This is a genomic window from Janthinobacterium sp. GW821-FHT03A03 (assembly GCF_059421435.1).
On record NZ_JBWKUZ010000011.1, the window covers coordinates 12,085 to 69,301 of the forward strand.

The 57,217-nt window shown below is 66.4% G+C and carries 48 protein-coding genes and 1 riboswitch (1 of these 49 cut by a window edge); of the genes, 17 read left to right on the top strand and 31 right to left on the bottom strand.

The window, feature by feature from the left end; all coding sequences use genetic code 11:
- Nucleotides 1–596 precede the first annotated feature (596 nt).
- Nucleotides 597–1,973: a sigma-54-dependent transcriptional regulator gene (locus tag AC07VI_RS19125; RefSeq protein ID WP_099375600.1), complete on the top strand. Its 1,377-nt coding sequence runs from the start codon at nt 597–599 to the stop codon at nt 1,971–1,973.
- A 6-nt stretch (nt 1,974–1,979) separates the two neighbouring features.
- Here the strand turns inward: AC07VI_RS19125 and AC07VI_RS19130 are convergent, their stop codons facing one another.
- The 8 genes from AC07VI_RS19130 to AC07VI_RS19165 form a co-directional block, all read right to left on the bottom strand.
- Complete coding sequence (locus AC07VI_RS19130) at nt 1,980–2,714, bottom strand: amidohydrolase family protein (protein WP_492994603.1); 735 nt, start codon at nt 2,712–2,714, stop codon at nt 1,980–1,982.
- A 16-nt stretch (nt 2,715–2,730) separates the two neighbouring features.
- Complete coding sequence (locus tag AC07VI_RS19135) at nt 2,731–3,381, bottom strand: hypothetical protein (protein WP_492994605.1); 651 nt, start codon at nt 3,379–3,381, stop codon at nt 2,731–2,733.
- 21 nt (nt 3,382–3,402) lie between these two features.
- Nucleotides 3,403–4,227, bottom strand: a complete 825-nt coding sequence (locus tag AC07VI_RS19140; RefSeq protein WP_099420077.1) for a GIY-YIG nuclease family protein — start codon at nt 4,225–4,227, stop codon at nt 3,403–3,405.
- A complete protein-coding gene (locus AC07VI_RS19145) occupies nt 4,211–5,251 on the bottom strand; it encodes an aminotransferase class I/II-fold pyridoxal phosphate-dependent enzyme (RefSeq protein ID WP_099375603.1) in 1,041 nt (346 codons plus the stop codon). The genes AC07VI_RS19140 and AC07VI_RS19145 overlap by 17 nt, the downstream gene beginning before the upstream one ends.
- Nucleotides 5,252–5,270: 19 nt before the next feature.
- A complete protein-coding gene (locus AC07VI_RS19150) occupies nt 5,271–7,421 on the bottom strand; it encodes a hypothetical protein (RefSeq protein WP_086148520.1) in 2,151 nt (716 codons plus the stop codon).
- A gap of 10 nt (nt 7,422–7,431) precedes the next feature.
- The gene (locus tag AC07VI_RS19155; protein ID WP_492994608.1) at nt 7,432–8,787 is read right to left on the bottom strand and encodes a hypothetical protein; all 1,356 of its coding nucleotides are present in this window, start codon (nt 8,785–8,787) and stop codon (nt 7,432–7,434) included.
- A 4-nt stretch (nt 8,788–8,791) separates the two neighbouring features.
- The gene (locus tag AC07VI_RS19160; protein ID WP_099375605.1) at nt 8,792–9,511 is read right to left on the bottom strand and encodes a hypothetical protein; all 720 of its coding nucleotides are present in this window, start codon (nt 9,509–9,511) and stop codon (nt 8,792–8,794) included.
- Nucleotides 9,512–9,598: 87 nt separating this feature from the next.
- Complete coding sequence (locus tag AC07VI_RS19165) at nt 9,599–10,165, bottom strand: hypothetical protein (protein WP_086148500.1); 567 nt, start codon at nt 10,163–10,165, stop codon at nt 9,599–9,601.
- Nucleotides 10,166–10,219: 54 nt separating this feature from the next.
- Here AC07VI_RS19165 and AC07VI_RS19170 point away from each other — a divergent pair, with 54 nt between their 5' ends.
- The 3 genes from AC07VI_RS19170 (at nt 10,220) to AC07VI_RS19180 (ending at nt 13,808) form a co-directional block, all read left to right on the top strand.
- Nucleotides 10,220–10,501, top strand: coding sequence for a hypothetical protein (locus AC07VI_RS19170; protein ID WP_492994611.1), 282 nt, complete (start codon nt 10,220–10,222; stop codon nt 10,499–10,501).
- Nucleotides 10,502–10,576: 75 nt separating this feature from the next.
- On the top strand, nt 10,577–12,358 hold the full coding sequence (locus tag AC07VI_RS19175; protein ID WP_086148501.1) for a DUF1800 domain-containing protein: 1,782 nt from the start codon (nt 10,577–10,579) through the stop codon (nt 12,356–12,358).
- 10 nt (nt 12,359–12,368) lie between these two features.
- Complete coding sequence (locus AC07VI_RS19180; protein WP_086148502.1) at nt 12,369–13,808, top strand: DUF1501 domain-containing protein; 1,440 nt, start codon at nt 12,369–12,371, stop codon at nt 13,806–13,808.
- Here AC07VI_RS19180 and AC07VI_RS19185 read toward each other — a convergent pair.
- From AC07VI_RS19185 to AC07VI_RS19195, 3 genes are all read right to left on the bottom strand, one after another.
- Nucleotides 13,805–14,629 (bottom strand): dioxygenase family protein, encoded by an 825-nt coding sequence (locus tag AC07VI_RS19185; RefSeq protein ID WP_086148503.1) that lies wholly within the window; start codon nt 14,627–14,629, stop codon nt 13,805–13,807. The genes AC07VI_RS19180 and AC07VI_RS19185 overlap by 4 nt on opposite strands.
- Nucleotides 14,630–14,754: 125 nt before the next feature.
- Nucleotides 14,755–15,399: a hypothetical protein gene (locus AC07VI_RS19190; RefSeq protein WP_099375609.1), complete on the bottom strand. Its 645-nt coding sequence runs from the start codon at nt 15,397–15,399 to the stop codon at nt 14,755–14,757.
- 38 nt (nt 15,400–15,437) lie between these two features.
- On the bottom strand, nt 15,438–15,905 hold the full coding sequence (locus AC07VI_RS19195; protein ID WP_099420084.1) for a Spy/CpxP family protein refolding chaperone: 468 nt from the start codon (nt 15,903–15,905) through the stop codon (nt 15,438–15,440).
- Between the two features lie 194 nt (nt 15,906–16,099).
- Between AC07VI_RS19195 and AC07VI_RS19200 the strand changes: the two genes are divergently transcribed.
- Nucleotides 16,100–16,789: a response regulator transcription factor gene (locus AC07VI_RS19200; protein ID WP_086148168.1), complete on the top strand. Its 690-nt coding sequence runs from the start codon at nt 16,100–16,102 to the stop codon at nt 16,787–16,789.
- 2 nt (nt 16,790–16,791) lie between these two features.
- Nucleotides 16,792–18,279, top strand: coding sequence for a sensor histidine kinase (locus tag AC07VI_RS19205; RefSeq protein ID WP_099375611.1), 1,488 nt, complete (start codon nt 16,792–16,794; stop codon nt 18,277–18,279).
- A gap of 199 nt (nt 18,280–18,478) precedes the next feature.
- On the opposite strand, the gene AC07VI_RS19210 is transcribed toward AC07VI_RS19205, so the two are convergent.
- Nucleotides 18,479–18,820, bottom strand: coding sequence for a FlxA-like family protein (locus AC07VI_RS19210; protein WP_492994615.1), 342 nt, complete (start codon nt 18,818–18,820; stop codon nt 18,479–18,481).
- 198 nt (nt 18,821–19,018) lie between these two features.
- Between AC07VI_RS19210 and AC07VI_RS19215 the strand changes: the two genes are divergently transcribed.
- Complete coding sequence (locus tag AC07VI_RS19215; protein ID WP_492994617.1) at nt 19,019–20,266, top strand: PrpF domain-containing protein; 1,248 nt, start codon at nt 19,019–19,021, stop codon at nt 20,264–20,266.
- Between the two features lie 34 nt (nt 20,267–20,300).
- On the opposite strand, the gene dcd is transcribed toward AC07VI_RS19215, so the two are convergent.
- The 4 genes from dcd to AC07VI_RS19235 form a co-directional block, all read right to left on the bottom strand.
- The gene (gene dcd / locus AC07VI_RS19220) at nt 20,301–20,870 is read right to left on the bottom strand and encodes a dCTP deaminase (RefSeq protein WP_034755486.1); all 570 of its coding nucleotides are present in this window, start codon (nt 20,868–20,870) and stop codon (nt 20,301–20,303) included.
- Between the two features lie 132 nt (nt 20,871–21,002).
- Entirely contained in the window at nt 21,003–21,803 is an 801-nt protein-coding gene (locus AC07VI_RS19225) for an alpha/beta fold hydrolase (RefSeq protein ID WP_086148171.1), read from the bottom strand.
- 58 nt (nt 21,804–21,861) lie between these two features.
- Nucleotides 21,862–22,557, bottom strand: coding sequence for an HAD family hydrolase (locus tag AC07VI_RS19230; protein ID WP_086148172.1), 696 nt, complete (start codon nt 22,555–22,557; stop codon nt 21,862–21,864).
- 21 nt (nt 22,558–22,578) lie between these two features.
- Nucleotides 22,579–23,340: a sulfite exporter TauE/SafE family protein gene (locus AC07VI_RS19235; RefSeq protein ID WP_034756294.1), complete on the bottom strand. Its 762-nt coding sequence runs from the start codon at nt 23,338–23,340 to the stop codon at nt 22,579–22,581.
- Between the two features lie 150 nt (nt 23,341–23,490).
- Between AC07VI_RS19235 and AC07VI_RS19240 the strand changes: the two genes are divergently transcribed.
- Nucleotides 23,491–24,414, top strand: coding sequence for a LysR family transcriptional regulator (locus tag AC07VI_RS19240; RefSeq protein ID WP_086148173.1), 924 nt, complete (start codon nt 23,491–23,493; stop codon nt 24,412–24,414).
- A gap of 108 nt (nt 24,415–24,522) precedes the next feature.
- Here AC07VI_RS19240 and AC07VI_RS19245 read toward each other — a convergent pair whose 3' ends face one another.
- Nucleotides 24,523–26,958 carry a DNA internalization-related competence protein ComEC/Rec2 gene (locus AC07VI_RS19245; protein ID WP_492994621.1) on the bottom strand — a complete coding sequence of 812 codons (2,436 nt, stop codon included), beginning with the start codon at nt 26,956–26,958 and terminating at the stop codon, nt 24,523–24,525.
- A 303-nt stretch (nt 26,959–27,261) separates the two neighbouring features.
- Here AC07VI_RS19245 and AC07VI_RS19250 point away from each other — a divergent pair, with 303 nt between their 5' ends.
- A complete protein-coding gene (locus AC07VI_RS19250) occupies nt 27,262–27,447 on the top strand; it encodes a hypothetical protein (RefSeq protein ID WP_086148175.1) in 186 nt (61 codons plus the stop codon).
- An 82-nt stretch (nt 27,448–27,529) separates the two neighbouring features.
- Here AC07VI_RS19250 and AC07VI_RS19255 read toward each other — a convergent pair whose 3' ends face one another.
- Complete coding sequence (locus AC07VI_RS19255; protein ID WP_139842643.1) at nt 27,530–27,712, bottom strand: hypothetical protein; 183 nt, start codon at nt 27,710–27,712, stop codon at nt 27,530–27,532.
- A gap of 926 nt (nt 27,713–28,638) precedes the next feature.
- Here AC07VI_RS19255 and AC07VI_RS19260 point away from each other — a divergent pair.
- Nucleotides 28,639–30,624, top strand: a complete 1,986-nt coding sequence (locus tag AC07VI_RS19260) for a helicase-related protein (protein ID WP_086148176.1) — start codon at nt 28,639–28,641, stop codon at nt 30,622–30,624.
- 3 nt (nt 30,625–30,627) lie between these two features.
- On the opposite strand, the gene AC07VI_RS19265 is transcribed toward AC07VI_RS19260, so the two are convergent.
- From AC07VI_RS19265 to AC07VI_RS19315, 11 genes are all read right to left on the bottom strand, one after another.
- Nucleotides 30,628–31,101: a T6SS effector amidase Tae4 family protein gene (locus AC07VI_RS19265; RefSeq protein WP_157792267.1), complete on the bottom strand. Its 474-nt coding sequence runs from the start codon at nt 31,099–31,101 to the stop codon at nt 30,628–30,630.
- A 160-nt stretch (nt 31,102–31,261) separates the two neighbouring features.
- Entirely contained in the window at nt 31,262–32,503 is a 1,242-nt protein-coding gene (locus tag AC07VI_RS19270) for a PQQ-dependent sugar dehydrogenase (RefSeq protein WP_099375626.1), read from the bottom strand.
- Nucleotides 32,504–32,507: 4 nt separating this feature from the next.
- Nucleotides 32,508–33,308, bottom strand: coding sequence for a TatD family hydrolase (locus AC07VI_RS19275; RefSeq protein ID WP_099375627.1), 801 nt, complete (start codon nt 33,306–33,308; stop codon nt 32,508–32,510).
- 11 nt (nt 33,309–33,319) lie between these two features.
- Nucleotides 33,320–34,045, bottom strand: a complete 726-nt coding sequence (gene lolD, locus AC07VI_RS19280; protein ID WP_086148183.1) for a lipoprotein-releasing ABC transporter ATP-binding protein LolD — start codon at nt 34,043–34,045, stop codon at nt 33,320–33,322.
- A gap of 16 nt (nt 34,046–34,061) precedes the next feature.
- Complete coding sequence (locus AC07VI_RS19285; RefSeq protein WP_086148180.1) at nt 34,062–35,327, bottom strand: lipoprotein-releasing ABC transporter permease subunit; 1,266 nt, start codon at nt 35,325–35,327, stop codon at nt 34,062–34,064.
- A gap of 32 nt (nt 35,328–35,359) precedes the next feature.
- Nucleotides 35,360–36,637 (bottom strand): lipoprotein-releasing ABC transporter permease subunit, encoded by a 1,278-nt coding sequence (locus AC07VI_RS19290; RefSeq protein ID WP_099375628.1) that lies wholly within the window; start codon nt 36,635–36,637, stop codon nt 35,360–35,362.
- Nucleotides 36,638–36,731: 94 nt separating this feature from the next.
- A complete protein-coding gene (locus AC07VI_RS19295; RefSeq protein WP_492994626.1) occupies nt 36,732–38,024 on the bottom strand; it encodes a TolC family protein in 1,293 nt (430 codons plus the stop codon).
- Complete coding sequence (locus AC07VI_RS19300) at nt 38,024–39,337, bottom strand: HlyD family type I secretion periplasmic adaptor subunit (RefSeq protein WP_492994628.1); 1,314 nt, start codon at nt 39,335–39,337, stop codon at nt 38,024–38,026. The genes AC07VI_RS19295 and AC07VI_RS19300 overlap by 1 nt, the downstream gene beginning before the upstream one ends.
- Entirely contained in the window at nt 39,334–41,502 is a 2,169-nt protein-coding gene (locus AC07VI_RS19305; protein ID WP_492994630.1) for a type I secretion system permease/ATPase, read from the bottom strand. The genes AC07VI_RS19300 and AC07VI_RS19305 overlap by 4 nt, the downstream gene beginning before the upstream one ends.
- Nucleotides 41,503–41,598: 96 nt before the next feature.
- Nucleotides 41,599–42,270 (bottom strand): thioester domain-containing protein, encoded by a 672-nt coding sequence (locus AC07VI_RS19310; RefSeq protein WP_492994632.1) that lies wholly within the window; start codon nt 42,268–42,270, stop codon nt 41,599–41,601.
- A gap of 116 nt (nt 42,271–42,386) precedes the next feature.
- Nucleotides 42,387–45,896 carry an SdrD B-like domain-containing protein gene (locus AC07VI_RS19315; RefSeq protein ID WP_492994634.1) on the bottom strand — a complete coding sequence of 1,170 codons (3,510 nt, stop codon included), beginning with the start codon at nt 45,894–45,896 and terminating at the stop codon, nt 42,387–42,389.
- A gap of 367 nt (nt 45,897–46,263) precedes the next feature.
- Here AC07VI_RS19315 and AC07VI_RS19320 point away from each other — a divergent pair, with 367 nt between their 5' ends.
- The 7 genes from AC07VI_RS19320 to AC07VI_RS19350 all read left to right on the top strand — a co-directional run bounded on the left by AC07VI_RS19320 (nt 46,264) and on the right by AC07VI_RS19350 (nt 54,425).
- The gene (locus AC07VI_RS19320; protein ID WP_492994636.1) at nt 46,264–47,373 is read left to right on the top strand and encodes a hypothetical protein; all 1,110 of its coding nucleotides are present in this window, start codon (nt 46,264–46,266) and stop codon (nt 47,371–47,373) included.
- Nucleotides 47,370–49,070, top strand: a complete 1,701-nt coding sequence (gene recJ, locus AC07VI_RS19325; protein WP_492994638.1) for a single-stranded-DNA-specific exonuclease RecJ — start codon at nt 47,370–47,372, stop codon at nt 49,068–49,070. Before AC07VI_RS19320 ends, recJ begins: the two co-directional genes overlap by 4 nt.
- 232 nt (nt 49,071–49,302) lie before the next feature.
- On the top strand, nt 49,303–49,710 hold the full coding sequence (gene fos / locus AC07VI_RS19330) for a fosfomycin resistance glutathione transferase (protein WP_086148044.1): 408 nt from the start codon (nt 49,303–49,305) through the stop codon (nt 49,708–49,710).
- A 281-nt stretch (nt 49,711–49,991) separates the two neighbouring features.
- Nucleotides 49,992–50,078: riboswitch (cyclic di-GMP riboswitch) on the top strand.
- A gap of 80 nt (nt 50,079–50,158) precedes the next feature.
- Nucleotides 50,159–52,777: a S53 family peptidase gene (locus AC07VI_RS19335; protein WP_099420096.1), complete on the top strand. Its 2,619-nt coding sequence runs from the start codon at nt 50,159–50,161 to the stop codon at nt 52,775–52,777.
- Between the two features lie 137 nt (nt 52,778–52,914).
- On the top strand, nt 52,915–53,352 hold the full coding sequence (locus tag AC07VI_RS19340; RefSeq protein ID WP_086148046.1) for an MbcA/ParS/Xre antitoxin family protein: 438 nt from the start codon (nt 52,915–52,917) through the stop codon (nt 53,350–53,352).
- Nucleotides 53,353–53,354: 2 nt separating this feature from the next.
- On the top strand, nt 53,355–54,062 hold the full coding sequence (locus tag AC07VI_RS19345; protein WP_492994641.1) for an RES family NAD+ phosphorylase: 708 nt from the start codon (nt 53,355–53,357) through the stop codon (nt 54,060–54,062).
- 42 nt (nt 54,063–54,104) lie between these two features.
- On the top strand, nt 54,105–54,425 hold the full coding sequence (locus AC07VI_RS19350) for a DUF2288 domain-containing protein (RefSeq protein WP_086148048.1): 321 nt from the start codon (nt 54,105–54,107) through the stop codon (nt 54,423–54,425).
- A gap of 3 nt (nt 54,426–54,428) precedes the next feature.
- Here AC07VI_RS19350 and AC07VI_RS19355 read toward each other — a convergent pair whose 3' ends face one another.
- A complete protein-coding gene (locus tag AC07VI_RS19355; protein ID WP_492994643.1) occupies nt 54,429–56,570 on the bottom strand; it encodes a TonB-dependent receptor plug domain-containing protein in 2,142 nt (713 codons plus the stop codon).
- An 81-nt stretch (nt 56,571–56,651) separates the two neighbouring features.
- Nucleotides 56,652–57,217: the 3' portion of an ABC transporter ATP-binding protein gene (locus AC07VI_RS19360; RefSeq protein ID WP_076571170.1), read on the bottom strand. It continues 157 nt past the right edge of the window; only the last 566 of its 723 coding nucleotides appear in the window; the start codon falls outside the window, past its right edge; it ends in the stop codon at nt 56,652–56,654.

The following is a 57,217-nucleotide window of genomic DNA, read 5'->3' on the forward strand; positions in this document are numbered from 1 at the left end:
TTGCGCTTCTCGGCCACAATTCGCTTCCGCTCGCGACGATGGGATGAACCGTCGTGACGTTCGTTGAACTTCATAAAAATAGCGCCGCCTGATGCGCATCAGGCGGTGTTTTACATTTGATGAAGCACCGCGCACGCTTGCGCCAGATCAAACGGCTGGGGTGGCGGCGTTAAGACGGGCGACATGCACTCTGCTGCGCGTCGCGACTTGCGGCCGGCGATGCTCACCGTACTAGAGTACGGTTGCGCTTCTCGGCCACAATTCGCTTCCGCTCGCTACGATGGGATGAACCGTCGTGACGTTCGTTGAACTTCATAAATTGCATTTGATGAAGCACCGCGCACGCTTGCGCCAGATCAAACGGCTGGGGTGGCGGCGTTAAGACGGGCGACATTCACTCTGCTGCGCGTCGCGACGATGGGATGAACCGTCGTGACGTTCGTTGAACTTCATAAAAATAGCGCCGCCTGATGCGCATCAGGCGGCGTTTTACATTTGATGAAGCACCGCGCACGCTTGCGCCAGATCAAACGGCTGGGGTGGCGGGCTTTTAAGATGAGCCACTCGTGCATGCGGACACCTGTGGATGGCTTGCAATGGCGCTCAAGGTCTGGCTGGAAGTGGTGCAGCAGGCGGCGGCTGGCAGTGGCGCCTTGCTGATTGCGGCCTTGAAGCAGGCTCAGGTCACCCTGGTACGGCGTTCCGACGGGGAAGACGGCATCGTGCTGTTTTCACAGGCCGATGCAGACGTGCTGCGCCAGCTTCCATTGCTGTGCCAGCAGGCGCGCGTGCTGGCCATAGCCGCCTGCGGCCAGCCCCCCAGCTGCGCGCAAAAGCGCGCCCTGATGGCCGCCGGGGCGCTCGACGTGCTGCCGTGGCCGGACGGCGCCGTCAATGCGGGCCAGGTGCTGGCGCGGCTGCAGCGCTGGCAGGCCGTGGCGCAGCTGCTGGCGTCCAACGCCGTGCGCCAGCACCTGGTGGGCGACAGCGCGGCCTGGCGCGGCTTGCTGCACCGCGTGGTGGAGATGGCCGCCTTCAGCCAGGCCCCGGTACTGATCACGGGCGAGACGGGCACGGGCAAGGATTTATTGGCCCAGCTGGTCCACCGCGTCGGCAACCGCAGCGGCGACTTCACCATCCTTGACTGCGCCACCCTATCGCCGGAGCTGGCCGGCAGCGAACTGTTCGGCCATGAACGGGGCGCGTTTACGGGCGCGGCGGCCGCCCGCGACGGCGCCTTCGCCCTGGCCGACGGCGGCGTGCTGTTTCTCGACGAAGTGGGCGAATTGCCGCTGCCGCTGCAGGCGCAGCTGCTGCGCGCCATCCAGGAGCGCAAATACAAGCGCGTGGGCGGCAATACCTGGCAGCCCACGCAATTTCGCCTCGTCTGCGCCACCAACCGCGAGCTGGAGAACGAAGTGGCGCGCGGCGCCTTCCGCGCCGACCTGTATTACCGCATCGCCGGCTGGCGTTGCCAGACGCCGCCATTGCGCGAGCGGCAGGACGACATCCTGCCGCTGGCCAGGCATTTCCTGGCCGAGCTGGCGCAGCAGCCGCCGCCCCCGCTCGACGCGGCCGTGCGCGAATACCTGCTGCTGCGCGACTATCCGGGCAATGTGCGCGAGCTGCGCCAGACCGTCACGCGCATCTGGCACCGCCATTGCGGCCCCGGCCCCATCACCATCGGCGCCCTGCCGCATGAGGAACGGCTGCTGGCGCCGCACTGGCCCGACCAGCATTTCGAGGCGGCCGTGCGGCGCGCCCTGCATCTGGGCATGAACCTGTCGCAGATCACGCGCTGCGCCACGGACATGGCCATCCGCCTCGTGCTGGCGGAGGAACACGGCAACAATCAGCGCGCCGCCGCCCGGCTGGGCGTGACGGACCGCGCCCTGCAGATACGCCGCAAGGCGGCCATCTGCGCGGCGCAAGCGGCTGCGGCCGCTACGCCCGCCTCGCCGGCCGCGTTTTGAGGCAAATCAAGCCAGCCCCGCCAGGCGCAGGAAATTGCCGCCCAGGATGAGCGCCGCATCGGCCGGCGGCAGGCCCAGCAAGCGTATCTTGTGCACTTCCAGCCCCGGATGCAGCCACGGGCCGTCCGAGCCGAACAAGACCTTGTGCGGCCCGGCGCGGCGCACGGCCTGTTCCAGCAAGTCGAAGCGGCGCACGCCGGAACTGTCCGTGTAAATGTTCGCGTGACGAACAAGATGGTCGATCAGCGCCAGCTGCGCCGCCCAGTCGTCGCCGAAGCTGCCCAGGTGGGGCAGGATGAAATCGACGTCCGGATACTGCTGCGCCAGCAGCTCGGCCACCGCCACCTCGCCGGCCGGGTCGTACAGCACGGGCAAGCCGAAGAAGCGGGCCGCGTCGCAGATTTCGCCGCTGATGCGCGCGTCCAGGCGGTGCGCCTTGATGCCGACGAAACCGTAGCGCTCGACGGCAGTGCGCACCAGGTCCATGATGCGGCCCCGGTCGCGCCGCGCGTGCACGAAGGCAAAACCGTAAAACCGCCGCATATCGGACGCGACCAGGCGCGCCACGCCGTGGTTGGCGATCGCGTAATCGGAGTGAAAGGCGGCGAACAGCACGCTGCGGGCGATGCCGGCCGCCCGCGCGCGGCGCAGATAGGCGTCCAGCGGCGCATCGCTGTCCCACGGCCCGCTCAAGCCGTCGCCCGGCCCCGCATGGCAGTGACTATCGATGACCAGCGCCATGCCCGCCTCCCTGCGCTCAGTTCCAGTCGCCCATCACGACGATGCGGTTGCCGCGCCGGCGCCAGCGCCCGCTTTCATCTCCCTGCTGCGGCGCAGGCGAGCGGAAATGCGGCAACTGCTGGTGCAAGGCCCGCGTCAGCGCACGCTCCACGGCGCGCGCACTGCCGTCGCCGTCGGCCGCCAGGCGCGCCGCCTGTCCTGCGATGCGCACGAAGCGGCGCGCCATCTCCAGTTCGCGGTCAGCCGGCGCCTCGGCTTCCATTTCCAGCTCCAGCGCACTGCTGGCCGCGCGCCCCAGCGCCGAACCGAGCGCCGTGCCCACGCCCGGTATCGGTATCATCGAGCCTAGCGCGCCGCCGACAAAGGGCAAGGCCGTCTTGGCCACGGCCTTCAAGGCGCCGCCCAGGGGCTTGGCCACCTTGGCGATGCTGGACCCGACCTTCTTGACGCCCTTCCACACGCTCTTGAAGACATTGCCGAGAAATTGCTCGAGTTCTTGCTCGCTGGACACTTCCAGCAATTCCATGGCCAGCTGCAATTCTTCCTCTTCGCCGAAGACGGCCGGCGCCGCGCCCTTGCCGGGCCAGTCCTGGCCGAATTCCAGCACGTCAAACGCGGCGCCGGCCCGCTGCCGGCATTGCGCGCATGCGCATTCGAGTTGGTGCATGATGCTCTCCTTCAGAGTGGTCTAGGTCCACATTTCACCGAGCACGGCCAGTTCCAGTTCGCGCCGCTGGTTGGTCAGCACGCCGCGCTGGTTGGCGAACATGTCGTCGTGGATGCGCTGTTCGATGCGGCGCCGCTGCGCCGCCGAGGACAGGGGCGCCACGTACACCTGGTGCCCGCTCAGGTCCACCCCCATCATCTGGCCGCACAGCCGGTGCTGCAGCAGGCGCCGGTGCAGGTCGTCCGTCTGGCCGCTGTAGGCGCGGCGCCGCCCGCCCGCATCGAATTCGATCACGTACAGGCCCGGCCCCCGGCCATTCGGGTCGCGCAAGGCGTTGGCCAGCGTCCCCAGCGCCAGGTAATTCAGGGCGGCCGCTTCCGGCACCCGGCCCATGGTGCCGGCCAGGGTTGGCGGGATCTCGCCCTGCTGCTGGTCATCGTCCTGCCCCTGGTCCGCGCCCTGGTCCTGGTCCGCTCCCTGCTGATCGTCGAACGCCGGTTGCGGCACGGGATAAACGGGCGGATAGAGGGCCGGGTAGATGGGCGCATAGCCGCCCCAGCCCCGGTAGCGCGGCGGCAGGTAAGGCAGGGACGGCGCGGCGGGGCGCGGCGGCCGGCGTGCCGGATTCGCCTGGTAGCGGGGCGGCATGGGGCGGCGCGGTCCACGCAGGGGCGGCCGCGCGCGCATGGCGCCGCCATAGCGTCCGCCTGCGGGACGCCAGCGTTCGCCTTCCCACTCGGACTCGCCTTCCTGCGCCCACTCGCCTTCCTGCTCCTGCTCCCACTCGTATTCGCCCGCAGCCCCCGGCTGCCCCGCAAAGGGCAGCATTTCAAAAGCTTCGTTCATATCGCCTCCTCGTGTGATGTTCAAGTAAGTCCACCGCCTGCGCCAGCTGCGCCGGCGCATGGTCGGCCCGCAGCAGGAAGGTCAGCGCGCCGCAGCCGCCGCGACCTTCCCCCGCTTGCGCCAGCGCCAGCACGCCGGCTTCCCGCAAGGCGCCCTGCAAGTGGGCGCAACCTGGCAGGCGCTGCACGGCGAAGCTGCCGCCCCGGCTGGCGATGCCGGCCGCCGCCATGCCGGCGCGCCACTGCGCCACCCTGGCCGCCAGTCTGGCGCGCAGCGCGTCGCCCTGCCGCGCATTGAGGGCCAGGGCCCGCTGCGCCGCCGCCAGCACGGCCGCCGACGGCGGGCTGGCGTGCACGCGCGTCTGGCTGTGCGCCATGAAGCGCCGCAGCAAGCCGCCGCTGCCCGCCAGTACGGCCAGCGGCACGCCGAAGCCCTTGGCCAGCGAGGCGCCGATGATCAGCGCCTCGCCATGCAAGCCGTGCTGGCGCGCCGAGCCGCCCCCCTGCGCCCCCGCTACGCCCAGCACTTGCGTGTCGTCGAGCAGCACATAGCCGCCGCCCTGCTGCGCGATGGCCGCATAGGCGGCCAGCGGCGGCGCGCCGTCGCAGCCGGGCACATAGCCATCGGCCAGGATCAGCGGACGCCGCCCCGTCCTGTCCTTCCAGGCCGCCGCCAGCCGCCGCAGCTGGGCCACCTCGCCAGATGGAAACACTTGCAGCGGCAAGCCCAGGGCCTGCGCCCGCTCGGCGCCCCAGCGCGCGATGGCGTAGCTGGCGCCGTCGACGAGGATCACCAGCCGCTCGCCAGCGAGCATGCCGAACAGGTCCCAGAACAGGTGCAAGGTCGACGGCAGCAGGCAGGCCGCCTCGCAACCTTGCAATGCAGCAAGTTGCGCCGCCAGCGCCGGCGCGCCGGGCGGCTCGCGCAGCGCGGCCGGCTTGCCCAGGCTCAAGCTGTGCCACGGCGGCAGAAGAAACGCCGGATGCCGCATGCCCAGGTAAAGGGCACTGGTAAAGTCGAGCATGCACTCGCCCCGCCCCGTCCTAGACGCTGCGCAGCTGCTGGCTCAGCCGTTGGCGCAGCAGCACCGACGGCATGGTCGCTTCCACCACCGGGTCACTGCTGTCGACGGACAAGTCGACACCCGTGGCGGCACGGTAGCCATGGATGTAGCCCTGCACTTGCGGACGCCAGAAGCGTGCCCAGTTGAAGGCCTGGGTCGGCTCGTAGATATCGCTCCAGTTGCCGTAGCGCACGGAAAGCAGCAATTGCTCGCCGAAGATGGCCAGGTTGCGGAAGTGCATCACGCTCGTGTCCGTCCAGCCCTGCAGTTTCTTCATGGCATCAACGCGGTCCATCCACGGCTCCGGATACGCCACCATCACGCGCGTGGGCAAAAATTCGCGGAACTCGGGCCGCGCCAGCATCCATTGCTGCATCAGCATCTCGATGCGCGCCGTCGACGGCAAATCGCCGAACTGGTTGTGCGCGCCCTGCGACAGGATCAGGTGGATCTCTTTCAATGCATTCAGCACAGGGAAGGCATCCGCCTTGACCGTGGTGTCGTCGTCCTGCTTATAGAACGAGGTAAGCAGGCGCAGCAGGTGATGAAAGGCTTCCAGGAACTTCGAGCGGCTGTCGGCCGGCCGGAAATGCTGGACCGCCTTGCCGTCGAGCCGCACGCCGTAATGGTGGTCGTACTCGTAATTGCGACGCACCACGGTGAGCCGGTGCTGTTCATCTTGCGTATAGCCCCACAGCAAGTTATTCAGGGGGCGCAGCATGTCGATTTCCGTGTTCGACAGGGGATCGAGGCCGCCGCCGGGCGCGCGCAGGTTCTGGAAGCGCTGCGTGATGGCGTTCATGGTCTGCACCAGCATGCCCTCTTCGTGCCAGTACGACCAGATCAATTCCAGCAGGCAAGGATTGGCCAGCTTTTCCTGGATGATGCCAAAGCACAGGTCCACTTCGCCTTCCTGGCCCCGTGGGATGCTGATGGGAATGTCGGGCAGCTTGCGGCGGATCACGGCCAGGTAGGGCAAGGTCTGGAAGCCGTCGATGTTTTCCAGGTAATCGTTGCGCAGCACGGTTTCCAGGTCGCGCCCCTGCGGTATGTCACGCCGGTCCAGGTAGGCATTGTCCTCGGCCGGATTGAAGGCCAGCGGCTGGTTCAGCACGCCGCAATTGACCATCACGAACGCTTCCGTCGCCACCTTCAGCACGCGGTAGGAATCGGCGTCCGAGAACGGCAGCGCGCGGCGCTGCTTGAGCTGCTGGAACATGTCGGCCTTTTTCACGAAGCGTTCCTGCTCGAAGCCGCGCACATTGGCCAGGTCGCTGCAAAACAGGCTGTCCATGAAATGCAGGTAATTCGTAAACGACATCGCTTCAGTGCTGTTGCGTATCAGGGTCCACAGCGGCAAGTCCTCGGTCGGCTCCGTTTCCGTGCGCGTCAGCGACACGCCCACGTTGCCCGAGATCGGCTGCGGCTGGCGCTCTTCCGTCTCGTACTCGGCGTCCACGGCCAGCATGGCGTTCGGACTGAGGCCTTCCGGCACGGGCATGGCGCTGCGCAGTTCCGGCCGCTGCGACAGCATCATCTGCGCCGCGAAACGGTGCATGCCGGCACGCCGCACGGGCGTGGAAAACGCGTTCACCGCACCGCGCATGGGCACCCAGGGCGCGGCGGCCAGCACCTGCACCTGGTCGCGCCCATCCGCGCTTTGATCGCCGTCAAACGAGACGGTAGCGATGGCGCGGTCGCCGACCCTGCCGAACTGACAGTCGCTGGGGTGGCAATCGGCCGTTTCAAACGCCAGTTCCACCTGCGGGTTGAGCTGGGGTTTGAAGCACAGCACGGCGCTGCAGCCGGCCTGCACCGTCACGCACTGGGGCGCGGTGACGGGGAAATTGCCATACACCCCCACGTAGCTGCCCGTCGCCAGGTCGGCAAACACGGTGCAGCCACGCCCGTCCGTCCAGCGCACGCCCACCAGCATGGCCGGATCGGCTATCCACGTGGCGGGATTGAAATTATGGCAATCCGCATCAAGCCCCCGGTACAGGCTGATGGCGGCATTGACGACCATGGTCCCGCTATCGTGCTCGTGGACGGTGACGGCGATGCTGCCGCCGTGTTGTTTCGGACCCGCCTGGCCCGCCCCCCTGCTTTTGCTGCTCATCTTGCTGCTCATGTCATTCTCCTCAATGGATAATCAAACGGGATGCCAGGGGCGGCAGCGGCCTGGCGGGCTGGCGGCCATGCCGCACGACATCGGCGCACAGCTCGGACGTGTCCAGGGTGCTGCGCAAGGCCCAGTGGGTCAGCAAGCGCCCCAGCAGCTCGCTTTCATCTTCCGGGCTCAAGGTGCCGCTGGCGCGCGCCTGGCCCAGCACGGCAAACACCAGGGTGGGCGTGGCCTGGTACATCTGCCCCGGCGCCAGGTTCCAGTTGCGGAACAGCCTAGCCAGCATGGCCGGCTGGCGCGCCTGCACGGCCATGGCTTCGGCCAGCGAGCCGCCGCGCAAGGCGGGCGGCCGGTGCTGCACCAGCAAGCCGACCAGGGCCGCCATGCTGGCCTGCAGCTGCTCCAGCAGCCGCTGCCGGGCTGGCGGCAGGCCCGTCAGCGGGTAATACGACAGCCACAGCTGCTCCAGCCGGCTCCATTGCGGATGCGGATACAAGGCCCGCCCCATGGCGCAGCTCAGGCGCACCCGCAGCCAGGGCACCGGGTGGGGATCGTCGATATTGAGACGGAAGACAAACACGCGCGGCAGGCTGACCACGCCGATCAGGCCCAGGGTGGCGGCCACGCCGACCCGCGCCAGCGACCAGAAATCGGCCACGATCTCGGAAATCCACCGCTCCCACAGCTGCCACACATGTACGCGACCGCTGCCGCCGTGCTGCATGGCTTGCAGCACGGGCCGCAAGGAGGCCACCAGGTCCAGCAGCGCCGCGCCCTGGTGCCCCACCTCGTGCACCAGCGACGAGGCGATGCTGCTGCCGATCATGCGTTCGCGCGGCAGGCGGATGATGGCGACGGGATTGTCGCCGCCGCCCGGCAGGCGCGTGCGCGCGCGGCGGATGGCGGCGCCCGGACCCCGGTCCAGGTAGCAGATCACGGGCGGCGCCTGGTAGACGTCGCCGGGCAGCGCCAGCGCGTCGGCGGCAACGATGTCGAGGCCGGCCAGCCATACGCCCGTCTTGTGCTCGCTGCGCTGCGTGATGACTTCGTTGAACAGGTCGAACTGGGTCAAGGCGGCGTTGAACTTCAGGCGCAGGAAGGTGAAGCGGCGCTGCGCCTCGGCGGCGGTGGCCATGCTGGCGCCATCGGCCGCTTCGCGCCGCAGCCAGTGCTGGAACTGGGCCACCATGCGCCGCAATTCGCGCCGGCCCTGCACCAGCTGGCTCTCGATGGCCGACTGGGCGCTGGGCATCAGGGCGGCCGCCAGCACCGTCGGCTCGATCAGTGCGAACGGCTCCAGCCGCGCCAGCCGCGTCAGCAGCGAGCGCGCCTCCTGCGCCAGCATCCAGGCAGCATAAGCGCCGATGGCCATGATGTCAGACGCCGTACAGGACGATCTTGTGGCCCTGGCGCGCCCAGCGTCCGCTGGACGGGCGCATGCCGGAGGCCGGGCGCGCGCCGGCCGGCGCCATGCTGCCCGCGCCGCCGCCATTCTGCGTGGCCACCTGGCCGCCCGGACGGCCCAGCAGGCCGGGCGCGAACTGGCGCGCCGCAGCGCTGGCCGCCGCCTGGGCGATGGCGCGCGGATCGCCCGAACCGCGCGCCTGGGCCGCGCGGTTGACCGTGTCGGCGGCCAGGCGCACGAACTGCTTGGCGCCCTCGAATTCGCGGTCTTCATTCGATGACGCTTCCGCCTCCAGCCCCAGTGCGCTGCCGGCGGCCGACGCCAGGCCGCTGCCGATCTTGGCGCCCAGCGGGCCGCCGAAATAGCCGCCGATGGCGCCGCCGGCCAGCGGGATGGCTTTCTTGGCCACGCCCTTGAGCACGCCGCCGATGGCTTGCCCCACGGGCGACTTGATGATGCCGCCCGCCACCGAGGCCGCCTTGCGCAGGAAATTGCCAAGAAACTGTTCCAGCTCGGCTTCATTGCTGACCGACAGCAGTTCGTTCGCCAGTTCCATCTCCTCGGCTTCCGAAAACATGGCGTTCGCGCCGCCCTCGCCGCTCCACTCGCCCTGGCCGAACTCGAACTGCTCCGCCTCAAAACCCGACATCTCCTGCCCGTATTCCAGGGTCGTACGATCCATGTCATGCATGATGAGCTCCTAAAAGTTGAAACCTCGGTTGAAACCTCGGTTGACACCTCAGTTCACACTACCGTGTCGGCCACCCTGGCCGTCCGGCTAACAATCGAGCACGACGATGTGCCCGCCCTCACGGCGCCAGCGGCCACCGTCCTGCCTGCGTCCCGGCATGTGCGCCGCATGCTTGAGCAAGCCGGGCGCCAGGGTGCGCGCCGCCTGCAGCAGCGCCGCTTCCACCCGCGCCGCGGGCGCGCCGCGCGCGGCGCCGTCCTGCGCCAGCTGCGTGTTGACGGCATCGATCAGATGCACGACATGGCGCGCCAGTTCGAATTCCTTGTCTTCCGGGCTCAATCCTTCCAGTTCCATGCCGAAGATGCGCGCGGCGCGCTGCCTGAGCGCCTGCGCCGGGCCGCCATGCAGGGGCAGCATCGGCGCCAGCGCCTGGCCCAGCAGCCCGCGCAGCGGTCTTTCCAGCGGCGTGCCGCGCAGCTGTCGTCCCGCCGCGGTGGCGTCCAGCAGGCGGGCCAGGAAGGCGTCGAAGCCCTGCGGTGCCGGCACTTCCAGCAATTGCGCCGCCAGCGCCAGTTCATCCTCTTGCTGCAGGGGCAAACTGGCGCCAGCGGGCATTTCCATTTCGGGACGATAGGCAAGCAGACGGCTGGTCATGGCAGGCTCCGGCAAAGACGGCACTGTGGCCCATGCCCTCCTGACGCAAGGGCTATGCCAGCCGTTTTCACGGGTGCTGCAGCCCGGCGGGGCGAACGGCGTTTCGCCGATGGCGAAAAAACCATGGTTTCCGGCGAAGCGGGTTTCGTTATCAAGATGAGCTTTCCGGCAAGCTTAATTTGCGGGAATGATTACGTCGTCTATGCGCCACAATGGCTGCGTTCGCCAAAAAATATTTTTCATTTTAAAAAAATTAAGTTCGCGCTACCTCGCCGAAAACACCGCCAACGCCACGCCAAAACACTTCAAACAGAAACGTGGTCAACACGTAAATAGCTAATTGAAAACGGCTTTTTGAGAGGCAAGCTCTACAATTAGCTGGCTAAATTTTGATTGCTTGGAAGAAACTAAATGAAACACCCAACTTTGCGCCGCGTGCTGGCCGCAACACTACTGAGCCTGCTTGCCGCCTGCGGCGGCGGCAGCGGCGGCCAGAGCGGCTCCGTGCAGAATCCGGACGTGACGGCGCCGTCCACGGGCGGCGCGTCCGGCGACACGGCGGGCGAGACGGTTCCGCCGCCGCCCCTGACGACGCCGCCCGCCGCACCGGCCGTCACCTTTACACGCCAGGCCGCGTCGCGCTTCCTGGGCCGGGCCACGTTCGGCCCCAACATGGCCGACATCGATGCGCTGGCCGCCAGCGACAGCGATGCCTGGTTCCAGGCCCAGTTTTCCAAGCCGCAAACTTTGCACCGGAAATACATCGACGCCATGCTGGCGGCGCAGGCCGCAGGCGGGCAAGCGGTCGGCTTTACGGGGGTCTATGAAACGTTCTGGCAGCAAGGCATCCGCGGCGAGGACCAGTTGCGCCAGCGCATGGCCTTTGCCCTGTCCGAAATCTTCGTCATTTCCATGCAGAACGAGTCCGTGCGGCCGCGCGTGCGCGGCGTCGCCAGCTACTACGACATGCTGGGCCAGCGTGCCTTCGGCAACTTCCGCGACCTGCTGGAAGGCGTGGCCCTGCATCCGATGATGGGACTGTATCTGTCCCACCTGCGCAACCAGAAGGAATCGGCCACGCGCACGCCCGATGAAAACTTCGCCCGCGAAGTGATGCAGCTGTTTACCATCGGCCTGTACCAGCTGAATGCGGATGGCAGCCTGAAACTGTCCGGCGGCAAGCCCATCGACACTTACACGCGCGACGACGTGGCGGGCCTGGCGCGCGTCTTTACGGGCTGGAGCTGGGCCGGGCCGGACCAGAGCGACGCGCGCTTCTATGGCGGCACGGCCGATCCCGACCGCGACTGGAAGCCGATGCAGAACTACGCGGCCTTTCATTCCAGCGGCGACAAGCGCTTCCTGGGCCAAAGCATTGCCGGCGCCAGCAGCGGCCAGGCCGACCTGAAGCTGGCACTCGACACGCTGTTCAACCATCCGAATACGGCACCGTTCTTTGCCCGCCAGCTGATCCAGCGCCTGGTCAGCAGCAATCCCAGCCCCGCCTACGTGGGCCGCGTGGCCGCCGCGTTCGCCAACAATGGCAGCGGCGTGCGCGGCGACATGCAAGCCGTCATCCGCGCCGTGCTGCTCGATCCGGAGGCGCTCGCCCCGATCGGCACCACCTTGCGCACAGGCAAGTTGCGCGAGCCGCTGCTGCGCCTGGCCGGCTGGATGCGCGCCTTCGACGCCAGGCCTGCCAGCGGCCGCTACAGCATTTATTACCTCGACGACCCTTTGAGCGGCCTGGGCCAGAGTCCCTTGAATCCGCCCTCCGTATTCAGTTTTTTCCGCCCCGCCTATACGCCGCCCAATTCCGCCCTGGCCGGCGCGGGCCTGGTGGCGCCGGAACTGCAAATCACGGCCGAACCGTCGGTGACGGGTTATCTGAACTTCATGCAGGAAGCCATCAATAGCGGCGTGGGCGACGGCCGCGACATCAAGCCCGACTACACGCGCGAACTGGCGCTGGCCGCCGACGCGGGCGCCCTGCTCGACCGCATCGACCTGCTGCTGATGCATGGCAGCATGCCCGCCAGGCTGCGCGGCCAAATCATGACCGCCGTCAACGGCGTCAGCATCCCCGCGGCCACGGCCGGCAATGCCGCCCAGGTAGCCACGGCCCGGGCCAACCGCGTCAAGCTGGCCATTTTCCTGACCATGGCCTCGCCGGCCTACCTGGTGCAAAAATAAGATCGATCACATGCAAAACTTACCATTTTCCCGCCGCCGCTTCCTCGGCTCCATGCTGAGCCTGGCAAGCACCACGGCCGCCCCTTTCGCCCTGAACCTGGCCGCCATGGGCAATGCCGCCGCGCAATCTGCCGGCGACTACAAGGCCATGGTGTGCCTGTTCATGGCCGGCGGCAACGACGCCTTCAATACGGTGCTGGCCACCGACCCCACGTCCTGGAATGAATACCTGCGCCTGCGCAATACGGGCGGCGCCGCGTCCATTCACCTGCCCGGCGTGGGCGAGACGGGCGGCGTCCTGCCCGTCGTGCCGGCCACTGCGCAAGCGGGCCGCAGCTTCGCCCTGCATCCCCAGCTGGCGCCGCTCAAAGGCCTGTTCGACAATGGCCGCGCCGCCATCGTGGCCAATGTGGGCACCCTGATCCAGCCCGCCACCCTGGCCCAGTACAAGGCTGGCAGCGTGGCCTTGCCGCCCAAGCTGTTTTCGCACAACGACCAGCAATCGACGTGGCAGTCGGGTGCGCCGGAAGGCGCCAGCGTGGGCTGGGGCGGCCGCATCGCCGACGTGGCCGGCGCGGGCAATGCGAATGCCATGTTCACGGCCATTTCCGCCGCCGGCAACACGGTCTTCCTCAGCGGACGCCAGGTGCGCCAGTTCCAGGTGGGCCAGGCGGGCGCCGTGCCCATCCGCGGCCTGGGCGGCAGCCTGTACGGCAGCACGGGCGGCGCGGGCGCCTTGCAAGCCATCATCAACGATGCGAGCGGCGACCTGATCGAACAGGAACACGTGGCCGTCGTGCAGCGCGCCATCGCCAGCCAGAACATCCTCAGCGGCGCCATGCTGGCGGCCGGCGCGGGCGGCGTGCCCAATCCGCCGCCCTACGTCAATCCGAACACGGGCGCGTCCGGCGTCAACCCGCTGGCCGTGCAATTGCAGACGGTGGCGCGCATCATCGGCGGGCGCGGCGCGCTGGGGGCGACACGGCAAGTGTTTTACGTGACACTGGGCAGTTTCGATACGCATGACCGGCAAAAGGAGCTGCATGCCGACCTGATGGCGCGCCTGGCCCACGCGCTCGCGTATTTCGACGCCACCCTGGCCGCCCTGCAGGGCGCGGACCTGCGGCGCCAGGTGACGACGTTTACGGCGTCGGACTTCGGCCGCACCTTCAGCAGCAACGGCGACGGCACGGATCACGGCTGGGGCGCGCACCACTTTGTCGTGGGCGGCGCCGTGAAGGGCCGCGACATCTACGGCGCCTTCCCCGCGACGGGCCTGGGCCATGAACTGGACGTGGGTTCCGGCGCCCTGCTGCCGACGACGTCCGTCGACCAGTACGGCGCCACCCTGGCAAAATGGTTCGGCGTGGCCGACAGCCAGCTGGCCGGCGTATTCCCGAATATCGGCAACTTCGGCCAGCGCGACCTCGGTTTCATGACGACAACTTAACCGTTCACGGCCACCGTCAGGGTGGCGACATAGCCATCGGTGGCGTTACCCGCCACCGTGGCCATCTGCAAACGGGCGCCGTCGCTGAAGACCTGGTCGGTGGCATGGCTGATCTGCGCCAGCTTGCGCGCGCTGGCCGCATAGCCGCCGGCCCCGTAGGCTTCGTTCAACGTTGCCATGGGAAAGGTGAACTGCGAGGTCTTCAGGCGGTTCGCGGCAGCGGCCGCCCTGTCCAGGCTGGGATAGACCTCGACATGCACGTGCGGCATGCGCCCCGCGTAGCAGCCAGGAAAGATGGTCGTGAAGCGCAGCCTGCCCGCACCATCCGTTTCCTGCACGCCGCGCAAGTAATTCTGCGCCGTCACGCCGGCCGAATACAGCGAATACAGGCCGTCGCGGTCGCAATGCCATAGATACACGGCGTAGCCGGCCAGGCTGGCGCAGCCGCCGCTGGCATTGAGCAGTTGCAGCTCGATGGTCAAAGGCAGACCCAGCGCCACGCCCGTGGCGCCATTAAAACTGGCGCGGATGTCGCTGCGCACGACGCCCGACTGGTTCAGCACATTGATGATGCTGCCGCCATGCGTATTCGTGCCGTCGGCCGGATACGCTCCGCCCGTTTCTTCCGGTATCACCGTGCAGGCGCCCGTGGCGGACGCGGCAGTGCTGGCGGGCATGCCGCCGGCGTCCGCGCCGCCGCAGCCGGCCAGGGGCAAGCCGGCCGCGCCAGCCAGCAGCCAGCGCAAGACCTGGCGCCGTTCTGCCGCCGGTTGCCGCATCATTTCGGGGTCGGGTGCCAGACCGAAGTCATGTAAGTCCATACATATTCCATCAAATGGGGCAAGCCCGCCAAGGCCGGGCTCAGGCTGGCGCACAGGCACAGGACCTGCATGGCCCGCTCCGCGAACGCATTCCTGACGGCAATAGCAAGCTTGCGCTCCATGGTTCAAGCCCTTGTATTGACCAGGTTGCCGCTAGCGGACAGGCCGCCGCCCGCGTTCGCCGCGCCGAGACCGCCCGACAGCGCCTGCAGGAAGCTGCTCAGCTTGGCATTGCTGTCGCCGCTGGCGCCGGCGCTGGCGCCCAGCGCGCCGAGCAGGCTGGCAAAGCTCGATGGCAAGTCCGTCACGCTGCTGTCCGCGCTGTCGCTGCTGCCGCTGCCGGAAGCGGACAGCTTTTGCAGCAGGCTTTGCAGGTCCGACTCGATATTGCCCGGGCCGCCGCGCGCACCGCCGGGCGGCACGCCCGCAGGCGCTGCGCCGCCCGGCTCCTGCCCGCCAGCCTTGCCGCCCCCTTGCGCGTGCAGGCTGCCCATCAGCTGGTGCAGAAAGGCCCCCAGGGCCTGGCCCGCGTCGCTGCTGCTGGCGCTATCAGACGCGGCCGCGTCGCTGCCGCCATCGCTGGCGTCCAGCGACACGCCGAGCGACGACAGGGCGCTGGCAATGGCGTCAAGAAAGGCGCCGTCGTCGGGTTTGTGCGGCCGCGTGCCCCCCACGTTGCTGCTGGTCTCGGCACTGCCGCCGCCGCTGACGCGCTTGAAAGCGCTCAGCTGGCTGGCGGCGCTGCTGGTACTCAAGGCATTGATGCTCATGGCTTTTTCCTCTGATATATGTCAAGTCGGGCTACGATTTAACGCGGCGCGCGCGGCTGGCCCGCACGCTCGGCGCGCCGCTGCTCCACCTGCAGGCGCTGCTCCGGCGTCAGCAGGGCCAGCAATTGCTGCTCCAGCCGCGCCTGCTGCAGGCTGATCTGCGCCATGGCTTGCGCCGCCGTGTTCGCCAAAACGCCGGCCCTGGCATCGTCGTAGGCGCTGGAAGCGGCCAGTTCACGCAGCTGCTCATGGGCCTTGAAGGCGATTTTGTGCTGCTCCCGCAGCAAGGGCGCCTGGGCATGAGTGGCGGCAAAGACCTTGTCCTGCTGCGCTTCGCTCAGCACGATGCCGTGCAGGAATGGCGGCAAGCCCGGTCCGCCGCCCGGGCCGTGGCCAAAAGCGGGCGGCGGAGTGCCGCGCGCGGGCGCCTGCTGGGCCAGGGCCATCAGCGGCATGCTGCAGGCGCACAGCAGCAACAGGGATACGGCAATACTCAGGTGTTTCATGGGGCGATCCTTTCATGACGGTCAGACCCGATTGTCGGCGCCCGGCATGTAAAGCAACGTCAGGGCCGCGTAAAAGCGGGTAAAGGACTGTCAGCAGGCATGTGGCCGGCGCGATGTAAAAGCGGGTAAAAACGGCCTGAACAACCGTGTTTGACTGCTATCATCGGGCGATATCCACCGAAAAAAGCGCAGGCATGAGCAAGGTATTGTTAATAGACGACGATGTGGAACTGGTCGGCATGTTCCAGGAGTACCTGACGCAGGAAGGTTTCGACGCCAAGGCCGTGCATGACGGCGACAGCGGCGCGGCCGAAGCGCTGACGGGCCTGTACGCCATCGCCGTCCTCGACGTCATGATGCCGCGCATGAATGGCCTGGAAACCCTGCGCCGCATCCGCGCCGGCAGCAACCTGCCCATCCTGATGCTGACGGCGCGCGGCGACGACACGGACCGCATCGTCGGCCTGGAGCTGGGCGCCGACGACTACGTGACCAAGCCGTGCACGCCGCGCGAGCTGACGGCGCGCATCCGCGCCATCCTGCGCCGTTCGCAGGCGGCGCCGCCCGACGCGTCGGGCCTGGCGCCGCTGGCCGTGGGGCAACTGACGATGTGGCCGGAACAGCGGCGCGCCGCCTGGGCCGGCGCGCACCTGGAGCTGACGAGCACGGAATTCAACCTGCTGGAAGTGCTGGTGCGCCATGCGGGCAAGCCCGTGAGCAAGAATCAATTGTCCGAACTGGGTCTGGGCCGGCCCATGGCCCGCTTCGACCGCAATATCGACGTGCACTTGAGCAGCCTGCGCCGCAAGCTGGGCAGCCTGGCCGACGGCCGCTCCTGCCTGCAGACCGTGTACCGGCTCGGCTACCAGCTGATCAAGGAGTAAGCGTGGGCCGCTTGTTCTGGAAGTTTTTTCTGTGCATCATGCTGGCGCAAGTGACGGCCACCATCGGCATCGGCGGCACGTTCTGGCTGAAGAACCGGGCGGCCATGCAGGACCGCGCGCTCGACATCGACACCAGCCCGCCCGCGCAAATGATCATCGAAGCGGCCAGCGCCACCCTGGAAGCGGGCGGCAGCGTGGCCTTGCGGCAATTCCTGGGCAAGCTCGAACGCATGCGCGTGTTTGCCGTCGATGCGCGCGGGCACGAGTTGATGGGCCGCACTGTCCACCCCGCCATGCTGGCCAAGGCGCGCGCCATGCTGGTGGAGCAAAAACAGCCCCATCCCGTCGTGCGCACGGTCACCGGCAGCGACGGCCAGCGCTATCTGCTGTTCCTGCCCTCGTCCGAACGCTTCCGCAATGCCGAGGCGGGCGCCGCGCGCGACACCCTCAACGCCGTCAGCCTCAGCGGTCCGCGCGCCATGGGACCGGGGCCACGCCCCGGGGAAGCGGGCGCGCCGCCGCCACGCGGCCAATTCGGCCGCGGCCAGCCACCGCGCATGGACACGCCCTACCGCACCTTCATCCCCCTCACGGCCGCCATCGCCGCCAGCCTGCTGTTCTCTTTCCTGCTGGCCTGGTATTTTGCGCGCCCCATCCGCGACCTGCGCCAGGCCTTCGAAGCGGCCTCGCATGGCGACCTGGCGCCGCGCTTTCACGCCAGCGGCAAGCGCGGCGACGAATTGACGGACCTGGGCCGCGATTTCGACCGCATGACGGGCCGTTTGCGCAATCTCATGGAGAGCCAGACGCGTTTGCTGCATGATGTGTCGCATGAACTGCGCTCGCCGCTGGCGCGCCTGCAGGCCGCCATCGGCCTGGCCCACCAGCAGCCCGAGAAGATGGACGCCTCGCTGGAACGCATCGAGCGCGAAAGCGAACGCATGGACAAGCTGATCGGCGAGCTGCTGACCTTGTCGCGGCTGGAAGCGGGCGCCGGCTCGCCCCTCAGCGAAGACGTCGGCATCGCCGACCTGCTGCACGACATCATGGAAGACGCCCGCTACGAAGCGAAGGCGCGCCAGGTGGCGATCGCCGTGACGGGCGATGCGGCCATCGCCGACGCCGCCGTCACGGGCCGGCCGGAACTGCTGGCGCGCGCCGTGGAAAACGTCGTGCGCAACGCCGTCAAGCACAGCCCCGACGGCGGCACGGTGGAAGTGGCCTTGTCGCGCTTGCACGACGGCAAGCAGGAACGGGCGCGCATCGCCGTGCTGGACCGGGGGCCAGGCGTGGCCATGGCCGACCTGGTCCGCATTTTCGAACCGTTCTTCCGCGCCAGCCATACCCAGCACAGCACGGATGGCCACGGCCTGGGCCTGGCCATCGCCCGGCACGTGATCGGCGCCCATGGCGGCAGCATCGCCGCGAGCCGGCGCGAAGGCGGCGGACTGTGCGTGACCATGCTGCTGCCCGTGAAAACGCCAGGCTGACCTTCCGGCGAGCCTGGCGCGCTAAGTAATCCCCAATAAATTATTGTGTTTTCTGACTTCCATAACCGGCGCTGTGCGGTGTTGTCCGCAGCTAGCAGTGCTCGCACTGCGTCGCTGCAGGCGCCTTGCACAGCATCCGGTTCTGTTCGTCATAAATTCACAATATTTTCCCGAGGATTACTTAGTGCCCGAGACCCTGTCAGGCCTGGGTATCGATGATGCTGCCCAGCGTGGACAAGCTGGACCTGGCCGGACCCGTCGCCGTATCGGCGCTGCCGGCCGGCGGCGCATCCTGTTGCGCCGCCTGCTGCGCCGCTGCCGCCTGTAACTGGGCAATTTGCGCCTGCAAGGCCTGGATCTGCTGCGCCAGCTGCTGCTGCAGCTTTTGCGACGCCTCCGTCTGCTCGCCCTTCTGCGACTCCGTCAACTGCTTTTGCGCCGCCGTGATCTGCTTTTGCAGCGCCGCGATCTGCGCGCTGCTGCCCGAACTGCCGCCAGTGGCCGCGCTGACCGCGCCGCCGGAACCGATTGCCGCTACCATGTTGCCTCCCTGATCATTCACTACCTTATTATCGGCGCGCAAGGTACTGCATTCAGGGCGGCAAGTGTAAAGGCGGGTAAAGGCGGGTAAAGGCGCATAAGGCGTAAAGGGCGGGAAAGATGCCGCGCACGCAATCCGATTGCACGTCAGCAAGAAAAACTGGCACACTGGCATGTCCTGCCCTGACCACGATCAATGATGATGACGCCCCTGCTGCCCGCCCTGCCCGAGCTCGTCCTGCGCCAGCGCTGCGGCGTCATCGAGTTTCCCGTCCACCACATGCGCGGCGGCACCTCGACCGGGCTGGTGCTGCATGCGGCGGCCGTCCCGCCCGACCCGGCCCTGCGCGAGGAATTGCTGCGCCATCTGATGGGTGTGCCGCAATCCGGCCAGTTGCCCGGCAACCGGCAGATCACGGGCCTGGGACGGGGCGCGCCCACCAGCAACAAGGTCTTCCTCGCCGAAGTCGAGCAGCATGCGGGCCAGCCGCGCCTCGTCAGCACCCTGGCGCAGCTGGCGGGCGGCCATGCGGCCATCGACTGGAGCGTGAATTGCGGCAATATGTCGTCCGCCCTGCAATTGTGGGGGCTGGACTGCGGCGTGATCGAGGCGCTGGCCATCGGCGCGCACGCCATCGATATCCGCAACACCAACACGGGCGCCATCACCACCTCGCGCATGCGGCGCGAGCCGGACGGCAGCTTTACGGCCGCCGGCATTCCCGGCGTGCCCGGCAGTTTTCCCCGCGTGGACCTGTTCCTGCAGCAGCCCGTGGGCGCCAAGACGGGCAAATTATTGCCAACAGGGAATGTCCAGAATGTGGTGCACGGTTATGCGGTCTCTTGCGTGGACGTGGCCGTGCCCATGGTCATCGCGCCAGCTAGCCAGTTCGGCAAGACGGCGCAGGAAGCGATACGGGAACTGGAAGCGGACGCCGCCTTCATGGCCGCCATCCGCCAGGTGTGGAGCGCGGCGGGACTGCTAATGGGCTTGCGGGGCCGCGATGGCGAATTGATGACCCTGGAAGAGCTGGAACGCAGCGAAACCATCCCCAAATTCTGCATCGTGGGGCCTGCCGCGGGAGAGGGAAATATTGCTGTGCGATACTTTACGCCGCAGGCGGGCCACGCCTCGCTGGCCGTTTCGGGCGGCTGCTGCCTGGCGGCGGCCTGTTTGATCCCGGGCACGGTGGCGCACGGCCTGGCGCGCGGCGTCCAGCCTGTGGGCGAGGAAGACGCGGAGATCGCCGTGGGCATAGCCAACCCGGCCGGCATCCTCGACACCACCATCGTGGCGCGCCGGCAGGCGGCAACCGGCGACGCTGGCGACACGCTGGCCATCGGCAGCGCGGCCTACCGGCGCAGCGCGCAAATCCTGCTGCGCGGCCACGTCCCCCTGTACCAGGCGTCCGCCGCGCTGAAAGCGTGGCTGCTGAAGCAGATCTGAGGCAGGGCTGGCGCCCCGCCCGTTCAACACGTCATCAGGTTTTTGGCAGGGTCACGCCGACCTGGCCCTGGTATTTTCCGCCGCGGTCCTTGTACGAGGTTTCGCACACTTCATCGGACTCGAAGAACAGCACTTGCGCCACGCCTTCGTTGGCGTAGATTTTCGCCGGCAACGGCGTCGTGTTGGAAAACTCCAGGGTCACATAGCCTTCCCATTCCGGTTCGAACGGGGTGACGTTGACGATGATGCCGCAGCGGGCATAGGTGCTCTTGCCCAGGCAAATCGTCAAGACGTTGCGGGGAATGCGGAAATACTCCACGGTACGGGCCAGCGCGAACGAGTTCGGCGGGATGATGCAATAGCCCTTGCCGGACACGTCGACGAAGTTGTTCGCGTCAAAATCCTTGGGGTCGACAATGGTGGTGTTAATGTTGGTAAACAGCTTGAACTCGTCGGCGCAGCGGATGTCATAGCCATAGCTGGAGGTGCCGTAGGAAACGATGCGGTTGCCGTCGCGTTCCTTGACCTGGCCCGGTTCGAACGGCTCGATCATGCCCGTTGTTTCCGCCATGCGGCGTATCCATTTATCGCTTTTAATCGTCATCGCAGGGGTATCTTTCTAGAATATCGAATGGCTGGGGCGGCGCGCCAGGCGCAGGCGCGGCCCGGATGGCAGGATTTTACGCGAAAATCCGCCGCTGTTGGCCCCCATCCCCTGAAAATCCTTGGCGGATGGCTATTGTTTCGCCAGCAATGCCGTGATCATCTCGCGCACCACCTGCGCAGTCAGTTCAGGGTTTTCCATGGGAAACAGATGGCCGCCCGGCACCTGGCGGAAAAACTTGCCGACCAGCTTGCGCGTGGCCCTCAGGCCCGCCTGCCGGCATTCCACCGATTCCGTGCCGCCGATAAAGCCGATGGGCACGGGAAAACCATCCTTGACGAGGCTGCCGATATGGTGCGGCAGGCTGCGGTAGACATCCGTCTCCACTTCGCGCGTAAAGCGCAGCTGCACCCCTTCCGGATGGGGCGCCAGGCCGCTGTCGATATAGTCGCGCAAGACCTGCGGCGCCCAGATGGCGAACATGTCCTTGGCCGCGAAGTGTTCATACGCGGCCTGCGCGTCGGGCCACAGCTTGCGCCGCCGGGCGGAAAACCGCGAGGGGGAAAACCGCTCACCCAGCGCCGTGTTGCGCGCCAGGCGCACCAGCAAGGCGCGCCAGCCGGCCACCACGGGCGAATCGAGCAGGACGACGCAGCGCGCCAGGTCGGGCCGCTGCTTGGCCACCATCACGCTGAGCATGCCGCCCAGCGAATGGCCGACGAGGATCACGGGCGCGCTGTAGCGGCGCTCCAGGTCATCGATATACTCGCGCACCAGCTCGGGCCAGCCCGTGCTGACGGGATACTCGGGGTCGTGCGCATGCATGTCGAGCGCCTGCACGGCGTAGTGCCGGCCCAGCAAGCCGAACAGCTTGCGATAGGTGCCGGCAGGATAACTGTTGGCGTGGGCAAAGTGCAGCTGCGGGAGTGTCATCGTGGGGCTGTGCCGGTAAATGCGATGAACAATTGTAATGGCTTGCCGGCAAGACGAATCAGAGGAAGACCTCTAATTGCCGCCGCGCCCGGGCCACGCCGGGCACGAACGAGGCCAGCACCTCGCCCAGCTCGGCGTTGGAATCGACCACGCAAAAGGCGCCGTCGAACGCATGGTCGCGGTTCATGTGGTTGCGCACGATAATGCATTCCAGTCCCGCCGCATTGGCGGCCCGCAAGCCGCGCGGCGAGTCTTCCACGGCCACGCAATCGCCGGCGGCCAGGCCCAGGCGCTGCAAGCCCAGCTGGTAGCCGTCGGGCGCCGGCTTGCTGGCGCCGTACATCTCGCGCGTCAGCACGAAGTCAAAATGATTCAATAGGCCCGTGGCCGCATGGCTGATGCGGAAATGCTCTTCGTAGGCGCTGGTGACGACGCCCATGGCCACGTGCGGGCGCAGCGCCGCCAGCACCGGTGCGATGCCGGGCATGGCCAGCTGGCGCGCCTGGCGCAGCCGTGCGGCAAACAGTTGCTTGCGTTCGGCCCGCAGGCGCTCGACCAGCTCGATGCTGTGCCCCTGCCCCAGCAGCACATGCCAGGCGCCGTAGTTATTGTCCAGGAACCAGTCAAAGAATTGCTTAGGAGTCAATTCTATTCCGTAGGGCAAGAGCAAGTCGCGGTTCGCTTCATAAAACAGCTGCTCGGTATCGACCAGCACGCCATCATTGTCCCACAGCACGCCCTGGATGGTTTTCATGGCTTGTTGTCGTTCAGAAACTTACTTGAAGAAAATGTCGTAGGACAACTTCACGATCAGCAACACCAGCAGCACGAGGAAGAGGATGCGCACGAAGGCGGCGCCGCGGCGCACGGCGATCCAGGTACCCGTCAGCGCGCCCAGGATGTTGCACACGGCCATGGGCGCCGCCACCGCATACACGACGTGGCCGGCGGGAATGAAGAAAGCCAGCGCGGCCACATTGGTGGCGATATTCACCAGCTTCGAGCAGGCCGAGGCGAGGATGAAATCGAAGCCGAAGACGCGGATGAACAGGAAAATCAGAAAGCTGCCCGTGCCCGGTCCGAACAGGCCGTCATAAAAGCCGATGGCGCCGCCGATGACGATGGCCAGGATGCGCTCACGGGGGCCGATGGGGCGCGCTTCGCGCGTCGTGCCGAAATCCTTCTTGATGAAGGTGTAAATCGCCATGATGATGATCAACACCAGCACCATGGGGCGCACCACCTGCTGCGGCACGTAGGACACGGCGGCCGCGCCGATGAAGGACATGACGAAGGCGCTGGCCACGGCGGGCAGCACCAGCAGCCAGGGGATATGCACCTTGCCGACAAAGGAGCGGGCGGCAAACGTGGTGCCGCAGGCGGACGCCAGCTTGTTCGTGCCCAGCAAGGAGGTCGAGGCCATGTTCGGCATCAGGTTGAACAGGGCCGGCAGCTGTATCAGCCCGCCCCCGCCCACGGCGGCATCGATCAGGCCGGCAAAGAAGGCAAATAAACACAGCAGCGAAATGGTCAGCATGGCAGGCAATGGGGAATGGGCGACAGCGGCAGTATAGGCGCCAGTCACTTTTTCGGATGCAACTTCAAATTGCGGAAAACGCAATCTGGCGTAACGCTTGACGGAATGCGCCCCATGCGGTCTACTGGCCTCTTTTGCCGGGAGTCACCGATGTCGATGAAGCTGATGTGGGAAATCCGCGCCTTTTGCACCGTGGTGGAAAAGCGCAGCTTCATCCACGCGGCGCGCATGCTGGGACGCTCGCCGTCGGCCGTCACGCGCGCCATCCAGTTCCTCGAAGACGCCATCGGCGCCGAGCTGATCCTGCGCACGCAAAAGCAGTTCACCCTGACGACGGCCGGCGAAACCTATTACGCGTCGGCCAGGCACTTGCTGGAAACGCAGGCCGAGGCGGAAGAGCAATTGGCCGAGCTGAGCAACTCGCCGCAAGGCTGGGTGCGCCTCTCGGCGCCGGAAATCCTCTCGCTGGGCTTCTTGCCGAAAGTGGTGGCGCAATTCTCGCGCGACTACCCGAACGTCTCCGTGGACATCCATTTTTCGGACAAATCCATCGACCCCATCCAGGAAAAGCTCGACTTTGCCATCCGCGGCGCCTTTCCCCAGTCCAGCGAGCTGATCGGCTATCCCCTGTGGAACTACCGCCGCTACATGTACGCCTCGCCCGACTATATAGAACGCATGGGTGCCCCCGACGAACCGGAAGAGCTGGCCGGCCACGACATCGTCATGCACTCGGCCCCCCGCATCCTGCGCGACTGGCATTTCGTTTCCACCGAGCGCAACGTGCGCTACCAGGTGCAACCGCGCTTCCGTTTTACTTCCGGCATCGCCACCTTCCAGGCCGCCCTGGAAGGCGCCGGCATCGTGCGCCTGGCCAGCTGGCTGGCGGAACCAGCCGTGGCCAGCGGCACGCTGCGCCGCGTCTGCACGGCCTACCGGCTGACCTCGTCAAAGGAGCTCGATCCCAGCATCCACGCCGTATATGGCACGTCGAGGATGGCCAAGGGGGCAAGGCTGTTTCTGGAGTATGTCAAGAAACGGGGGATGGAGATACCGGATGAGCGTTTGGCTTGATACCAAGTGTCAAGCCAAACCTTGCAAAAAGAGGTAAAAATTTCACCGTTGACGATAAATTAATATGAAATTTCGCAAAAGAAATATATTTCGGAATTTTCAACGACTTTATGGTTCGAACCAGTATCTCGGCCGGCTGGCCCGATACTGCGTTATCTTAATACGCTCCCCAAACGCCAGCACCACCGCCCCCGTCACATCCGTGCGCAGCCGCGCAATGCCCATGTCGCCATAGCGCGCATACACTTGCGGCTTCGGATGTTTGTAGCGGTTGCGGTGCCCGACCTGGAAAATCGCCAGGGCCGGATGGACGGCGTGCAGAAATGCCGGCGTCGACGAGGTGCCGCTGCCGTGGTGCGGCGCCAGCAGCACGTCGGCCGCCAGCTCGCCATCGGCCGAACGGGCCAGCAGCTGCGCCTCCTGCGCCGCCTCGATATCGCCGGCCAGCAAGATGGCATGCTGGCCGGCCGTGATCTTCACGGTGCAGCTGCGGGCGTTCGGTTTCAAACTGATGTCCATGTGGCTGGCGGGCAACGGATGCAGCATGGCGAAATGCACGCCATCCCAGGTCCAGCTTTGACCGGTCACGCAATGCAGATACGGACGCCGGGCTTGCCGCCGGGCTTCGACGGCCGGGTGGCCATCGAACAGCGACGAAGCCAGCCAGCCCACTTGCACGTTCTCCAGCAGAGAGATAGCGCCGCCCGCGTGATCGAGGTCGCTGTGCGAAATGATCACGCCATCGAGCTTGCTGATGCCGCGCGCGCGCAGATACGGCACGATGACACGGCTGGCGCCGTCGGAATCGAGACTGTAGGCGGGGCCCGTGTCGTACAGCAGTCGGTGATCGCGGGTTTCCACCAGTACGGCCATGCCTTGCCCCACATCAAAGGCCGTGATCCACATCTGGCCCGGCGGCGGGCTGGACGGCAAGGCCGTCAGCAAGGGAAGCCAGCCCAGCATACCGCCCCAGCGGTGCGGCCATCCGCGTGGCGCCAGCAGCCAGGCCGTGCCGAACAGTGCCCAGCAAAAACTCCACAGCGGCGGCGCGGGCGCCGTCCACACGGCAAAGCGGCGCGCGCCGAGCCAGTCCAGCACCTGCGCCAGCATCTGCACGATGGCGTGCGCCAGCAGCAACAGGCCATCGGACAGGGGCGCCGGCAACAGGCTGCCCGCCAAAGACAGGGGCGTGACGACGAGGCTGATGACGGGGATGGCCAGCGCATTGGCCACGGGGGACACGAGCGAGACTTGCGAAAACAGCAGCATGCTCAAAGGCACCAGTCCCACCGTCACCACGTATTGCGTATGCGCGCCCAGCGCCACGGCCGCGCGCAAGCGGCGCCAGCGGCTGGCGCTCTCCGGCAACGGCGCCGCCGTGCGGCCCGCCGTCGCGTACAGGATGGTGGCGACGGCGCCGAACGACAACCAGAAGCCGGGCCACAGCACGGCCCAGGGATCGAGCAGCACGACCACGCCCAGCGCCAGGCACAGGATATGGACGATGCTGGTGATGCGCCCCAGCCACAGGGCCAGCGCCACCACCAGCAACATATATAAAGTGCGCTGCGCGGGCACGCCGAAGCCGGCCAGCAGCACGTACAGGAACGCCGCCAGCGCGCCGGCCAGCGCCGCCACCTTTTGCGCCGGCAGCAGCAAGGGCAGTTGCCGGTCCGTAAAGAACGAGCGCCGCCACAGGGCGCCCGCGCCCAAGGCGAACAAGCCCGCGATCATGGTGATGTGCAGGCCGGAAATCGAAATCAAGTGGCTCACGCCCGTGCGGTTGAACACTTGCCAGTCCGACTGGGGAATGGCGCGCTGGTCGCCCACCACCAGCGCCACGATCACGCCCGCATACGGCTTGCCTTCCAGGCTGCGCACGATGCGCGCGCGCAAGGCTGCGCGGCTCGCTTCCACCACATTGCCGAAGGCGGGCACGAAGGCGGCCAGGCGCACGTTCGGCGTATCGGCACGCGGCTGCGGCCGCACATAGCCGGTGGCGCGCACGCCCTGCTCCAGCAGCCACGCCTCGTAATCGAAGCCCAGCGGGTTCGCGTTGCCATGCGGACGCTGCAGCCGCACCGTCAGCCGCCAGCGCTCGCCCGGCTGCACGTCGCCCACCGCGTTCGTCACTTCATCGCGAAAGCCCGCGTACCAGGACAGGGCGATCAAAGGCGGCACCTTCGCGCCAACTGCCTTCTCCACGGCAAAATTGAAGCGCACGCCCTGCTCGAAGCGGTACGGCAGGCTGGCGACGGTGCCGATGACGGTGATGTCCTGCCCCTCGTCGGCCAGCGCCAGCTGCGGCGCCATGGCGGCCTGGGCCAGCCAGGCGGCCCAGTAAAAGCCCAGTCCCACGCCAGCGCCAAGCGCGACAGCCGAGCGCCAGGCGGAACGCCAGCGCGCGCGGCAATGCGGCAGCCATGCCACCAGCAGCGCCGCGCCTGCGATCATCCACAGCAGCGCGCCCGCATGCGGCGGCAAGCTGGCCTGCGTCTGCAGCCAGGCGGCGCCCGCGGCGAAACCGAGTATCAGAAGGCGCATGGGCAGGATCGTCGCTCGACGCGAAAGGGACTCTCTCGGCTACTGTGATCGCTTTCCGCTCCTTGCCCTCTGATCTGGCGCAAGGGTGGCGTGGACAAGAACGCTCAAGCACGCCATCCGGCGCCAGGGCGCCACGACTTGGCGGGCCTCGCATGGCCCCACTGACAGCGGCAGAAAGCTATTTGCAGGACTTTCATCGCGCCAGCTTGGCGTACGAGCGCCGCGTTTGGCACGGGGTCGGAAGCCGGCTGAAGGGAATGACTCGATAGCCGTTTCGTAGAAGCGAAATTTGACGATATCGACGTGCCATGGACGCCCACGCTTGCCGAACCGTGGAGCGCCCTGGCGGACACCTGCGATATCGACCGCCTGGACGATGACGCCAGGCGGCGCGGCCCGTTCATGGAGACCGGAGCGCCGCTGCAAGCCGGTGACGGATTGATCGCCACCGGCTGGGGGCTAGGCGCCGTGCATGCGCATGCGGCCTGAACTGCCATCGGCGCCATGGCCTGCTGGCGTCAGCGGCAACAGGCTACGATAGTGGCTGCCGCGGCGCGCAGTATTGCTACCGTCAATTGCAGGATTGCTGGCATGCGGACCGCTCGGCGTTGCACTCTGCTTGAGCGGTACCGCCAGCGATGCAAGCCCGCCATTCGGCAGCGCAGGCGCTATAACAGCTGGCAAAGGCGGGCGTCGCAGTCACCGCCAGGCCGAGGCCTGACGCAAAAAGAAATGCAGCGAGTTTTTTATTCATGGAGGTCTCCCAAAATCGGACGGCTGATGAATCCCTGCGCGCGCCATCCTCTGACGCAGGGCCACATACACAGGTATGTCGGGTGGCATCGCGAGCTGGCGGTGCGTCAGCGCGAAATGGAAAATCCTGCGGCTGCCGGCGCATCCCGGAGCGCCTTCAAATCAAAGCCGTTCATATAAACGCGGTGTGCTCCAGCCGATAGCCAGAATAACGCCGCACGTCACCGTCAATTCCGGACCTTTAAAGACACGCCAGCATCTTTTCGCGAAATCTGAAGCCATGATCAGCTCATCATTATTTATTGTCAAGGCAATTCAATTCATGTCGCGCCATCGGATAATTCCTCCCGCAATGAAAAGCACGGGCGCCATACGCCAGCCATGCCGCTTTGCTCAATTTCAAATCAACAGTGCATGAATTGGCTGTCAGCCAGGCTGGCAGCGGTGGGCTCCATTGCAGTGCAGCAGTGGCACTCCTGGTTAGACGTGCGCACGAGAGCCAGTCCAACTTTGCACCTGGGAAAACAATCCGCACACCATGCAAATATCATCGCCATGGAATAAATAGAAACTTACTCTTTGTTATTGCCAGCATCACGACCATTAAAATTTCACGGTTAAATTAAACAGATAAAACAGACTTAATAAAAATACATTCACAAGCTTCCCAGCTGGATAGAAACACAGCAGGCAAAAAACGATAAACGCAAAACTGCCCGATATCGGTTTCCCATTTCGCGTTCAGGCAGCTTGATGCGCCGCACGGCGCAAGCGCCGCTGTCAATGCCAGCCAGTTGCTGGTCCGGCCCGGGGAATCATCGTTTTACAGATCAGCGCTCCAGCAACAGCCGCACCATGCTCCGGGGAAAAATCCTTGCACGGCGCACGGTATAATCGGCCTCGCTTATTTCCACACCCAGGCACGACATGACTTCCTCCGCACTTCCTCCCGACACTTCCACCGACCTTAGCGACAGCACCGAAGACAATAACGACGCCACCCTGGTCGCGGAACTGGGGGAGCTGGCCGAGCATGTCCGCCTGGTCAAGATGGAAGGCCGCGTCTTCGTGCGCTTTTCCGGCGCGGTCAAGGCGGGCCATCTGGTGGTGCCGTATGCGCTGGTGCCCGCACAGGGCGTGCTGGCGCGGCCGGCCAAGTGGCGCAAGATGGACCGCGAGACCAAGCTGGCCCTGGTGCGCGAGCGGGCCAGTGCGGCCGTCTTCGCGGAGCTGCGCCAGCACGTGATGGACTTCGTCGCCGATATCGCCGGCCTGAGCGAAGACGTCGACACGGACCCGATGGTCTTCCTGCACACGCTGGCCGACATGCAGACGTCGGAGCCGGCCGGCATGGTGTTCGACCGCATCCGCCAGCGCTTCCATCACGCCATCGAGCGCCAGCAGGAAGAGCAGCACGCGGCGCGCACGCGCCAGAGCATCAACCTGGCCGAGTATCCGGCCTCGTTCGAGATGGCGCGCCGCCTGCCGCGCCGCTTCATCGCCCTGCTGGGGCCCACGAACTCCGGCAAGACGCACCGCGCCATGGAAGCGCTGGTCAAGGCGAAAAGCGGCATCTACCTGGCGCCCTTGCGCCTGCTGGCCCTGGAAAACTACGAACGCCTGCAGGAAGCCGCGCCGCACGGCAAGCCGCTGGCCGTGAGCCTTGTCACGGGCGAGGAGCGCAGGGTCGTCGACGGCGCCACGCACGTGGCCAGCACGGTGGAAATGCTGGACACGAAAACCGTCGTCGAAGTGGCCGTCATCGATGAAATCCAGATGCTGGCAGACCCGGACCGGGGCGCCGCGTGGACGGCGGCCGTCTGCGGCGCGCCCGCCCACACCGTGTACCTGGTGGGGGCGCCGGAAGCGCGGCGCGCCATCGAGGCGCTGGCCGAGCGCCTGGACTGCCCGCTGGAAGTGCACGTCCTGAAACGCATGGCGCCCCTGTCGATGGAGCCGACGGCCGTGCGCAAGGTGCGCAACCTGCGCCGCGGCGACGCCGTCATCGCCTTTTCGCGCCGCGAAGTGCTGATGTGGCGCGACATGATCACGGAAACGGGATTGTCCGTGGCCACCGTCTACGGCAACCTGTCGCCCGAAGTGCGGCGCGCGCAGGCGCAGCGCTTCCGCGACGGCACGGCCGATATCGTCGTCGGCACGGACGCCCTGGCGATGGGCCTGAACATGCCGATCGCGCGCATCGTCATGACTACCTGTGTCAAGTACAACGGCCGCGAAGAGGAAGAGATTTCGGCCGCGCTGGCGCGCCAGATCGCCGGGCGCGCGGGCCGCTACGGCGTGCACGAGGAAGGCCTGGTGGCCGGCTACGACAACGAGACGCATGAAGTCATGCGCGCCCTGCTCAAGGAAAAGCTGCACCCGCTCAATACCAGCGGCTTCGCCGTGGCGCCCTCGCTCGAACACCTGCACCGCATTTCGTCGGTGACGGGCGAGCTGTCGCTTTCTAAACTGCTGCGCCGCTTCATCCACAATATCGACGTGCCGGACGGCTTCTTCTTCCCGCGCATCACGGAAGACCAGAAGGAGCGCGCCGTCTGGCTCGACACCCTGCCCCTGTCCGTGGCCGACAAATTTACCTTGTCGCTGGTGCCGATCTCGAGCAAGGTGCCGTCCCTGCAGACGGCGTGGGAGCACTGGGCGAAGAATCTGTCGCAGGGAAAGACCTCCACCCTGCGCCAGCACGCGTATGGCGGCGGCACGCAGAATCTGCAGCAGGTCGAAGACACCTGCCGCTACTATTCCGCGTATGCCTGGCTCAGCTACCGCCTGCCCGAATTCTTCCCCGATATCGCCGTGGCGCAGAACCTGTCGCGCGACGCCTCGGAACGGGTCGATGCCATTCTGCGCGCGCACAACGCGGCCTCGCGCGGACGGTCGAAGAAATTCAAATAGGCGTCAACTGACTGGCCAGAACCAGACCTCGCCGCAATCCCAGTAGCATTCGGTGCCGCACACCTTCACGCCGATGGACGGCAGCAGGATGTCGATATGCCCGCCCGCGCCGCCCAGGTAGCCGGGAATGCGGAAGAAGGCGACGACGCCCTGGCGCTGGCCGATGCCGGCGTTGGCCGCGTCGCGAGCGAATTTTTCGGGCGCGCCGAACATCGACGGACTGGCCAGCATGTGCGCCAGCCTGGCCTGTCCCGGTTCGATCAGCGCACCCTTGAACGGCCCCCTGCGAATCGCCATGCGCCCTTGCAGCCGGATGCCCGCCTTGATCAGGGCCAGGCTGACGCGGATGGCGCAGGTATTGGCAAAGCTGTCCTTGCCGATCAAATCGTCCCAGCCGATTTCGCCGAACAGGGCCGCCTGGTCGACGGCGGCCACGCTCGGGTAATGCTCGCGCAGCGTGATGAATGCAGGTTTCATGGCAGCCTCCCGTTGCTCCTGGTCGCCAGGGAGCATCAGGCCGATTGTAGGACGATGCGGCGGCCCCGCACTGAGCGAGGTCAAGCGTAGGTCGGCTTAGGCCAAAGGCCGCAGGCCGACGCCCCCCGTAATGCCAACCATGACGCCGGATCAGCGCCCGTTACGGCTTGCCCGGCGCCGCATAATGCAGCTTGAGCACCAGGCCATTATGGTCATCGGCCATGTAGATATCGCCGTCCTGGCCCTGCTTCACGTCGACGGGCGCGCCCCTGCCCTGCTTGCCCTTGCGCTCCCAGTTGCCGATCAACTCGACGGACTTGCCCAGCGGCGCGCCGGCCTTGTCGGGCAGCAGGGCCACCAGGCGGTGGCCGTTGCTGCGGTAGCCGTGGTAGCCGATGATCAGGCTGTTCCTGTACGGCTCCGGGAAGCGGCTGGCCGTGTAAAACGTCATGCCCAGCGGCGCGGCGTGGCCGGGCAGCAGCCGCTGCGGCGCCGCATATTGAGCGTCGCAAGCCGTCTTCGGATATTCGGGACTGGCGACATTGTCGTCGTAGCAGTACGGCCAGCCATAGTGCCGGTCGGCCTTGATCAGGTTCAGTTCTTCATGCGGCAGGTTCTCGTCGCTTTTCAGCTGCGGCATGGCCGCCTGGATGGCGTCGCGCGCATTTTCCGCCTGCCACAACTCGCCCGTGGCCGGATGGAAGGCCAGCGCCATCGAATTGCGCAAGCCGCGCGCGTGCGTGCGCCAGCTCGTCACCGTGCCTGCCGGCCAGGCCATCTTGTATTCGCGGATGGCGCCCAGCGCTTCCGGACCTTCCGCCGAAGGACAGGCCTTGGCCGGGTCCGGCGCCTTGCCATCGTTCTCGCAATGGTCGGTGCTCGAGCCCACGTTCACATACAGGTCGCCCTTGGGACTGAAGCGCATGTTCGTCAGCAGGTGCAAGCCCAGTCCCGGCAGGCGCGGCGTCTTCGCCGTGCCGCCGATGATGTCGGTGGTGGCGCGGCCCGGATCGCGCAGGTCGAAGCGGAAGATGCGTCCCACCTCGCCCACGTAGACCATGCCGTCCGGCCCCTGCACGATGCCGTTCGGGCGATCGAGCTTGTCGAGCAACAGCTTGCGCTCGTAGCCGGCGCCGGCCGCCTTGCGCTGCAGCAGCCACAATTTGCCCTGCTTCGGCGTCCATCCCGCCATGTCCGTGACGAGAATGTCGCCATTCGTCAGCGGCAGCACGCCGCGGGGGAACTTCAGGCCGTCGGCCAGCACGGCCACGCAAAAGCCGGCCGGCGTGGTGACGTCGAGGCGCGGCATGCCGTCGCACTGGGCATTGACGGCCGCCAGGATGGGAGTGGCGGCGCTGGCCAGGCAGGCTGCCAGGGCGCCCGCAAGCATTTTCTTGTTCATGGTCTCATTCCATCAAGGGTAATCGGGGCATCACGGCGCGCGCGTTGGCACTGGTGGCAGCCGCCACTTGCGCAATATCAAGGCCGCGCAGTTCGGCCAGCACGGCGCCGATGCGCGGCAATTCTTCAGGGCTGTTGCGGCCAGGGTGTATCCAGGCAGGGGAAATGTCGGGCGCGTCCGTCTCCAGCACGATGGCGTCCAGGGGCAATTCCGCGGCCAGGCGGCGTATCTGCAGCGCGCGCGTAAAGGTCATGGCGCCGCCGAAACCGAGCTTGAAACCGAGGTCGAGATAGCCTTGCGCCTGCTGGAAGCTGCCGTTGAACGCGTGCGCGATGCCGCCGTTCGGGCGGATCTGGCGCGCGTGCTTGAGGACGATGTCCTGCGAGCGGCGCACGTGGGCCAGCACGGGCAGGTCGAAGTCGCGGGCGATTTTCAGCTGCTCGCGCAAAAAATGCTCCTGCCTGGCGCGCATGGCCGGTTCGCACAGCATGGGAAGGAAGAAATCGAGGCCGATCTCGCCGATGGCCACAAAATTCGGGTCATGCATGGCCTGCGCCACGGCCTCGCGCAGGGCGAGCAAATCATCTTCCGTGGCCTGCGGCACGTAGATCGGGTGTATACCGAGCGCATAGCAGACGTTGGGCGCCGTTGCCGCCAGATCGCGCACGATGCTGAAATTGGCCCGTTCGACGGCGGGAACGACAATCATGCCCACGCCCTGCTGCTGCGCGCGCGCCGCCACCTGCGGCGATTCGCTGCCGAATTCGTGCGCGTCGAGGTGGCAGTGCGTGTCGATCCACGGCATGGCTAGTCCCCCTAGTATTGGTACGGCTGCAGCCCTTCGTCCGTCAGGCGCAGCACGCGGTCGCAGCGCCTGGCCAGCTCGATATCGTGCGTGACAATGACGAAGGCCGTGCCCAGGGTGCGCGACAGTTCCAGCATCAGGTCGAAAATCTGTTCAGCCGTGGCGTGATCGAGGTTGCCCGTCGGTTCATCGGCCAGCACGCAGGCCGGCTGCGTGACGAGGGCGCGGGCCAGGGCCACGCGCTGGCGCTCGCCGCCCGACAATTCGCCCGGCGTGTGCGTGACGCGCTTGGCCAGGTTCACGCGCGCGAGGATCTGCTGCGCCAGCTCGGTGGCGGGCGCGCGCTTCATGCGCCGTATCATCAAAGGCATGGCGACGTTGTCGAGCGCGGAAAACTCGGGCAGCAGGTGGTGGAACTGGTAGACGAAGCCCAGCGAGGCGTTGCGCAAGTCGCCGCGCGCCTTTTCGCTGAGGGTGGCGAAATCCTTGCCCAGCAGGGTCACCTTGCCGCTGGTGGGCGTATCGAGGCCGCCCAGCAGGTGCAGCAGGGTCGATTTGCCGGAGCCGGAGGCGCCGACGATGGCGACGCGCTCGCCGCGGTGCACGTCGATATCGATGCCGGCCAGCACCTGCACCTTGTAGCTGCCCTGCGTGAAAGTCTTGCCCAGGCCACGGCAGCTAAGGACGGCGGAATCGGCGGCAGCGCCGTTGGCGGCAGGTTTGTTCAGATCGGTCATGGTCATAGTCAGTGGTTTATTCATAGCGCAGGGCTTCCGCAGGTTTGACGCGGGCGGCCCACCAGCTTGGGTACAGGGTCGCCAAGAAGGCGAGAATCACGGCCAGCACGCCGATCTTCGCGACGTCGGGCCAGCGCAGGTCGGACGGCACGGTGCTGATGAAGTAAATGTCCTTGGAGAGGAACTGCACGCCCAGCAGGTGCTCGATGAAGGGCACGATGACGTCGATGTTCATGGCCACCAGCACGCCGCCGCCCACGCCCAGGATCGTGCCCAGGATGCCCACCAGCGCGCCCTGGATCATGAAGATCTTCATGATGGAACGGGGCGAGGCGCCCAGGGTGCGCAAAATCGCGATATCGGCCTGCTTGTCCGTCACCGTCATCACCAGCGTCGACACGAGGTTGAAGGCCGCCACGGCGATGATCAGAGTCAGGATGATGAACATCATGCGTTTTTCCGTCTGCACGGCGGCGAACCAGTTGGCGTTCAGCTTGGACCAGTCGCGCAGCCACAGGTCGCCCGGCATGGTTTTCTTCAGTTCCGCCGCCACTTGCGGCGCCTGGTTCATGTCGGCCAGGCGCAAACGCAGGCCGGACGGGCCATCGAGGCGCAGCAGGCGCTGGCCGTCTTCGATATTGATGAAGGCCAGGCCGGCGTCGAATTCATTGTGGCCCGCCTGGAAGATGCCGCTGACGGTGAAGCTGCGCATGCGCGGCAGCACGCCGGCCGGCGTGACCTGGCCCTGGGCCAGCATCAGCGTGACTTTTTCGCCGAGGTTGACGCGCAAGGCGCGCGCCAGCTCGATGCCCAGCACGATATTGAAGGTGCCCGGCTGCAGGGCCTTGAAGCTGCCCATGCGCGTCTGGCCGGCCACGTCGGACACGTTCGGCTCCTCCTCGGGCAGCACGCCGCGCACGATGGCCGGGCGCAGCGCGTCGTCGCGCAGCAGCATGCCCTGCGTTTCCACAAACGGCGCGGCGCCCTTCACGGCCGGATTCTTGAAGGCTTGCGCCGCCTCCGCGCGCCAGTCGGGCATGCTGCCGCTGTTGTCGAACACTTCCACGTGGGCCAGCACGGACAGCATGCGGTCCGTCACTTCCTTCTGGAAGCCGTTCATCACGGACAGCACGACGATCAGCGCCGCCACGCCCAGGCCGATGCCGGCCATGGAAATGAGCGAGATGAAGGAGATAAAACTGTTGCGGCCACTGCGCTTGCCGGCCCGCGTGTAACGCAGGCCGACCAGCCATTCGAAGGGCAAATTCTTGAAAATACTCATTATTCAGGCGGTCTTTATCGTTTCTTGATGTGTTATTCGTAGCGCAGCGCCTCGGCCGGCTTGACTCTGGCGGCGCGCCAGCTCGGGTAGATGGTGGCCACCAGCGCCAGGCCAAAGGCGATCAGGCCGATCTGCGCCACGTCGAGCCAATGCACGTCCGACGGAACGGCGCTGATCTGGTAGATTTCCTTGGAAATGAAGTGCAGGCCGAAGATGCCTTCGATGAAGGGCACGATGACGCCCACGTTCAGCGCCAGCACGACGCCGCCGATCACGCCCAGGGCACTCCCCAGCAAGCCCACCAGCGCGCCCTGGATCATGAATATCTTCATGATGGAGAACGGCGAGGCGCCCAGGGTGCGCAAAATGGCGATGTCGGCCTGCTTGTCGGTCACCGACATGACCAAGGTCGAGACGAGGTTGAACGCGGCCACGGCGATGATCATGCTGAGGATGATGAACATCATGTTCTTCTGGCTTTGCACCAGCGCATACCAGCTGGCGCTGGCGCGCGACCAGTCGCGCATCCACAGCTGGCCCGGCATCGAGGCCTTCAGTTCGCGCGCCACCTGCGGCGCCTGGTTCATGTCATGCAGGCGCAGACGCAGGCCGGACGGGCCGTCAAGCTGCAGCAGCTGCTGCGCGTCCTGCATGTTGACGAAGGCCAGGCTGGCGTCAAGTTCGTTATGACCTGCCTCAAAGATGCCCGATACCTTGAGCGCGCGCATGCGCGGCATGACGATGCCGTTGGCCGGATCGCCCGCCCTTGGCTCGCGCTCGAGCATCAGGGTGACGTTCTGCCCCACCTGCACGCCAAGCGCCCTGGCCAGATCGATGCCCAGCACGATGTTGTACGAGCCTGGCGTGAGATCCTTGAAACTGCCCTGTTTCATCTGGGCGGCCACGCTGGAGACGGTCGCTTCCTGCTGCGGCAGCACGCCGCGCACGACGGACGGACGCATGGTTTCGTCATTGAGCAGCATGCCCTGGGTTTCCACGAAGGGCGACACGGCTTTCACTTGCGGATTGGCGTAGGCGGCGCGCTCCTGCGCCTGCCAGTTCGGCATGGAGCCGCTGGTGTCGAACACCTCGACGTGGGCCAGCACCGACATCAAACGGTCGGTGACCTCCTTCTGGAAGCCGTTCATGACGGAGAGGACGACGATCAGGGCGGCCACGCCCAGGCCGATGCCGGCCACGGAAATGAGGGAAATGAAGGAAATGAAGCTGTTGCGGCCACTGCGTTTCCCGGCGCGCGTATAGCGCACGCCGACCTGCCACTCAAAGGGAAATTGTTTGATGATGCTCATGCGCTCCCGCGACAACGATGATATGCGAGCGCGCAGTGTGCCACATAATGGGCATTTCATGCATCAACTCTGCGTGAAACAGCGCACCGCCGCCCTATTTTGCCTCCTGCGCCAGGCCGAAAGCGCGCAACAGCTGCCCCGCCAGCGCATATTGCCGCATCTGCGCCAGGGTCAGGCGATGCAGCTGGTCGATGCGCCGCTGCTGTATCGTGAAGTAGCTGTCGCGCGTCTGGATGACCTGCTGCAGGTTGCGCCGGCCCGCCTCGTACTGGATGGTCCCGCCGCGCACGACGAAGGCCATCTTCCTTTCCTGCTCGTCGAGCAGGGCCAGGGTGCGCTGCGCATTGGCGATGCGCGGCAGCATGCTGGCCAGGTCGGCGCGCGTGCCCTGCTCGGCGCGCGCCACGTCCGCCTCGGCCGCCTGGGCGCGGCTGACGCTCTCGTCGCGCTGCGCCAGGCTGCCGCCGCCGAGCGGGATTTCCCAGCTCACGCCCACAGACCAGCCCCGCTGCTGGATGGTCGACGGCGGCGGCGTGGTCTTGTTATTGAGCAGATGGCTGACGTTCAGGTCCACTTTTGGCGCCAGGGTGGCCGCCACGCCGCGCACGCGCAGCCGCGCCGCGGCCGCCCGCTCGCGCGCGGCGCGCAACTGCGCCTGCTGCGTGTCGGCATTCTCCAGCGCCTGCGCCGGCAGCGGCGCGAAGGCGAAATCGGCAAACTGCGCCACCGGTTCGAAGGCCAGCGCCTCGAGCTTGATGCGCGCCGCCTGCTGGTCCGTCAGCAGGCCGTCGTGCACCAGTTCCGCGTCCAGCTGCGAACTTTGCGCCAGTTCACGGTCCACTTCCGACGCTTTGCCCAGTTCCGCCTGGCGCGTCACCTGCCGCACCAGCTGCGTCACGTCGCGCAGGCGTTCCTGCGACTGCTGCAGGCTGCGTTCCAGGCGCTGCATGTTGAAATACGCTTCGGCCAGCTTTTCCGCGCTTTCCGCGCGCGCCCGCTCCGCGTCGAAGGCGGCGCCCGCCGTGTCGCGCTCGGCCGCATCGAGTTCGGCGCGGTCGGCGCCGCCGTTGTACACGTTCCAGCGCACGCTCGCTTCCACCTGGTGCGTGCGGCGCTCGACCTCCACGGTGCCATCGAGGTCGGTGCTGCGCCCCCGCGTCGCCTGCAGCGCCGCGGTCGGCAACAGGCGCGAACGGGCCTGCCTGTAGCGCGCCTCGGTGGCGGCCAGCGCCGCCTGCGCCGCAATCACCTGCGGATCGCGCGGCACGGCGCGCGCCAGCAAGGCGGGCAAGCCGCGCGCGGACTGGACGGATAGCGTGCCGGGAATCTGCGCCTGCGCCGCCATGCCGGCGCACGCCAGCATGATAAAGATCAGGAAGGCACGCATCACCGCTCCTGCAGGGAAGACTGCAAGCCGCGCAGCACGGGCTTGAAGACATATTGCAGCACCGAGCGGCGCCCCGTCAGGATGCCCACGTCGACCGGCATGCCTGGCGTCACCGGCAGCACCTTGCCGTGCGCCGTCAGCTGGCGGCGGTCGGTGCTCAGCTGCACCTCGAAATACGGTTCGTTGCGCTCGTCGGGAATCGCGTCCGCCCCCACGCGCACCACCTGCGCCTGCATGCGGCCATAGGTGGTGGCGTCGTACGCCAGCACGTTCGCCGACGCGCTCTGCCCCACATGGATGAAACCGATGTCCGACGGCTTGACGCGCACGGAGATCAGCATTTCCGAGTCGGCCGGCACGATTTCCAGGATAGGTTTACCCGGCTGCGCCACGCCGCCGACGGTGGCCACCAGCACGCGGTTGACGACGCCGTCGACGGGCGCCGTCACGTCGCGCCGGTTCACCTGGTCCTGCTGGCCTTTCACGGTGCTGGCCAGGGCGCCGGCCTTGGTTTCATACTCGCTGCGCTGCGCGCCCCACTGGCCGCGCATGCGCGCTTCCACTTCGCCCGCCTGCGCCTGCGCCTCGGCCAGGGTGGCCGTCAGGCGCGGCATGGAGGCGCGCAGGCTGTCGAGCTCCGTGCGCTGCTGCTGCACGCGCTGCTGCGCATTCAGGTAGTCGCCGCGCGAACCGGCGCCCTCCTTGAACAGGCGCTCCTCGATGGACAGGCTTTCCAGGGCGATTCTCAAGCCCGCGTCCAGCTGGGCGATGCGGCTGTGCGCCTCGGCCAGCTCGCCGCGGCGGCGCGTCACGCCTTCGCGCGCGGCAGCCGTGGCCGACGCGAATTCGCGCTGGCCATCGCGCCACAGCTGCGTTTCCTTGGCGATCAGCTCGGGCGCCTCTTTCTGCCATTCCGGCGCAAACTGGGGCATGCCGCCGGACAGCAGCGCATCGAGGCGCGCCCTGCCCGCCAGCGCGGCCAGGCGGTTTTGCACGCTGGCGCCCAGGTTGGCCTCGTACTGGGCCGTATCCAGGCGCAGCAGCAAGTCGCCGCGGCGCACGCGCTGGCCCGGTTTCACCAGCATTTCACGCACGATGCCCCCTTCCAGGCTTTGCACTTCCTGCAGGTGCGATGGCGGCGTGATGGCGCCGCGGCCGTTCACGGACACGTCGAGCCGGGCGAATGCGGCCCAGGCCAGCGCCAGCACCAGCAATACGGCGACCAGGGCCAGCATGCGCATGACGATGGTCCGCGGTTCGCGTTCCGGGTCCGGGTGGGCCGCCGGCAGCGGGCGGGCATTCGCGGCGCTCATGCTGTGGCTCCCTGTGCCACGGCGGCAGTGGCCGCGGCAGGCCTGGCCGCCTGGCTGTTCAATGCGCGCATGACGTCGTCGCGCGGGCCGTCGGCCACGATGCGCCCCTTGTCGAAGACGATCAGGCGGTCCACCAGCGCCAGCATGGCCGTGCGGTGCGTCACGAGCACGATGGTCGTCTCTTTTAAGGTACGCAGGCGGCCGATCAGCCGCTGCTCGGTGGCCGGGTCGAACATGCTGCTCGGCTCATCGAGCAGCAGCATCGGCGGTCTTGCCAGCAAGGCGCGGGCCATGGCCACGGCCTGCCGCTGGCCGCCCGACAGGCGCTCGCCCCGCTCACCCACTTCCGTCGCCACGCCGTTGGGCAGCTGGGTGATGATGTCGTCGAGGCAGGCCAGGCGGATGGCGTCGAGCAGGCTGGCGTCGTCGGGCTGGCTGCGTCCCAGTTCGATGTTTTCGCGCAGCGTGCCGTGGAACAGGGTCACGTCCTGCGGCACGTAGCCGATCTGGCGGCGCAGGCTCAGGGGGTCCAGCTGGGTGCTGGCCAGGTCGTCGAACAGCACGCTGCCGCTCTGCGGGCCGTACTGGTTCAGCAGCAATCGCAGCAAGGTGCTCTTGCCGGAACCGAGCTTGCCGATCACGCCGACCCGCTCGCCGGGGCGGATGTGCAGGTTGAGCTTATCGAGCAGCGGCGGCGAATTCGGGTAGGCAAAACCCACGTCGCGAAATTCGATGTGCCCGGACAGGGGCGGCGCCTGCAGGCTGGCCGCGTCGTCATCGGTCGGCGCTTCCATGATCTTGTTGAGCGCGTGATACGACAGCTTGGTCTGCTCCCAGCGCATGATCAGGCCCGCGATCTGGCTCACGGGCGCCAGGGCGCGGCCCGTCAGCATGCTCACGGCGATGATCTGGCCCAGGGTCAGCAGGTGTTCGCCCATCAGCAAGGCGCCCGTGGCCACCACGGCCACGCCGGACAGGGCCAGCACGGCCGTGTTGATGTAGTTGACCCGGCTGACGATTTCGCGCGTCTCGACGCTGTTGGCGGCGATGGCCACCGTCAGGCTTTCCCATTTGCGCCGGCTCCACGCTTCGGCGCCCAGCGCCTTGATGGTGTCGAGGCCATTCATGGTTTCAAACAGGTGCGCCGTGCGCTGCGCGCTTTCCTGCATCGAGGCGGCCACGTGGCGCGCCAGGGCCGCGCGCGAGGCGAAGGCGACGAGCAGCAGGATGGGGATGACTGCCAGGGGCACGAGCACGAGCCAGCCGCCGACCAGGGCGATCACCAGCAGGAACAGCAGCAAAAAGGGCAGGTCGCCCAGGGTCGTCAGGGTCGTGGAGGCGAAGAATTCGCGCACGGATTCGAAATCGCGCACGGTATTGGCCAAAGTCCCCCCCGAGGCGGGCCGGCTGGCCGCGCGCAGGCGCAGGCACTGGGCGAAGATGTCCGACGACAGCGCCACGTCCATGCGGCGCGACGCCGTTTCCACCAGTTCGCCGCGCAGCAGGCGCATGGCCAGCTCGAAGCCCGTCAGCGCCACCACGGCGATCGTCAGCACCCACAGGCTGGACGTGGCATTGTTCGGAATCACGCGGTCATATACGGCCATCGCATAGAACGGCACCAGCGCGCCGATGATGTTGAGCACCAGGGTGCCCAGCAAGGCCCAGCGGAAGATCCAGCGGTTGCGGTTGAAAACATCCCAGAACCAGCGGCCCGCCGCCGGCATACTGTAGAGCAAGCTGCGCTGGTCGAAGAACATCACGGGCCGCACGGCCACCCAGCGTCCATCGGGCACTTCCCGCGCCAGCGCGGCGGCGTCAAACCAGGCACTGCCTTCGATGCCGGGCACATGGCATTCATATTTACCATCGGCAATGGTCAGCACCGCCAGCGCCTGCCCTTCCCCGTTGAGCAGCAAGGCCGGCATTTCCGTGGGGCGGCGTGGCTTATCTACCGGCAACGCGGTGCCGGCCAGGCTGGCTTGCGCCAGCGCCTGCGCGAGGAAGTCGGCGGCGGCCGTGCCGGCCTGGGCCGCCACGCTCGCGCGCAGGCGCTCGGCCTGCACGGTCACGCCGAAAAAGCGCGCGAGGAAGACGATGGCCTCGGCGATGGCATCGCTGGACATGCCGGCGGAAGCGGTGGAGGTGTCAAGGGGTGGGGTCATGATGGATTCACAATAAAACACTGCGGCGCGCCGGTCGGGCGCGCCGCAGCGGGAACGCTATCGCTTGCGCGATGAGCGCTGATTAATGAGTAATAATTAAGTCAGCGCGGAAGCGCCCTTGCGGCGGCGCGCCATGAAGCCCAGCAAGCCCAGGCCCGCGACCAGCATGGCCCAGGTCTGCGCTTCCGGCACCGGCGACACGGCCAGCAGGGTTTGCGAAGCCGGGTTGACGCTTGTCAAGCTCGTGTAGTTGTACAGGTTCTGGATGACGCCATTGCCCGTGGCCACGCCCAGCATGGTGTTGGCCTGGCTGACGACGGCATTGCTCAGGTTTTTGAAGCGCAGGTCGCCCGTCAGCAAGTTCGTGTTGTCGTTATTCAATTCCCACAGGGCCAGCTGGAAGGCGGCGGCGCTGTTGGCGCTGGTCGACACGGTCGCGACGGACGAGGCGTAGTAGCCCTCGTACAGGCGCTTGACGGCATCGCTGGCGGCGAAAGCGCCGCTGCTGTAGCTGTTCGACGTGTTGCTCAGCGCGACATGGGGATCGAGGCAAAACGCCAGGAAGGTATTGCTGTCGTACTTGACCTCCCACAAGGTCGGCGAGATGGCGCTGCCCGGGCCGAAAGCGCCGCCGGCAGCCGTAAACAGGCTGACGCTGTGCGAATCGACGACTTGCAGGTTGGACGCCGCCAGGGCGCCGCCGCTGGCCAGGGCGAAGGCGGCTGCGGCGATGGCGCCGCGGACGAACAGATGCATGGATTGTTTCATGGTGGTTTCCCTATTTCTATTATCAAGTGTGGAACAAGCGTGGAAAAACGCCGGCGCCCCGTGACGGGCGCGCCGGTGCGGCATTGCCGGGCAGGCTCATGGCCCGGCAAGGGACATCAGGCAGCCATTTCCTGGGGCTGAGCCGTTGCGTGGGCCATGGCGCGGCGCAGGAGGTCGGCCATGTCGCACTGGGCCTGGACTTCCGCGGCGGGGGCAGCGGCGGCCGGCGCGGCGGCGACGGTGCTCACCGTGCCATCCTGGCCCAGCACCACGTCGAGCGTGCTGTCGTCGCGCAGCAGGTCGGCCATGCTGGGCAGATGCACGCCGGCGGCGGCCGCATCCTTGGCGTCGACATTGAAATACACGTCCGTCATGTCGACCGTCTTGCCGTCGGCCAGGGTGGCGCTGCTGCGCTCCAGGTGCAGATTGCTGTTGGCGTCGAGGAAAGGCAGTTCCGTGTAGGCCACGGCCAGGCTGGCCACGCCGGCGTCGTGCAGCGACATCAGCTCGCCGTCGTCGGTGACGCCGTTGCTGTTGGCGTCGCGCCAGATGCGCAGTTCGGCAAACTTGTCGTCGCGCGCATCGACCACGCCGTCGTGGTTCGAGTCATAGCTGGACAGCTTGGCGAAGCCCGTGCCCTTCTCATTGCCGCCGAACAGTTCCGAGATATTGTCTATCTTGCCATTTCCATTGCTGTCGATGGCCAGCAAGCCGTCATGCGCCGAGACCCAGCCCGTCTGGATGGCGCTGCCCGTGCCCAGCAGGTCGAAGCTGCCGTGGAAGTCGGCGCGGGCGATCGTGTGCACGCCGTCACCGTTGAGGTCGATGACGATGGGCGTGATGGCCGCATCCCAGCTCATGTCGTTCTGGCCGGACGCCAGTTTCAATATGTCCGTGTAGACCACATTGGCCGTCGTGCCATTGCTGTTGACGTCCGAATCGATATTGTCGTTCGTGCCCACGTTCTTCGCGCCCCAGCGCCACGTATCCATGGCATAGCCCGCGTGATACACGCCCGACTTGTCGAATTTCAGGGAATAGCTGCCCGGATCGAGGTTGCTGAACAAATAATTACCGTTGGCATTCGTGTAGGTGGTGGCCAGCAGCACGCCGCTGCCCGAGTACAGCTGCACCTTGATGTTGGCGATGCCCGCCTCGTTGTAGTCCTGCACGCCGTCATGGTCGGCGTCGCGCCAGACCTTGTCGCCCAGGCTGGCCTTGCGGTAGATGCCCGCATCCCAGCTCATGTCGTTCTGGCCGGCGGCCAGGTTGATCAGGGACGAGCGCCCGGTGCTGACATCGACGTCGGAATCGGCCGTATCGCTGCCCAGGTTGGCCTTGGTGTAATAAAAGCCTGATGGACGGATGACTTCGACCTTGTAGCCGCCGGCCGCCAGTTCGCTGAACAGGTAATTGCCGCTGGCATTCGTCGTCGTCGTGGCGATGACCACGTTGCTGGCGTTGAGCAGGTTGACTTTCACGCCCGCCACGCCCAGTTCGCCCGCATCCTGCACGCCGTTGTAGTTGCTGTCTTCCCACACGCGGTCGCCGATGGAGGCTGTATTGAGTTTCACCAGGCCCGCATCCCAGTCCAGCTGCACATCGCCCGACTTCAAGGTGGCCCACGCGGTGGTGAAGCCGGTGGCCGGATTGACGTCCGAATCGGTGGCGTAACCGCCGATATCGGCCTTGGTGAAGCCGTAGCCGGCCGGCGGCACGAAGCCCAGATAATAGTTGCCGGGGACCAAGTTACTGAACAGATAATTGCCGTTCGCATCCGTGGTGGCGCTGGCCACGACGGCGCCTTGCGCGTTGTACAGGTTGACTTTCACGCCGCCCGCGCCCGCCTCGCCCGCATCCTGCGTGCCGTTGCCGTTCGCATCGAACCACACGCGGTCGCCGATGGAGGCCGTCGTGTACAGGCCGGCATCGAGGTCCTTGTAGTCCTGGCCGGCCGCGACCGTCACCTGGCCGCTGTTGCCCAGCGTATTGATGTCGCTGTCGAGCGCATCGTTGCCGCCCGCATCCTTGACGGTGGTCAAATAACCGGCCGGCGCGACGACGGCGATCGAATACGTGCCCGCATCGACGCTGAAGTTGTAATAGCCGCTGGCATCCGTGACGGTCGAGCCGATCACGCTGCCGGCCGCGTTTTTCAGCTGCACGGTGACGCCGCCTATGCCGGACTCGCCCGCATCCTGCACGCCGTTGGCGTTGCTGTCATGCCAGACGCGGTCGCCCAGGGTGGCCGGCAAGGCCACGATGCCCGCATCCACGCTGTGGTTGCTGTCGCCCGAGGCCAGCAGCACTTGCGCCGTCCTGCCGTCGGCATGCGCGTCCGAGTCGCGCTGCTCGTCGCCGCCCTGGTCCTGGCCCGTAAAGGTGTAGCCGGCTGGCAAGGTGGTCTTATCGAACTGCACGCTGTAGGCGCCCGGTATCAAATTCGTGAACAGGTAATTGCCGTTCGCATCCGTCACCAAAGGGCTGCCGACGGCGTTGCCCGACGCATCGAGCAAAGTTACTTTCACGCCAGCAACACCCGCTTCGCCCGCATCCTGCACGCCATTCCTGTTGGTATCGAACCAGACCCGGTCGCCCAGCTCGGCCGTGCGGTACAGGCCCGCGTCCAGGCTCAGGTTGGTTTCGCCCGGCGCCAGGGTCACGGGCGCCATCTTGCCGGCCGCATCGATATTGCTGTCCTTGTCCGCGTCGCCGCCCTGGTTCGCTGCCGTCGGCACATAGCCGGCGGGCGCCACCACGGTGACGGAATACGTGCCCGGGTTGACGTCGAAATGGTAGCCGCCGCTGGCGTCCGTCGTGGTCGAGGCGAGCACATTGCCGGCCGTATCCTTCAATTGCACCACCACGTTGGCGATGCCCGCCTCGCCCGTGTCCTGCACGCCGTTGGCATTCCTGTCTTCCCAGACGAAGTCGCCCAGGTGGGCCATCGGCACCTTGAAGGTCAGGTAATGGGGCGCCAGGCTCAGGTCTTGCGCATTGCAGCCGGCCGTGCCGCCGTCATCGCGCACCTTGAAGCCGAGGTCGAAGTCGCCGGCCACCGTCTGGCTGGGCACGAAGACCAGGTGGCCCGCGCGGATGTCGTCGATGGAGATTTCCGTGCCGACCGCCACGGCCACGCCGTTGAGCAAGACCTGGCCCGCCGTGGTGGTATTGGTGATGACGATGGACTTGAAGCCGTCGTGCTCGACGTCGTCGTGGAAGCCGAAATCGCCTTCGCTCAGCACCACGCTATTGCCGTTGAGCAATGTGAACGTCTTGTCGGCCGCGTCGGGCGCGTCATTGACGGGGTCGATGATGACTTGCAGGCTCAGCTGGACGATATCGCCATTGCCCTTGTCGATCGTCACCTGGATGGTCGAGAAGCTGCCGTTGTAGTTGGCGGCCCAGTCGCCGGGGCGCACGTACACGGTGTCCGTATCGAGCATGCCGAACAGCGGCGTATTGACGGTGGACTCCGTATCATCGGGCAAGAGCACGGTGAAATTCTTGATGTTCAGTTCGCCCTGCACCGAGTAGCCGGCCTGGATCAGCAGGTCGCGGATATCGAAATTCTTGCTGGTGTCTTCGCAGACATGGACCGTGGTCGACAGATTGTAGGTAGTCATGCGGCCTCCTGACGGCAGGCCACGGCGGCGGCAGGAGCGGAAATACGGGGGGCCAGGGCGCGATCAGCCTGGCCGCGCAAAGCGGCGAATGTATACATAGGTAGGCTTCCAAGAAGAGACTTGTTAAAAAATGAAGCCGGCAGATCTTGTATACAATTTCGAGGGACACAGGAGCCAGACGACGCAACCACGCAGCAGGGGGTGATTGTCTTTCTGATATTTTAGTTAGCGCAATTATATCCACTATCTTTTCAAAAGAGAATCACTTTCCGACGACAAAGATAAAATTTAAATAATTAAAATGCTTTCTTGATACTTTTGCCATGCAAAGCGGCTGCCTTGCCCTGAGCAATCTGTGGTGGCGATCATGGCGAAAACGCCCGTACCCTTCTCGCGCGCCGCCGCTATCGCCTACAATCTCGGGATGAATCAACTTACCCTCGTCCTGCCCTTCGCCTTGCCCAACGCCGAACTGGCTGCCGACCTGCTCAAGGTCTTGCAGGCGCCCGCGCTGGCGGCGCTGCTGTCGCGCACCTCCACTTACAATTTAGAAACTTTTGACAACACCAACCGCCTGCTGCCGCACGAAGCGTGGCTGGCGCACGCCTTGGGTCTGTCGCCCGCGCCCAACGGCGCGGCGGCGCAGGCGGCCTTTGCCGCCCAGGCCATGCGCGGCTACGGCCTCGTGCCGGAACCGGGCGCACGCTACTTCCTGCTGCATCCGGCCCACCTGGCCATCGCCCGCAGCCATATCAGCCTGGAAGAATTGCGCCAGCTCAAGCTGAGCGAAGCGGAAAGCCGCGCCCTGTTCGACATTGCGGCCCCGTATTTCGACGAGATCGGCCAGCCGCTCGCGTATGGCGACGCGGGCACCTGGTTCATGCGCGCCGATGGCTGGTCCGACTTGCAGTGCGCCACGCCGGACGCCGCCACCACGCAGGACCTGTCCGTGTGGATGCCGGAAGGCGGGCACGCGCGCGCCGCGCGCCGCCTGCAAAATGAAGTGCAGATGCTGTGGCACGAACACCCCGTCAATGCGGCGCGCGAAGAACGGGGCTTGAAAGCCATCAATGCCTTCTGGCTCTGGGGCGCCAGCCTGGCCACGGCGCAGCACCCCGCCTGCGCCGCCCGCCTGCATACGGCAGACGCACCGGGCTGGCTGGCCGCGCTGGCGGAACCGGCGCGGCGCGATGCCAGTCCAAGCAGTGTGCTGGAGGACCAAGCCGACGCCATCGTCGTGCCGGGCAGCCTGATCGAAGCGGCGCAGGCCCAGGAATGGGGCATGTGGCTGCAGCAGTTGCAAGCGCTGGAAACAGACTGGTTCGCGCCCCTGCAGGCGGCCCTCAAGGATGGCCGCCTGGGCCAGTTGCGCCTGGTGCTCAGTCACCGCGACGCCTGGCTCGACGTCACCACCAGCAAGCATGCGCAGCGCAAATTCTGGCGCGCGATGACCCTGAACAAGTTGAAAGCATCATGACCCGTACCCGCATCGCCACCCGTCCCTGCCCTTACCGCGAATCCGAAATGCTGCGCCAGGGCGGCATTCACCCCGTGCTGGCCCGCCTGTACGCTTCGCGCGGCCTGTCCGACGCGAAAGAACTGTCGATTGAGGCGAAGGACTTGATACCGCCGTCCGGCCTGCTGCACATCGACGCGGCCGGCGTTTTCCTGGCCAATGCCATTGCCGCCAAGAAACGCATGGTCATCGTGGCCGACTACGATTGCGACGGCGCCACCGCCTGCGCCGTGGCCATGCGCGGCTTGCGCGCCATGGGCGCCGACGTCGATTTCATCGTGCCCAACCGCTTTGAGTACGGCTACGGCCTGACGCCGGAAATCGTCGAATTGACGGCGCGCGAAAAGTCGCCCGACATCATCATTACCGTCGACAACGGCATCGCCAGCATCGACGGCGTGGCCGAGGCGAACCGGCGCGGCATTCAGGTCGTCGTCACCGACCACCATTTGCCGGCCGACACGCTGCCCGACGCGGCCGTCATCGTCAACCCGAACCAGCCCGCCTGCGGTTTCCCCAGCAAGCACCTGGCGGGCGTGGGCGTCGTGTTCTACGTCTTGCTGGCCCTGCGTGCCGAGCTGCGCCGCCGCGGCGTGTTCGATGCGCAAACGCAACCCAAGCTCGACAACCTGCTCGACCTGGTGGCGCTGGGCACGGTGGCCGACGTGGTGCGCCTCGATACGAACAACCGCATCCTCGTCGCCCAAGGCCTCAAACGCATGCGCAAGGGCAATATGCACGCGGGCGTGGCCGCCCTGTTCCGCGTGGCGGGCCGCGAAGCGCGCAGCGCCACGCCGTTCGACCTGGGCTTTGCCCTGGGGCCGCGCCTGAATGCGGCCGGCCGCCTGCAGGACATGTCGCTGGGCATCGAATGCCTGATCACGGACGACGAAGGCCGCGCCTGGGCGCTGGCTCAGCAATTGAACGACATCAACCTGAAGCGCCGCGAAATCGAGGCGGAAATGCAGGATACGGCCCTGCTGCACCTCGACGATTTCGAACCGGCCAACAGCAGCACCATCAGCGTGTTCGATGCATCGTGGCACCAGGGCGTGATCGGCATCGTCGCTTCGCGCCTGAAGGAAAAGTTTTATCGCCCGACGATTACCTTCGCACCGGGCGCCGACGGCTGGATCAAGGGTTCCGGCCGCTCGATTCCCGGTTTTCACCTGCGCGACGCGCTCGACCTCGTGTCGAAACGGGCGCCGAGCCTGATCGACAAGTTCGGCGGCCACGCCATGGCGGCGGGCCTGACCATCCGCGCCGACGCCTTCGACGCGTTTTCCCAGGCCTTCGAAGCCGTGGGCCAGGCCTGGCTCAGCGCCCAGCAGCTGGAACGGGTGGTGGAAACGGACGGCCCGCTGGAAGACGCGTATTACACGACGGCCTTCATCGAGCTGATGGATGGGCAAGTGTGGGGCCAGGGCTTCGCCCCGCCCGTCTTCTGCGACGAATTCCGCGTCGTCAGCCAGCGCATATTAAAAGAGCGCCATTTGAAACTGTTGCTGGAAAAGAATGGCGTGCGCTTCGACGCCATCTGGTTCGGCCACACGGACGCCCTGGGCGAGCGCACAAGGGTCGCCTTCCGGCTCGATGCGAATGAATACAATGGCACGACCAAGGTGCAGCTCATGGTGGAGCACGCCGAGCCTGTCTGATGGCACCTGCCCAAACCTACTGCGCGTCGCGCTTTGCGGCCGGCGATGCTCACCGTACTGAAAGTACGGTTGCGCTTCTCGGCCGCAAATCACTGCCGCTCGCTACGGTTTGGTCAAGTGCCGTGAGCTTTATGACCTTGTTGCTGTATCTCAAACTTCTGTGGACCAAAGTCATATCAAATCATGGCAATGGCGGACACAGCCCCCCCCCACCTGAAAGTTATCCAGCACCATGTTGACCGGCCTGAACCACCTCACCCTGTCCGTGCGCGACCTGGCGCGCGGCATCGCCTTTTACCGCGACCTGCTGGGCCTGCGCCTGCATGCGCGCTGGGACGGGGGCGCCTACCTGTCGGCCGGGGATTTGTGGCTGTGCCTGTCGCTTGATGCGGGCGCGGCGATAAGCGCGGGCGGCTACACGCACTATGCGCTTTCCATCTCGCAGCAAGACTTCCCCGCCCTTGCCGCCCGCCTGCGCGCCGCCGGCGTGACGGAATGGCAGCAGAATCGCAGCGCCGGCGATTCCGTGTATTTTCTCGACCCGGACGGCCACCAGCTGGAAGCCCATGCGGGCAGCCTGGCGCAGCGGCTGGCGACCTGCCGCGCGGCGCCGTATCAGGGCATGGTGTTCGAAGAATGATGCAATGAATTGATAAATTCAGTATATTTAGCATCCTCATTAAACGCAGAGAGAAATCAGTCACCGTTCCCGGGTAAAAACGTCGTTATGCAACGGTATGGCGCAGACAATCTTGCTTTCAAGGTCAAATCAAGCTGACAAGATTGCCCCAACAATGGGAAAATATGCAACAGATTCATGTACAAATGCAAATATTAATTGAAAATAGTTAACACATGAATTGGCGTATTCGCTAGAATTGATTTTGTAGCGGGCAACTTTTACTTGGCCGCTACGGTATTCAATTCTGAGGGCAAACCCGTCGAAAGACGGGGACGCAAAGCCACCGGCCTACCGCGCGCAAGCGCCACGGCAGCGGGGTTGCCAATGCCAGTGAGCAGCCGCCAGCGCGGTTCCGCCCTGCGGCATTGTCGAGATGTGGCCCTCGCCCAACCCGGAGAGTCTCGCCATGAAGAAGCCCTTATCCATACACCCGGCGCCCCGCCGCCTGCTGCTGGGCGCCGGCCTGATCGCCGCGCTCAGCGCCTGCGGCCCCGGCCAGGAGACAGCCCAGCCGCCCGCCCTGTTGGCCACGGCGGCAACCCAGTTCCAGGTCGAGGTGCCCGCCGTTCCCGCCTCGGTGGGCGCGCTGGTGGCGCAACCGATGTTCCACGCGGCGCCGGCCCTGCTCGACACGCCTGACGGGCGCGACAGCGCCAACAGCAGCGGCTCGGCCCACTGGCGCCCGCATTTGCAGCATGTGCCCGGCGCCATGACGGAAATGACCACGCGGCGCCTGACGGCGCAAAGAATCGTCGCCGCGCAGCAGGCGGCGCTGGACATCGCGCCGCTGCTCAGCGGCGGCGCGGCGGACACCGTCGCGCCGATGGCCGGCAGCAGCGTCGTGGCCACCTACTCGCCAGCGCAAATCCGCGCCGCCTACGACTTGCCGGCCCTGCCGGCGGCAGGCACGGCGCTGACGCCGGCCCAGGCGGCCCAGCTGGGCGCGGGGCAGACGATCTACATCGTCGACGCCATGCACAACCCGAACGCGGCGGCCGAACTGGCCATCTTCAACCAGAAATTCGGCTTGCCAGGCTGCACCACCAAGGCCATCGCCACGAACGCCACCCTGCCCCTGCCGCCCGCCCCGGCCAGCGGCTGCGAGTTTTCCGTTGTCTACAACACGCCATCGAGCACCATGACGGCCACCGCGCCCGCCTATAACTCGGGCTGGGCCATGGAAATCGCCCTCGACGTGCAATGGGCGCATGCCACGGCGCCGCTGGCGCGCATCGTGCTGATCGAGGCGCCCGACGCCTCCATCAACAGCCTGCTGGGTGCCGTGCGCCTGGCCAACCTGATGGGTCCGGGCATCGTCTCGATGAGCTTTGGTGCCGCCGAAGGCAGTTGGACGGCCTCCGTCGACAGCGCCTTCACGGGCAAGAACATGAGCTACCTGGCCGCCACGGGCGACTCCGGCAGCGGCGTGTCCTGGCCCTCCGTGTCGCCCAACGTGCTGGCCGTGGGCGGCACCACGCTCAGCTACAGCGGCAGCGGCGTGCGCAGCGAAGCGGCTTGGTCCGGCACGGGCGGCGGCATCAGCGCCTATACGGCCCTGCCCAGCTACCAGACGGCCAGCGTGCCGGGCCTGACCAATCTGCTGCGGCGCAACGTGGCCGACGTGGCCTTCAATGCCGACCCCGCCACGGGCCAGTACACGGCCGTGATGACACCCGGCAGCAGCACCGCCAGCTGGCTCAGCATCGGCGGCACCAGCCTGTCCACGCCCCAGTGGGCCGGCCTGATCGCCATCGCCAACGCCAGCCGCGCGCTGCAGGCGAAGACGGCGCTCGGCTTGCCGCACAGCATGCTGTACGGCCAGATCGCCACCGTGCCCGGCACTTTTGCCAGCAGCTTTGCCGACATCACGCGGGGCAGCAACGGCACCTGCAGCGTGTGCACGGCCAGGGTCGGCTATGACCCGCTGGGCGGCCTGGGCACGCCGAACGTGAAAAGCCTGCTGTCCAGCCTGTCTGGCACGCAGATCGCCCCCGCCGCCCCCGTGGTGGCGCCGGCCGGCATCAGTGGCGCGGCCGGCAAGCCGCTGTCGTTCACCGTCTCGGCCACCGCTTCCAATCCGCTCAGCTACACCATGCTGGGCGCACCGGCCGGCATGAGCATCGCCGCCACGGGCGTGGTCAGCTGGGCCGCCCCCATTGCCGGCACGTATGCCGTGACCATGGTGGCCAAGGATAGCGTCACTGGCCTGACCGGCCAGGGCGTGTACACCATCACCGTCGCGCCCGTCGCGCCGCCCGTCGTCGCCGCCGGCGCCATCACGGGCAAGGTCGGCACGGCGCTGGCGTTCAATGTCAGCGTCACGGCCGCCAATCCCGTCAGCTACGCGCTGGGCGGCGCGCCGGCCGGCATGGCCATCAGCAGCGCCGGCCTCGTGAGCTGGGCCGCCCCCGTGGCCGGCACCTATGCCGTCACCGTGACGGCCACGGACAGCAAGACTGGCCTGAGCGGCAAGGGCGTCTATACGGTTGCCATCGCCGCCCCGCTGCCGCCCGTGGTCACCGTCGCCAGCGTCAGCGGCAAGCCCGGCGTGGCCCTGTCGTTCGCCGCCACGGTGGTGGCGCCCAACCCCGTCACGTACAGCCTGGCGGGCGCGCCGTCCGGCATGGCCATCAGCGCCGCCGGCGTCGTCAGCTGGGCCAATCCCGTGCTGGGCAGCTACAACGTGACCGTCATCGCCAAGGATACGAAAACGGGCTTGACGGGCCAGGCCGTGGCCACGGTGAAAATCGCCGCCGCCGGCCCCACGATCAGCGCCGCCGCCATGACGGGCGTGGCCGGCAAGGCCATGAGCGGCAGCATCGTGCTGACGGCGCCAGGTGCGACCTCGCTGCGGATCTCGATCGACGGCGCGCCGCTGGGCATGCAGTTTTCCATGAGCGGCCTGACCATCACGGCCTACTGGCCGCAGCCGGTGACCGGCAGCTACGCGCTGAAGGTGGTGGCGCTGGACAATAACGGCTTGACGGCGCAGCTGACCGTGCCGGTCACCGTCACGGCAAGATAAGCCAGCGCGGCCCGCCAACGGGGCGCAGCGGGACACACGTCCTGCCGCGCCCCGTTTTTCATGCGCGCGGAACTTGCAACGAGTCCAGAAAAGGAGTATAAATAATCCATAAACAGAGTTTTAATGAAGGACACGCCATGAATCTCGCCTACGCCTACCCCAAGAGCCGCTTCGAACCGGCCATCCTCGTCGACCTGAACGCCAAAGCCGAGCGCGAGCGCTTGTCGCAGGCGGCATTGAAGGGCTTTTTCAAGCTGGCCGCCGCGTGGAAGCTGCGCGACGACGATGCGCGCGAATTGCTGGGCGGCCTGTCCAGCAGCGCCTGGTACGAATGGAAGAAGCACCCGGACCGCGTGCTGGAAGTGGACCGCATCACGCGCATTTCCTACCTGCTGGGCATTTATAAAGCGCTGCACATCCTGTACGGCGACAAGCTGGCCGATGAATGGGTGAGCCTGCCCAACAAGAATCCCGTCTTCGGCGGCCGCACGCCCCTGTCGCAGATGCTGGCCGGCGGCCTGCTCGCCATGCAGACGGTGCGCAAGCTGCTCGATGCGCGCCGCGGAGGGCTTTAAACGTGCCGGCCGCCCCGCATGCCCCTCTGCCGCCGCTGGCCGCCTTGCGCCAGATCGACACCTGCCGTTTGATTCCCTCGCGCTTCGCCGACATGGAAGACTCCGTGCTGGCGCCCTTGGCCGAGAACGACGATCACCTGCGCGAGCTGTTCGAGCTCGATAACGCGACGAATGCGCGCCTGGTGGCCGAGTACGGCGGCGCGCCAGGAATTGGCGTGGACGAGCTGGTTTTTGGCGTGCCGCACTTTCGCATCATTAACGCCGCCTACACGTATGCCCGCCCGGAAGGGGCGCGCTTCAACGATGGCGAGCGGGGCGCCTGGTATTGCGCCTTCGACATGAAAACGGCGCTGGCCGAGATCATTTTCCACAAGACCGTGGAATACCAGGAAATCGATTATTTCGACGACAGCGTCAGCTACCAGTCGCTGCTGGCCGATTTTTCCGCCAGCTTCCACGACTTGCGCGGCCAGGAACGCTACCAGGCCTGCCTGGACCCGGCCAGCTACATCGCCTCGCAGGACCTGGCCGCCATCCTGCTCGACGCCGGTTCCATGGGCGTCATCTTCCCCAGCGTGCGGCACGCCGGCGGCATCAACCTGGCCTGCTTCCGCCCTGCCCTGGTGGGCAATGTTCGCAAAGGCGCCGCCTATCGGTTAACATGGCGCGGTACGCCGACGCCGCGCGTGGAAGCCTTGCCAGGCAAATAGACCGCGCGCAGCGGCACCCGACTCACCGCAACTTGATCTCATATGCAAACCAATCCTGAAAAAGACACCGAACTGCGCCTCAAAGTGAACAGCGAAACGGCCCGCCTGGCCTGGAGCGAGCTGGAAAAGCACTTCGCCCAGGGCAATGTCGTCTGGGTCGCCAATGAACTGGACCTGGTCGAAGTGGCCGTGCGCATCTCGCACGACGACAAGGCCACCATCACGCAATGGATGGCCGACGGTAAAGTGGCCAAGGTGTCCGACCAGCAGGCGCTGGCGTGGCAGGCGGCCGATGCGTCCCTGTGGGCCGTCGTCGTCAGCCCGTTCATTCTGGTGCAGCAGGAAAAGCCGACCAGACACTGATATTTACAGGCTGCGCTCGACCATCAGGCGCAGCGACGCGCTGCCGTTCAGGCGCGTCACGCTGTCGCTGCGGCCCACCTCATCGACGTAGGATTGCCCTTGCAGCTGCTGCTCGCGCAGCAGGTTGGCCGCCGACAGGCGCACGCGCGTCTTCTCGTCCGGCTGCCACAACGCATACGCGTCCAGCGTGCGCCGCACGCCCGCATGGCTGCTGGCATGCGCATCGAGCCGCGCCAGGCCGCCCGTCTGCACGTGCAGATTGCCGCCCATGCTCATCCCCGGCGAGAGCCGGTAATCGAGTCCCAGGTTCAGCGTGGCCGGCAGCTGGCTGGCCAGGCGGTTGCCGGGACCCGGCACGGCGGCGACGCTCGACCAGTTGCGCCCCGCATTGGCGCGCACGTCGATGTCGGGCGCCTGCGCCCACCAGGTCCGCAGGGGGAACTTCATATCCATCTCGATGCCGCGCACCGTGGCCGTGCCGTTGTTGAACGGGCTGGCCGTCCAGATGCCATCGCGCTGGAACAAGCGCTGCACGGTGACGTCGCTGATGCGCCGCGCGTAGCCCGACAGGCTGGCCAAGCCGCTCTTGCCGAAATAACTTTCCCAGGCCGCGTCCAGCCCCCACGCCAGTTCCGGGCGCAGGTCGGGATTGCCCTGGAAATCGGGATTGTTGGCGCTGTTGCCATTGTTAATGGTGTAACGGCGCGGCACCAGATTGCGCGTGGCGGGCGCCTTGTAGGTGCGCGCCAGCGCCAGCCGCAACTGGTCGCGTTCCTGCTCCGGCAGCTTCCACAGCAGCTGCGCCACGGGGCTCCAGACCTTGGCCCGCGTGCGCACCTCGCTCAGGGTGCGGCCCTCGGTCGCCGTCTGCAAGCCTTCCCAGCGCACGCCCGCATACATTTGCAGGCGCGGCGTCACGTCCCATTCATCCTGCGCATACAGGGCCAGGCGCCGCACGTCGGCAGTGTAGTCTTCATCGAGCGCGTACGGCGCGCCACCGGCAAGATAGGTGTCGCGCTGGCGGCGCGATTCGCTGCGGCGTATCAGGCTGCCGTCCCAGCCCAGGCTCAGGGCGTGCCCGCCGCCCAGCCGGCCCAGGTATTTGCCGCTGCTGTTGACGCTGTCGTCGATGGCGTCGGAGACCACGCCGCGCAGCAGCAGAGGCGCGTCATCGGCCGCCGCGCCATGAAACGCGTAATCCGTGTCGCGCCGGTTGTGGTTGACGCCCAGTTTGGCCGTCAGCTTGCCCGCGGCCCCCAGCTCATGCGTCCAGCTGACGTCGCTGCGCGCGGAAAACACGCTCGCTCGCGAGGTGGCGCCATTGCGCGGATACGCCGTGGGCATGCCCAGCAAGACCGTTTCGCTGGCCACGCCGTCAAAACCCGCGCGATACCAGTCCAGCAAGCTTTGCCAGGTGATGGCGTCGCCCTTGTCCAGGGTCCAGTGCAGGCGCGGCGTCAGGCTGGCCTTGTTGACGGACGAGGCATTGCGCGTGCGCGTGTCCCGCAGCGCCAGCGGCGTGCCGGCCGGTCCGGACGTCGTTTCAGTCGTGCCGCCCGCCACGTCATCGGCCGTGCGCTCGACCGCCCCCGTCAGCGAGTAGGCGAAACCGGGCAGCTTGTCGGCCACGCGCAGCGATGCAGCAGGCTGCCAGCGGCCATCCTGCCGGCCCGCGCCCAGTTTCCATTCGCGCTCGGCGCCGCTGGCGCCCTTGCGTAAGACAACGTTGATGCTGCCGGCGACGGCCTGCATGCTGTGTTCGGCCGTCGCGCTGCGCAGGATCTCGATGCGCTCGATCATCTCAGGGGCGATCGATTCGATGGAAAAACCCGGTGGCGCGGGGTCGCCGTTGATCAGCATTTGCGTGTAGCCGGTGCCCAGGCCGCGCATGCGCACCTCGCCGCCGACGACGGACACGCCGGGCTGGCGCTTCAGGGCCGCGGCCAGGCTGCCGTCGCCATATTGAACCAGGTCGTCGCGGCTGACGATGATTTTCGCGGCCGTATCGTCGCGCCGCTGCTGCAGGCCGCTGGCGGCCGAAATTTCAACTTTCTGCAGCGGCGCCTCCCCGGCGCAGGCAGCCGCTGGCGAGATCAGCGAAAAAAGCGAGGGGAAAACCACGGAAATCGGGCTGGCGCTGCGCATGGGACCTTTTCTACACTGCGAAAATGAAGAGCGCAGTGTAGAGGATTTGATAATACGCAGCAAGCGCATTGCCAGCCCGCCTCAGTGCCCTCCCCCCAGATACGCTGCGATCACCTTCGGATCCGTTTTCAGGCTCTCGGCCGGGCCGTGCACGGAAATGCTGCCGTTTTCCAGCACGTAGCCGTAATCGGCCACGTTCAGGGCGGCGGCGGCGAATTGCTCGACCAGCAGCATGGTCACGCCCTCGGCCTTCAGGCGCGTGATGATGCGGAAGACTTCTTCCACCAGGATCGGCGCCAGGCCCATCGACGGCTCGTCCAGCAGGATCACTTCCGGGTTCAGCATCACGGCGCGGGCCATGGCCAGCATCTGCTGCTCGCCGCCCGACAAGGTGCCGGCCAGCTGGTCGCGCCGCTCCTTCAGGCGGGGAAACAGCTCCAGCGCCTTGTCCAAATCGCCCTTGATGTCGCCTTTCGGGCGCGCGCGCGTAAAGCGGGGAAAGGCGCCCAGCAGCAGGTTGTCCGTCACCGACATCGAGGCGAACACGCGCCGGCCTTCCGGCGAGTGGGCCAGGCCGGCGCGCGCGATGCGGTGCGAGTCGAGGCCCGTGACGTCCTTGCCGCCCAGCGTGACGCTGCCCGATTTCG

Bases quoted from the DNA above. Each gene is read 5' to 3' on its own strand.
- AC07VI_RS19230 (WP_086148172.1), bottom strand. From the start codon at position 22,557: ATGAAAACCATCCAGGGCGTGCTGTGGGACAATGATGGCGTGCTGGTC.
- AC07VI_RS19295 (WP_492994626.1), bottom strand. From the start codon at position 38,024: ATGCGTGCCTTCCTGATCTTTATCATGCTGGCGTGCGCCGGCATGGCG.
- AC07VI_RS19275 (WP_099375627.1), bottom strand. From the start codon at position 33,308: ATGCCGTGGATCGACACGCACTGCCACCTCGACGCGCACGAATTCGGC.
- AC07VI_RS19180 (WP_086148502.1), top strand. From the start codon at position 12,369: ATGCAAAACTTACCATTTTCCCGCCGCCGCTTCCTCGGCTCCATGCTG.
- AC07VI_RS19245 (WP_492994621.1), bottom strand. From the start codon at position 26,958: ATGCGCCTTCTGATACTCGGTTTCGCCGCGGGCGCCGCCTGGCTGCAG.
- AC07VI_RS19185 (WP_086148503.1), bottom strand. From the start codon at position 14,629: ATGGACTTACATGACTTCGGTCTGGCACCCGACCCCGAAATGATGCGG.
- AC07VI_RS19355 (WP_492994643.1), bottom strand. From the start codon at position 56,570: ATGCGCAGCGCCAGCCCGATTTCCGTGGTTTTCCCCTCGCTTTTTTCG.
- AC07VI_RS19210 (WP_492994615.1), bottom strand. From the start codon at position 18,820: ATGGTAGCGGCAATCGGTTCCGGCGGCGCGGTCAGCGCGGCCACTGGC.
- AC07VI_RS19350 (WP_086148048.1), top strand. From the start codon at position 54,105: ATGCAAACCAATCCTGAAAAAGACACCGAACTGCGCCTCAAAGTGAAC.
- AC07VI_RS19235 (WP_034756294.1), bottom strand. From the start codon at position 23,340: ATGCTGACCATTTCGCTGCTGTGTTTATTTGCCTTCTTTGCCGGCCTG.
- AC07VI_RS19215 (WP_492994617.1), top strand. From the start codon at position 19,019: ATGATGACGCCCCTGCTGCCCGCCCTGCCCGAGCTCGTCCTGCGCCAG.
- AC07VI_RS19260 (WP_086148176.1), top strand. From the start codon at position 28,639: ATGACTTCCTCCGCACTTCCTCCCGACACTTCCACCGACCTTAGCGAC.
- AC07VI_RS19190 (WP_099375609.1), bottom strand. From the start codon at position 15,399: ATGAGCATCAATGCCTTGAGTACCAGCAGCGCCGCCAGCCAGCTGAGC.
- AC07VI_RS19140 (WP_099420077.1), bottom strand. From the start codon at position 4,227: ATGAACGAAGCTTTTGAAATGCTGCCCTTTGCGGGGCAGCCGGGGGCT.
- recJ (WP_492994638.1), top strand. From the start codon at position 47,370: ATGACCCGTACCCGCATCGCCACCCGTCCCTGCCCTTACCGCGAATCC.
- AC07VI_RS19145 (WP_099375603.1), bottom strand. From the start codon at position 5,251: ATGCTCGACTTTACCAGTGCCCTTTACCTGGGCATGCGGCATCCGGCG.
- AC07VI_RS19240 (WP_086148173.1), top strand. From the start codon at position 23,491: ATGTCGATGAAGCTGATGTGGGAAATCCGCGCCTTTTGCACCGTGGTG.
- AC07VI_RS19195 (WP_099420084.1), bottom strand. From the start codon at position 15,905: ATGAAACACCTGAGTATTGCCGTATCCCTGTTGCTGCTGTGCGCCTGC.
- AC07VI_RS19255 (WP_139842643.1), bottom strand. From the start codon at position 27,712: ATGAATAAAAAACTCGCTGCATTTCTTTTTGCGTCAGGCCTCGGCCTG.
- AC07VI_RS19170 (WP_492994611.1), top strand. From the start codon at position 10,220: ATGCCAGCCGTTTTCACGGGTGCTGCAGCCCGGCGGGGCGAACGGCGT.
- AC07VI_RS19270 (WP_099375626.1), bottom strand. From the start codon at position 32,503: ATGAACAAGAAAATGCTTGCGGGCGCCCTGGCAGCCTGCCTGGCCAGC.
- AC07VI_RS19175 (WP_086148501.1), top strand. From the start codon at position 10,577: ATGAAACACCCAACTTTGCGCCGCGTGCTGGCCGCAACACTACTGAGC.
- AC07VI_RS19160 (WP_099375605.1), bottom strand. From the start codon at position 9,511: ATGCATGACATGGATCGTACGACCCTGGAATACGGGCAGGAGATGTCG.
- AC07VI_RS19165 (WP_086148500.1), bottom strand. From the start codon at position 10,165: ATGACCAGCCGTCTGCTTGCCTATCGTCCCGAAATGGAAATGCCCGCT.
- AC07VI_RS19285 (WP_086148180.1), bottom strand. From the start codon at position 35,327: ATGAGTATTTTCAAGAATTTGCCCTTCGAATGGCTGGTCGGCCTGCGT.
- AC07VI_RS19310 (WP_492994632.1), bottom strand. From the start codon at position 42,270: ATGAAACAATCCATGCATCTGTTCGTCCGCGGCGCCATCGCCGCAGCC.
- AC07VI_RS19300 (WP_492994628.1), bottom strand. From the start codon at position 39,337: ATGAGCGCCGCGAATGCCCGCCCGCTGCCGGCGGCCCACCCGGACCCG.
- AC07VI_RS19150 (WP_086148520.1), bottom strand. From the start codon at position 7,421: ATGAGCAGCAAGATGAGCAGCAAAAGCAGGGGGGCGGGCCAGGCGGGT.
- AC07VI_RS19135 (WP_492994605.1), bottom strand. From the start codon at position 3,381: ATGCACCAACTCGAATGCGCATGCGCGCAATGCCGGCAGCGGGCCGGC.
- AC07VI_RS19315 (WP_492994634.1), bottom strand. From the start codon at position 45,896: ATGACTACCTACAATCTGTCGACCACGGTCCATGTCTGCGAAGACACC.
- AC07VI_RS19305 (WP_492994630.1), bottom strand. From the start codon at position 41,502: ATGACCCCACCCCTTGACACCTCCACCGCTTCCGCCGGCATGTCCAGC.
- AC07VI_RS19130 (WP_492994603.1), bottom strand. From the start codon at position 2,714: ATGGCGCTGGTCATCGATAGTCACTGCCATGCGGGGCCGGGCGACGGC.
- dcd (WP_034755486.1), bottom strand. From the start codon at position 20,870: ATGACGATTAAAAGCGATAAATGGATACGCCGCATGGCGGAAACAACG.
- AC07VI_RS19290 (WP_099375628.1), bottom strand. From the start codon at position 36,637: ATGAGCATCATCAAACAATTTCCCTTTGAGTGGCAGGTCGGCGTGCGC.
- AC07VI_RS19155 (WP_492994608.1), bottom strand. From the start codon at position 8,787: ATGGCCATCGGCGCTTATGCTGCCTGGATGCTGGCGCAGGAGGCGCGC.
- AC07VI_RS19265 (WP_157792267.1), bottom strand. From the start codon at position 31,101: ATGAAACCTGCATTCATCACGCTGCGCGAGCATTACCCGAGCGTGGCC.
- AC07VI_RS19225 (WP_086148171.1), bottom strand. From the start codon at position 21,803: ATGACACTCCCGCAGCTGCACTTTGCCCACGCCAACAGTTATCCTGCC.
- AC07VI_RS19125 (WP_099375600.1), top strand. From the start codon at position 597: ATGGCGCTCAAGGTCTGGCTGGAAGTGGTGCAGCAGGCGGCGGCTGGC.
- lolD (WP_086148183.1), bottom strand. From the start codon at position 34,045: ATGACCGATCTGAACAAACCTGCCGCCAACGGCGCTGCCGCCGATTCC.
- AC07VI_RS19340 (WP_086148046.1), top strand. From the start codon at position 52,915: ATGAATCTCGCCTACGCCTACCCCAAGAGCCGCTTCGAACCGGCCATC.
- AC07VI_RS19335 (WP_099420096.1), top strand. From the start codon at position 50,159: ATGAAGAAGCCCTTATCCATACACCCGGCGCCCCGCCGCCTGCTGCTG.
- AC07VI_RS19320 (WP_492994636.1), top strand. From the start codon at position 46,264: ATGGCGAAAACGCCCGTACCCTTCTCGCGCGCCGCCGCTATCGCCTAC.
- fos (WP_086148044.1), top strand. From the start codon at position 49,303: ATGTTGACCGGCCTGAACCACCTCACCCTGTCCGTGCGCGACCTGGCG.
- AC07VI_RS19200 (WP_086148168.1), top strand. From the start codon at position 16,100: ATGAGCAAGGTATTGTTAATAGACGACGATGTGGAACTGGTCGGCATG.